Here is a 57418-nt window from a genome sequence, read left to right on the forward strand (position 1 = left end):
TAACTGACACTTATGGTTTGCGGGGTTTGAGCGCATGAGACGTACGCTATGCAGGTGAAGCTTGCGACGACCCGGGTCCTGCCGCTCGTCACGGAGGACCTCGGGACGATGGATGACCTCGTCGACCTCGTCAGTGGTGGCGGGGTCCTCGTCCTCAGCGGGGCCGGGATGTCCACGGACTCGGGCATCCCCGACTACCGCGGGCCCGACGGGACCCGGCGCGTCGAGCCGATGACTCTGGGGGAGTTCGCCGGGTCGAGCGAGGCGCGCCGCAGGTACTGGGCGCGAAGCTACATCGGCTGGCAGCGGTTCAACCAGGCTCGGCCCAACTCCGGTCACGAGCGGGTCACCGCGCTGCAGCGGGATGGATATGTCGGGCCGATCATCACGCAGAACGTCGACGGGCTCCACCAGCAGTCGGGTGCTCGAGACGTCGTCGAGCTGCACGGCTCTCTCGACCGGGCCGTGTGTCTGACCTGCGGGGAGGTGACGTCCCGGGAGTCGCTGCACGAGCGCATGACGGAGGCGAACCCCGGCTTCCGGGAGCGGTTCGCTGCGGAGTCGGAGGCGGTCGGCTCCCAGTGGGGGGAGCAGGTGCGTCCCGACGGGGACATCGTCGTCGCGGACTCCCTCGTGGAGTCGTTCTATCCGCCCCTGTGCCTCGTCTGCGGCCGGGACACGGTCAAGCCGGATGTGGTCTTCTTCGGCGAGTCCGTCCCGAAGTCGTTGGTGGAGCGATGCTTCGGGCTCGTCGACGCCGCCGGTGCAGTGCTGGTGCTCGGGTCGTCGCTGTCCGTGATGAGCGGCTACCGGTTCGTGCGGCATGCGGCGCGGATCGGCGTTCCGGTGGCCATCGTCACTCGCTCGGCGACCCGCGGCGACGGGGACGCAACGATCCGGTTGCACGCCCCGCTCGCTTCGACGCTGGACGCGTTGGGTGTGGCGCTGAGGCACTGAGGCACTGGGGCGCTGACGGACTGACGCACTGGCGCGCTGACGCACTGACCCGTGAGGCGGGTCAGTGCGTGAAGGCCGCGGGCTGTGGATGACGGGCGCGGTTCCGGGTGCGGATCGGGCAGGATCATGGGACCGTTCTGTCACGTTTGCGCCCGTTTGCACGCCGGTGGCGTGCCTCGTTCAAGGTCAGGGGATCTGAAGAGCCGTGTCGAGACGAACCTTCCTGCCGTATGTCGCTGGGCTCGCCCTCGCGGTCACGCTCACCGGGTGCGCGGCTGAGTCCGCTGCACCGGAGCCGATGACTCCGGTGCGGACGACTCCGGTGCCGACGGTGTCCGCGCCGAGCAGCTCGGTCGCCACGTCGGCGCCGGCGGCGCCGGACTTCCCGGAGGGGCTGCCAGCAGCCGCCAAGAAGCACACCAAGGACGGCGCAAAGGCCTTCGTCCAGCACTACATGGATCGTCTAAATGTCGCTTGGACCACCCCCGATCCGGACGCGATAAGGCAGCTGTGTGACGTGTCCGTCTCGAAGTCCTGCGCTGCCAACCTGCAGGACGCCGAAGACTACAAACGGAAAGGTTGGAAGTACTCGGGCAAGGCTGCACGCACCCTGAGGGTTGACACCCTGGGCCTTGAGTCCGGCGGAACGCACCGCGTCCTTTGGACCGGCATCCAACTCAGGAACGACATCATTGACGCGAAGGGGACGGTAAGGGAGTCATATCCGCGCGAAGATCTTCGCCTGGTGTTCGATCTCCGTTGGACGGCCTCGGGTTGGCTGATCCTGGATGAGCGGCTTGGGTCATGAGGGCGAGGTGGCTGATCGGTGGTGCCATGCTCGTCGTCTACATTCTTGCCGGCACCCTGCCCGCGACCGCAGGCAGCATCGGGGGCAACGCGACCAAGAGTGGTGCCGGAATCACGCTCTTCCAACGTGAACTCACCGAACTGGGTGCGGAGTATGCGCGGTTGTTGGTGAAGCCTCAGGCGCATTGGAGGTATCGGATCGCGATCTCGGGGTGTGATCTCGAGGGGGGTCCGGCGCTCAGTGGTCACTGCCTGGCGGCGGCGACGGCGGCGTGCGCGGACAACAGCCCGCGGCAGGGGTTGGGGCCGCTCTCGGACGTGTACCGGTGGTGGGTCGATCGGGACGGCGACCCGTTGCCGGCCGAGGAGTGGCCCGCCGGCAGCCGCCCGGCCGGTCCGTTGGGCCAGCAGCTGGTCGGTACCACCTGCCTGCCGAACCTGGTGCCGGGGGTGCGCCCGGTGCCGACGGTCGAGATGATCGTGGCGGCGTTCCACCAGACGCGGTGGGCGACCGCGCGGGTGGCCACCCAGCCGGAGGGGAACACGACGCTGGTCAACCTCGAGACCTTCTACCGGGTGCAGTGGTCGAGGGAGGGGTTCGAGCCGGGTGAGGTCGACACGGTCGACCCGGCGCGGATGTATGGCTACCGGGTGCAGATCCGGCCCCGGCTGGTCAGCTACCGCTACCACTTCGGGGACGGGGACTCGTTCGGGCCGACCGACTCGCCGGGCGGGACCTTGAACCGTACTGAGGTTCCCGGAGGGTGGGTTGTTACGCGACCTCCGGGATGGGGGTCACGGTCGTAGCCTGCCGGTGAAGGTGCTCGAACTCAACCGGGGGCAGGTACCCGATCGAGGAGTGCAGCCGCCGGGCGTTGTACCACTGGACCCAGCGGGCGACCTGCCACTCGACCTCGCGGCGGTCCTTCCACGCGGGACCGGGCAGGTCGATGGCCTCGGTCTTGAACAGCCCGATGGTGCTCTCGCAGAGCGCGTTGTCGAGCGCATCGCCGACGGTGCCGATCGAGCCGGCGATGCCGGCCTCGAGCAGCTCAGCGGTGAACGCGATCGAGGTGTACTGGCTCCCGGCATCCGAGTGATGGACCAACCCTGTTGCATCCCAGTGCGATTGGTGACGCTGACGCAGGCTGAGGGCTTGGCGCAGCGCGTCGGTCACCATCGAGGTGTGCTTGCTCGTGGTCACCCGCCAGCCCAGAATCCGGCGGGAGAACACGTCCACGACGAACGCCACGTACACGAACCCGGCCAGCGTCCACACGTAGGAGAAGTCGGCCACCCACAGCTGGTCCACCCGAGTGGGCACGTCCCAGCCCCGCTTGACCAGGTCCGGGTGCCGGGCCGCCGCCTCATCCCGCCGGGTCGTCACGGTGTGGTGCGTTCCTCGGCGTACCCCGCGGATCCCGGCGATCCGCATCAGCCGCGCCACCTGGTCGCGGCCCACGCCAAGGCCGGCACGGCGCGCCTCGTGATAGAGCTTGCGCACCCCGTAGACACGCCAATTCTGTTGCCACAGTGTGAAGATCGCGTTGACCAGATACGCCTCCTCGAGCGCCGCATCGCTGAGCGGGCAGGCCTTGCGGGCGTAGTAGGTGCTCGGCGCGATCTTCATGCCGTGCTCGGACAGCACGGTACAGATCGGCTCGACGCCGAAGCGGGCCCGGTAGGTGTCGATGTAGGCCACGATCACCGCAGTCGGCGGTCGAGCTCCGCCTGAGCGAAAAACGCCGAGGCGGTCTTGAGGATGTCGTTCGCGCGCTCGAGCTCGGCGACCCGACGCTTGAGTGCACGCACCTCCTCCGATTCCGCCACTCGAGCCGAGGCCGCCGGGCGGGAACCCGCGGCCCGTTCCTCGGCCTCGACCCAGTTGCGGATCGTGGCCTGGTTGATGTCGAGCAGCGCGCCGACCTGACGACGCGCCTCGACCTTCGCCTCCCCGTGCTGCTCGAGCCGGTCCAGGTACATCCGGACCGCCCGCTCACGGGTCGCCTCGTCGAACTTCTTCGGTGCAGGCATGAGAACAGTCTCCCTTGCTAGATCAACACCCTCCGGGAAACTCAGGACGATTCACCTACCCGCACGGGCAGGTGGTGCACACCTATTTGGAGGCGGGTCAGTTCGCCTCGTTCGTGCAGGTGCGGTTCGGGGCGCAGTTCCGGGTCAACGGGGGGCCGTGGATCGAGGTCCCGGACCAGGTCACGGTGCGCCAGCCGGCCACCACGATCACCGTCAAGCAGGCCCGGTCCGTCCTGGTCAACCAGTGACCCGGCACGAACTGCACACTCGAGCGCTGGTGGCGAAGAACTGCACACTCGACGATTGGGGCTGCCTGTCGCACTGACCTGCCAGGCGGGTCAGTGCGACAGCTAGGGCAGCCGGGGCTCCCTTGCCTGAGTGCCGGGCGGCCGGGGCTCCCGCGCTTGGGTGTCGGGCGCCGAGAACCGCTCGAAGGGAATGATCTCGACGACATCGGCGGCTCCTTCGGCAGCGACCTTGTCCTTACGGGTCGGGTAGTCCCAGAGCTCGGCTGTCTGCAGACCCCAGAAGACCAGGAAACTGAGGATGACCACGACCTCGAGGATGAGGATGACGTAGTTCCCGGTCAGGCCCATCAGGTGAAGGACGACCGTCACGCCGATCAGGGCCACCATGACGGCTGCGACCAGGCTGTACCGGTTGACCCAAGCGCGTGGCCCCTGCTCAGGCTCCCGCCCCCCTGGTGGAGTCGGTGCGGACCGGAGCTCATCGGACTGCTGCTCAGCCCGGCTGAGGCCACGAGCGTTGGCGATCATCACGCCGATGACACCCAGCACCATGGTGATCGCGGCGACCCCGTGGCTCACGTCCTTGAAGGTGTCCGGCCAGAAGAGGAAGAGACCGAGCTCGACAGCGAGGATCACCAGACAGATCCATGATGCGCGCCGTGCCCACTGAGCCACGTGACCGTTGAGCGGCGTGGGAGCCTCGTCGGCGGGCTGCATCGGGAGCTCGAGATCCTTCTGGGTGCTCGTGGCGCGCCGACGGTCCCGGCGGACGAGCAGCCACTTGGCGAGCACGGCCAGCGCCGTGGCGATGAGGAGCGTGGTGATGTTGTTGCGCACGGCAGCGGCGGTGAGATCGAGGTTCTGCACGGGGTACTTGGAGCCGCACCCGGTGTCGACGACGGTCGGGACGAGCGCGACGACGAAGGCCATGAAGCCTGAGAAGTCGAGCAACACGTCCTCGAGCGGGTCGTTGCCCTTGTAGACGATGAGGCACGCCCCGACAGCGAACAGCCCGCCGATGAAGGCACCTCGCGCCGGGGTGTGGTAATACGCGCTGATCGAACCGAGGAGGCACGGCTCGCCGCGGAAGGTCTCCAGCCCCACCGCGATGAGCAGCGTCAGCAGCAGCGGGATCGTCGCCAACCGCAGGTAGCGATACGTGTTCAGCACGGCGGCCTCGTGCGACTGCCTCATGACTGCCCTCCCGAGTGTGCAGGCCTGGTGACGGTCAGAGTCTGGCGTGGCTCGACGTGATACGCACCCCGAGCGGGACCGGGCCGGTGTACGGGACTGAGCTCAGCGGCATACGGACTGGGCTCAGACCCGGCGCAGGACCGCGGTGACCTTCCCGAGAACGGTGGCGTGGTCTCCGTCGATGGGGGAGAACTCGGGGTTGTGCGGCAACAGCCACACGTGGCCGTCCTTGCGCTTGAACGTCTTCACGGTGGCCTCGCTGTCGAGCAGCGCCGCGACGATGTCGCCGTTCTCGGCGGTCGGCTGCTGGCGCACGACGACCCAGTCGCCGTCGCAGATGGCCGCCTCGATCATCGAGTCGCCGACGACCTTCAGAAGGAAGAGGTTGCCCTCGCCGACGATCTGCCTCGGCAGGGGGAAGACGTCCTCGACGACCTCCTCAGCGAGGATCGGCACGCCCGCAGCGATCTGGCCGAGGACCGGGACGTAGGCGGCGGCCGGCCTGGCATCGCCCGAGTCGGTCTCGGTGTCGTACTGGGCGCCGGACCCGGACTCGACGCCGGATGTCCCTCGGCGACGGCCCGAGGATGCCGGACCCGCGTCGGGAGAGACGATCTCGAGCGCGCGCGGCCGGTTGGGGTCGCGCCGCAGGTAGCCCTTCGCGACGAGGGCGTTGAGCTGGTGGGAGACGCTCGAGGGGCTCGACAGCCCGACGGCATCGCCGATCTCCCGCATGCTGGGCGGGTAGCCGCGGCGGTCGACCGAGTTGCGGATCACCTCGAGCACCCGACGCTGACGGACGGTCAGCCGGTCTCCCTTGTCCCGGTCGGGAAGCTCGGTCACGCCCATGGTGATCCCCTTCGTCATGCTCACGCGGCTGCTTGGTGGCGACTCGTCTCAGGCTGTCACAACAGGCACTGTCGGTGGTGACTGGTGTGCTTCCTGTTGTGGATGAAGCCTAGGGGGCTTCGAACACAGTTGCCAAACATTTGTTCGACGTGTCGCTCGACAATCTTCGGGGTGACGTGTTAGAAATTCGTACAGGCGTTCTATCGAACACCCGTTCGCAGTGAGGGAGGCACCATGGCCGCACAGGTTCTCGAATTCCTGGTTCCGGTCGAGCCAGCACCGGTGGCACGGCCGCGACTCGTGCTCGTGCCGCCCGTGACCGAGCCCACCTACCGGCTGACTCGACGGGGTCGGGTGGTCGTCGCCTTCTTCGTCGCACTGCTCGTCGCCGCGCTCGGCCTGGCCCTCGCGGGGCAGCTGGCGTCGGCGTCCGGACAGCCCGAGTCGGTCACCGTCGAGGCCGGGCAGACATTGTCCGAGATCGCCCTCCGAGAGCTTCCGCAGCTGCCGATCGCAGCCGGCGTCGTCGAGCTCCAGCTGGCCAACAACCTCTCCACCTCCTACGTCCATGCTGGGCAGACGCTCGTCATCCCTGAGCTCTGAAACAGCCCTCGGGCCGTATGCCGCTCAGCTGGCTCCTGTTTGCGCGCTGAGTGCTGCTTGGCTCCCCTGATCGGCCGCGTTGGCTCCACCTTCAGCGGCTGGTGCACCGGCGCTTCGACCCCGCCGGGGCACCCGGAGCGCCGCACCCTCGCCGTGACCGGCGTCGGTGCGGCGTTCTCGTGTCTGGCACCGGGTGGCGGGTGGGGGGCGGCCTGTGGACAAGACCTCCGGCGGAATCGGCGCTTTTTCCTAGCCTCGTCGGGATGGGGCTGGGAGGAGTCTGCAGATGAGATTTGAGGTGGAGCCCGACGCGCTCGTGCGCGACTCGGGCAGGTTCGGCGAGGCTGTCCGGGCGTTGGACGGCGTGGACGTCGGGAGTGCCGTGGCACCGGTGGCCCAGGCCTTTCCTGGGGGTCTGACCGCTGCGGCGATCCGGGAGCTCGGCGTGGCGTGGGGTGACCGGCTGCTGCGCGCCCGGCTCGGCCTCGCGAGGGTCGGGATGGACCTCGCGGCAGCGGGGGAGTCCTACGCCGTCGTCGAGCAGGTGGCGCGCCGCGCCGTCAGCGGGTCCGGTGAGCTTCCGTGACCCGGCAGCTCGGCGTCCGGGACATCAGGGCCTTTCGGCCCGCACTGGTCCTCGAGGTGGTCCACCGGCTCGAGATCCAACGGCGACGTGTCATGGGGGCTGCCGACGCGGCTCTGCGTGCCCGGGCCGCGGGACGCGAGTGGCGGGGGCGGGCGGCGACGTCGGCGAGCCAGGCCCAGTCGGGGGCGGTGGCACTGTTGGGTGACGTGTCGGCCCGCATGGGGGTCACGGCGTCGGTGCTTCGCGGTCTCGCGGCGCGGATGGAGGCCTGCCTCGAGCTGGTCCACCGAGCAGAGCGGATCGCACGGGACCGAGGTGCGTGGACGGACGCGGACGGCCTCGTCCAGGTGCCCCACCGCTTCCCCACGGGCGACCCGACGATGGACGCCCATGTGGGGCGGCTGGACGCCCTGATGGTGAACGAGGTCGGGCGCTGCCTCGGCGAGGCGGTTCGGGTCGCTGCGGAGACGGATGTCGAGGTGCAGCGCCGTCTGCGCGGGGCGGTGGCCGATCCGGTGGCGCCGGCGGTCCCCGACGAGCTCGGCGTGGTGCCGCCACCGCCCGAGGGTGGGGTGGGGCGGCCGGATGGCGCGTTCGCCAACGCGGCGTGGTGGCGCAGCCTCACCGTGAGCGAGCGGCGGCGGGCCATCACCCAGCACCCGGACTGGGTCGGCCCCCGGGACGGGATCCCCGCCTGGGACCGCCACCAGGCCAACCTGATCCTGCTTGCCCGCCTCCGCGGGCCGGCGAGGGAGGCGCTCCGACGCGCCGGTTCGATCCCCCAGCGCACCGCGATACCCACCTGGGAGCGCGCGAAGTCGATCGAGGCCATCGACGCACTCCTGGCCAAGCGCGACGGGGTGACGAGGCAGCTGCTCCTCATCGACGTCTCCGGGCTGGTGGTCCGGGCCATCACCACCGTCGGAGACATCGACCGCGCCGGGCACGTCGCGACCTATGTGGGGGGGTTCTCGACGCGACCGGAGCGGGACCTGCGGGACTACGACGACCGGTTCGTCGGGATGCGGCGACTGGCGCTGACCCAGACGCGCGAGGAGGGTGACGACGGCGACGTCGCCATCGCCATCTGGTTGGGCTACCCCGCTCCCCAAGGACGTGACGGGGGATTCTCCAGCCGGTCGGTCCTGCGCGACGACACGGCGCGGGCCTGGGCCGACGACCTGGCCTCGTTCACCAACGGCATCGACGCGAGCCGGGATGCACCCGCGCACCAAGCGCTCTGGGCTCATTCCTACGGGTCGGTCGTGACCGGTTTCGCCCTGCAGCAGGTGATGCGGATGGACGACGTCGCGCTCTTCGGCTCGCCCGGGACGTCGCTCGGCTCCGTGGCGCAGGCCGGCCTCAAGCCAGGGGCCTTGAACGTCCTCGCCGCGCCGACTGATCCCGTGCCGATGACCGACTGGCACGGTCTGGACCCACGCGAGATTCCAGGTGTTGCGGCCCTCGGCGCCACTGCGGCCCTGAAGCCCGGCGCGACCAACGTGGTCCTCCGGGAGTCGTTCCTGCACGGCGACTACCTCGACGAGGGCACGACCTCCGAGTACAACCTCGCAGCGATCGCGGCCGGGCGCTCGGACCAGCGACTCCCGGCCCAGGGCGACCGACCCCTGGCCCCGATCCCGCCGCCGGCGCCGTGACCGGGCGAGAACAACCGGGCCGACCAGTGGCCCGTACGGACAACGACTCATGAAATGGAGGAAGAAGCGATGAAGGACAAAGAAGGCCGGAGACTCGTCTCGGGGAGAGGGGCCGCGGTGATCGGCTCGCTGTGGGTGCTCGGTTCGGTCGTCATGGGATGGGGAACGGCATCGACGTCGCTCGTGCCGAGGCAGTTCGAGTACACCGTTGGCTACCTTGCCCTCGGCGCCTTCCCGGCGCTCCTGCTGATCCTCGTGTGGTCCTACCTCGAGTGAGACCGGCGGGGCGGTTGGGGCGGTTGTGACGTTTGCGCAGGTCATCGCCTTCGTCATGACGCGCCACGCCGAACTTTGCGTTCTGGCTTGATTACGCATCGGTCACGTGCCTACAGTTACCCCTACATCTAGTAGTTACATGGCTGTAAGTCGTCCACATGTAGTCCCCAAGGGATCGCACGTTACGCACAGCTCATCCACACGCTGTCCCCAGCTCTGTCCCCAGAGCGAGCTCAGCGGCATACGGAATCTGCTTTTGAGGGAAGGTGAGCGCAGGTGCACTGCCCGTTCTGCCGGCACACGGACTCGCGCGTCATCGACTCACGGACTGCGGACGACGGCACCGCGATCCGCCGGCGCCGCCAGTGCCCCGAGTGCAACCGCCGCTTCACGACGATCGAGACCTCGAGCCTCAACGTCATCAAGCGATCCGGCGTCTCGGAGCCGTTCAGCCGGGCCAAGGTCCTGTCGGGGGTGCGCAAGTCGTGCCAGGGCCGCCCGGTCACCGAGGACGACCTCGCCCTGCTCGCCCAGAAGGTCGAAGAGACCATCCGGTCACAGGGGAGTGCGGAGATCGACGCCCACGAGGTCGGCATGGCCGTCCTCGAGCCGCTCCGCGAGCTCGACGAGATCGCCTACCTCCGGTTCGCCAGCGTCTACCAGGCCTGGGAGACGCTCGAGGATTTCGAAGGAGCCATCGCGGTCCTTCGAGCCGAACGTGACGCGCTCGGGCAGGAGCCAGTGGCTCAGCCAGAGGTCGGCGCGAAGCGGTAACCGCCCTCCACCCCCATCGCCACCGGGCGTCCCCGGTCGCGGGTGCTGTCAGACCCCGGCGAGACACTGACTGAAGACGAGAAGACAAGAGCCGCACCAACGGTCAGGGAGGCCGAAGCATGACGGAGATCGGAAACCGCAGCACGCGTTCGAGGAGTGGCACCAGGAAGGGTGTCAAGGTCGAGCGCATCTACACCAAGCCCGGGGTGCACCCGTACGACGAGGTGACCTGGGAGCAGCGAGACGTCGTCCAGCAGAACTGGAAGACCGGGGAGACGATCTTCGAGCAGCGCGGCGTCGAGTTCCCCGACTTCTGGTCGGTCAACGCCAGCACGATCGTCACGACCAAGTACTTCCGCGGTGCCGTCGGCACCGAGGTTCGGGAGAAGTCGCTCAAGGAGCTCATCGACCGCGTCGTGCTGACCTACGTCAAGGGTGGCAAGGATCACGGCTACTTCGCGACTGACGAGGACGCCCAGATCTTCGAGCACGAGCTGACGTACTCCCTTCTGCACCAAGTCTTCTCGTTCAACTCGCCAGTGTGGTTCAACGTCGGGACGAAGTCGCCCCAGCAGGTGAGCGCGTGCTTTATCCTCGCCGTCGAGGACTCGATGGACTCCATCCTCAACTGGTACAAGGAGGAGGGGAAGATCTTCCAGGGCGGCTCCGGCGCCGGCCTCAACCTGTCGCGGATCCGGTCGTCCAAGGAGCTCCTCTCCTCGGGTGGGACCGCGTCCGGCCCGGTCTCGTTCATGCGCGGCGCGGACGCGTCGGCAGGGACGATCAAGTCGGGCGGCGCGACGCGCCGGGCGGCGAAGATGGTCGTGCTCGACGTCGACCACCCCGACATCGAGGAGTTCATCGAGACGAAGGCGCGCGAGGAGGACAAGATCCGCGCCCTGCGCGACGCCGGCTTCGACATGGACCTGGGTGGCAGGGACATCGTCTCCGTCCAGTACCAGAACGCCAACAACTCCGTCCGGGTCAACGCCGAGTTCATGCGTGCGGTCGAGGAGGGCACGAAGTTCGGCCTCAAGGCTCGTCTCGACGGCTCGGTCATCGAGGAGGTCGACGCACGGGAGCTCTTCCACAAGATGGCGCAGGCCGCGTGGGAGTGCGCCGACCCAGGCATCCAGTACGACGACATCATCAACGACTGGCACACCAACCCGGAGACGGGCCGGATCACCGCGTCCAACCCGTGCTCGGAGTACATGTCCCTCGACAACAGCTCCTGCAACCTTGCCTCCCTGAACCTGCTCAAGTTCCTCCGCGACGACGACACGTTCGACGCGGCGACGTTCCAGAAGGTCACCGAGCTCGTCATCACCGCGATGGACATCTCCATCTCCTTCGCTGACTTCCCGACCGAGAAGATCGCGGAGACCACGCGCAACTACCGGCAGCTCGGCATCGGCTACGCCAACCTCGGCGCACTGCTCATGGCGACCGGTCACGGCTACGACTCGGAGGGTGGCCGGGCGCTCGCTGCGGCGATCACCTCGCTGCTCACCGGCGCCGCCTACAAGCGGTCCGCTGAGCTCGCTGCGGTCGTCGGGCCGTACGCCGGCTATGCGCGCAACGCCGAGGCGCACAAGCGGGTCATGCGCAAGCACCAAGCCGCGAACGACACGCTCAAGACCGTCGGGGTCATGGATGCGGACATCCACCAGGCCGCGACCAAGGCGTGGGACGTTGTCGTCAAGCTCGGCGAGAAGAACGGGTACCGCAACGCTCAGGCGTCGCTGCTCGCGCCGACCGGGACCATCGGCTTCATGATGGACTGTGACACGACCGGCATCGAGCCGGACTTCTCGCTGGTCAAGTTCAAGAAGCTCGTCGGCGGCGGCTCGATGCAGATCGTCAACCTGACGATCCCGCGGGCCTTGAAGAAGCTCGGCTACCAGCAGGAGTCGATCGAGGCCATCGTCGAGTACATCGCCCACAAGGGCCACGTGATCGACGCACCGGGCCTCAAGCCCGAGCACTACGAGATCTTCGACACCGCCATGGGTGCGCGGGCCATCGCTCCGATGGGTCACGTGCGCATGATGGCCGCGACGCAGCCGTTCCTCTCCGGTGCCATCTCGAAGACGGTCAACCTGCCGGAGTCGGCCACGGTCGAGGAGATCGAGGACGTCTACTTCCAAGGTTGGAAGCTCGGCCTCAAGGCTTTGGCCATCTACAGGGACTCTTGCAAGGTCGGCCAGCCGTTGTCCGATGGCGGTTCTACGGCGAAGGAAGCGCAGGCGGCCAAGGACGCAGGCGAGGTCAAGGTTGAGAAGGTCATCGAGTACCGCCCGGTCCGCCGCCGCCTGCCGAAGCGCCGCACCTCGCAGACGACGTCCTTCGCCGTCGGCGGAGGGGAGGGCTACCTCACGGCCGGGAAATACGACGACGGGAACCTCGGCGAGATCTTCCTGAAGTTCGGCAAGCAGGGCTCGACCCTCGCTGGTGTCATGGACGCCTTCTCGATCGCGGTGTCCATCGGGCTGCAGTACGGCGTGCCGCTGGAGACGTTCGTCGAGAAGTTCACCAACCTGCGCTTCGAGCCGGCCGGCCTCACGGACGACCCAGACATCCGCATGGCGACGTCGATCATGGACTACGTCTTCCGCCGCCTGGCGCTGGACCACCTCGACTTCGACTCGCGGTCCTTCATGGGCATCCACACGGCTGCCGAGCGGGCTCGCCAGCTCGACACCGGCTCCTACGAGCCAGACGGCGCGGACGACTCGCACGAGGACATCGAGGACGAGCTCGAGTCGCTCCAGCAGTCGGCTCCGGTTTCCAAGAAGCCCGAGCTGAAGGCCGAGAAGCCGGCTGACCACGCGGCTGAGGTGAAGTTCGGCGCCGGTGCGGCCTCGGCCAAGCAGGCGTCCGCCGAGGTGCACTCGTCGGCTGAGCTCATGGAGAAGTTCATGGGCATCTCCGCTGACGCGCCGATCTGCATGACGTGTGGCACCAAGATGCGCCCGGCTGGGTCGTGCTACGTCTGCGAGGGCTGCGGAGCCACTAGCGGCTGCAGCTGAGCCTCTAGCGCACGACCGACGAGGGCCCGGACATCGTCCGGGCCCTCTTCGGCGTCATGGCGCTACTGAGCCCTGCGATGGCTGCCGGCGGGCATGGTCAAAGTCGCCCGCGAGTGGCCTGATGGCCTACCGCCTGCCAGCCACACGACGACCAGTCTCGCGACTATGCGGATTCGAACCGCTCGAATCGAAGTTGTAGCCTATTCGGATCTGGCCGGTCAGCCTTCCTTACCGGGATGTGAAGGCGCCTTTGGTGCATCTCCTGTAGGCCATGCTTCAGCATGGGTCCGTCCACTTCATGCAGGAGAGCGACATTGATGAGAATCTCGTAATCGGGCGAGATGCCAAGCAGGTTTCGGTCATAGGCGGCGTGGTGAATTTTGCAGAGACTGAGACCGTTTGGAACTACAGGGTCACCAAGTTCTGACGCATCCTCGATTATGTGTGCCGCATCCAGCAGTTCAGGATGCTTCAGCGTGCATACAGTGCAGGCACCGTCGTAGGCAAGCATGATTCGGGCACGGAATGCTGGCTGATGTACACGCTGCTGAACCATTCGTTCTGCGTACGCCTTCTCGAGCGCCGAGAGGCCAGCGCCTCCTTCGATGAGGCGGATGTTCTCGTCAAGGGAGAGAGTGAATTGCCGCGTGATTGGATTGTCTCCCACCACATACACAGGAAACACCGGGGCATAGATGCCCTTTGCAACTTTGTGTAGCCTAAGAAGAGGAAGGCGCAATTCGATCGCCGCACGCAGCTTGAGATTCTTCCCGCCCTCCGGTCCTCGTTGGTAATGGTATTCGAGAAGCCCATTCTCTTCGCTGTCCGGATACGGTCCATCAGGAGACGTGATGATGGAAAGGGTGGCCACGAAGTCACGTGGATTCCAGATGCCGCCCTTTCCGGGGTCGACGAGACGCTGAGTGGTGCCGTCGGGCAGTGGCAGGTTCGCGAGCTGGTCCCACGTCAAATAGCCGCCGTTAGCGTCGGCGAGCGACGTCACGACCGCCCCCAGCAGTTCCCGTCGAATCCGTTCCGTCTCGACATCCCCTGTGGCCACCACGGTCGGAGCTTATGACGATCGCTAGCCGCAGTCACCACAACCCGGGCGTCAGGCTTAGATCCCCCAAGGCATGGCGTCAGTCGGGTCATCCGGCACGCGGCCTACCAGTAGTCCCCCGGATAGCCGAGCGGACGGCGCAGCAAGGGTGAGACGGTGCGAAGACCCGCTCGCCTGTTCCGCGCCCCGACCCACAGAGCGGTCCCACGTCCGGGCCTACCTACAGCACCCGCGTCCGTCCCGGTCGCTCAACAGCCCGGGCGGCCACGTGTTCCAGGAAGTCGTAGCTTCGGATGCACCTACGCGGGCTGGGGATGGCGAGCAACCCGGTCGACACCATCGCGCCTCTGCTGGCCGGCGCCGGCTTCACCGGACTCTCCGCTGGCCTGCCCCATGCGGGCGGCCGTCGGCCCAGATGCCCGTGTCATTTGTCGATGACATTGTCGGGAAGTCATCGATGAATGACTTTCGGTAAATGTCACTGTATGATGACACTCATGACCGAGTATGTGGTGCGAGACTGGGCTCGAATTGGGGCCATCGTCCGCGAGCACCGCCGGCAAGCAGGTCTGACCCAAGCGGCCCTGGCCCAGGGCGCGGGCGTGTCGCGGGGCTGGTTGGTCAGGCTCGAGGCCGGTCATTCCACGGCCGACACCCCCACCGTGTTCAAGGTTCTTCGGGCCCTCGACCTCGAGCTCGTCGCGCGGCCAACGCGTCGCACGGAGGCCGAGGCGGCGGCCGAGCTTGCCTTGGCGGAGCTTCTCGGCGATGCCTGACGCACTCCGGGTCCTCCTCCACGGGTCACCCATCGGGGCCCTGTCCCGCTCAGCCCGAGGCGAGCTTGCGTTCAGGTATGACCGGGACTACTCGAACGGCTCCGGCACAGCGCTGAGTCCCGACCTCCCGCTGGATCATCGACCCTTCAAGGGCGAGAGGGTGCTGGCCTATCTGGAGGGCCTGCTACCCGACGATCCTGCCGTCCGGCAGCGATGGGCGGCCCGATTCGACGTGAGGGACGAGGCTTTCGACCTGCTGGCACACATGGGGCTCGACTGCCCAGGCGCCGTGCAGTTCCTGCCCGAGACGGCGACAGGTCACGAGGCGGCGGTCGCTGAGCGTGAGGCCGCTTACGTCCATGTCACCGAGGCACGGATTGCTGCACGGATCCGGCAGCTTCGGGCGGACGGCTCCTCCTGGACGATGCCCGACGAGCACTGGAGCCTCCCCGGCGCCCAAGAGAAGTTCAGCCTCGCGCGGCGGCGGGGCCGCTGGTACGAGGCCCATGGCTCCGCGCCAGCCACCCACCTCATCAAGCCGGGAATCGCCCGCATGCGCCACCAGGCCGAGGTCGAGTTCGCCTCGATGCGCGCGGCTCGACTCCTCGGCCTCAACGTCGCCGACGTCGACCTGCTGAGGCCGGGTGGGGAGGTCGCCGTCGCGGTGCGCCGATTCGATCGGCCCCAGGATCGCAACGGGACCATCGAGCGCTGGCACCAGGTCGACCTGTGCCAAGCCATCGGCGTGCCGCCGAGTCGCAAGTACGAAGCCCGCGGGGGCCCCAGTGCCGAAACCCTCGCGCGGGTCCTGCGCCGGGTCTCGACGGCGCCGGAAGCCGACGTCCGGCGCTTCAGCGACGCGCTGCTCTTCAACTACCTGAGCGGTTCGCCAGACGGACATGCCAAGAACTTCAGCCTGCTGCTCGTCGGCACCCAAGTGCGCCTTGCGCCCCTCTACGACCTCGCTACTGGGCTGCCCTATGCCACGCGGGATGCGGCACGGCAGTCGGCCTTCGCGATCGGGGGAGTGCGCAACTTCGGGGAGTCCTACCCGAAGCACTGGCGCGCCCACGGGCGTGCTCTCGGACTGGACGAGGACGAAAGAGTGGAGCGTGTGCGGCGATTTGCGAGCGAGCTCCCAGACGCGTTCCGGACTGCACTGCTGGACGAGGTCGGCGGTGACATCGGTCGGCGGCTGTGGGTGCGGCTCGAGAAGCGCCTGGTCCCGGCCTGTCGCAGGGTCGAGTCACGTTGGCGCAGCCACGGCTGAGCCGTCACACGAGGACCTGGCACGTATGCCGCGGCGCCGGCGAGCGCACCCCAGCTCCGCGGCATACGTGGACGGCGAGCACACCCCGCCCATCCTGACCGGGACCATGTTCAACTACGCCTGCCACAAGGTACGTTCGAGCATGGACGTCATCGAATACACGCCCACCCGTGACCAGTACGCCTACACGTTCGGCGGCGTCGCCCCAGTGATGCGGATCAAGCCCGGGACTGCCCTGAGGCTCTGGTCCGACGACGCCTTCGGCGGAGCGCTGCGCAGTGTCGACGACCTCTCGAGCGCCAAGGTCGACCTTCGCTTCGTCAACCCGCAGACCGGGCCGTTCTTCGTCGAGGGGGCCGAGCCCGGCGACACCCTCGTCCTGCACCTTGTCGCGCTCGAGCCGGCGCGGGACTGGGGTGCGTCGGCGGCGATCCCGTTCTTCGGCGGCATGACGAGCACCGACCGCGTCGCCACTCTCCAAGAGGCCTTGCCCGACACGACGTGGATCTACGAGCTGGACCGCGAGCGCCGGACTGTCGGCTTCGTCGCTCGGCACAGTGACCACCGCATCGAGCTGCCGCTCGAGCCGATGCTCGGGACGGTGGGGGTCGCGCCGCCCGGGGGAGAGGTGCGCTCATCTCTGGTCCCCGAGCGCTTCGGCGGCAACATGGACACCCCGCAGATGCGGGCCGGCTCGACGGTCTACCTCGGCGTCAACGTCGAAGGTGCCCTGTTCTCGATCGGGGACGGGCACTACCGCCAGGGCGAGGGTGAGGCCTGCGGCACCGCGGTCGAGGGCGCGATGACGAGCACGCTCATCGTCGACCTCGTCAAGGGGCACGCGCCCGGCTGGCCGCGGATCGAGGACGACACCCACATCATGACCGTCGGCTCGAGCCGGCCGATGGAGGACTCGTGGCGCATCGCCAACGCCGAGCTCGTCCACTGGGTGAGCCTCCTGCACGGGATGCACGTCATGGACGCCTACCAGCTGTGCTCCCAGATCACCCGGGTCCCGGTCGCCAACGTCGTCGACGCCAACTACAGCGTCGTCGTCAAGGCGGCCAAGGCGCTGCTGCCCGCAGGAGACGTCCTCGGGGGCATCCACGCCGACCTCCGCGAGCGGGGCCGTTCCCTCGGCACGGTGTGAGCCGACCGAGCCCACGCCATTCCAGTCCTGACCAGCCCCAGCCCACAACGAAAGGCCACGACCATGGATCTCCAACTCACCGGCAAGCGCGTCCTCGTCACCGGTGGCAGCCGCGGCATCGGCCGCGCCATCGTCGAGGGCTTCCTCGATGAAGGTGCGGTGGTGGGCTTCTGTGCCCGCGACCCGCAGGCGGTCTCGACCACTGCGGACGAGCTGGCCGGCCGCGGTCAGGTGACCGGCAGCGTCGTCGACGTGGGCGACGCCGAGGCGCTGGCCGCCTGGGTGCAGACCTCCGCCGAGGCGATGGGTGGCATCGACGTCGTCGTGGCCAACGTCAGCGCGCTGGCGATCCCCGACACCGAGGAGAACTGGCAGCTGAGCCTCAACGTCGACGTCATGCACACGGTCCGGCTCGTGCGGGCGGCCATGCCCTACCTCGAGCAGAGCGACGCCGCGTCGATCATCGGGATCTCGAGCGTGTCAGGCCGGGAGTCGGACTTCGCGTCGGGGCCGTATGGCACAGCGAAGACGGCGATCGTCGGCTACCTCCACGGTCTCGCGATGCAGTTGGCCGACAAGGGGATTCGCGCCAATATCGTCTCGCCAGGCAACACGTACTTCGAGGGTGGCGTGTGGGAGAGCATCGAGACCGGCGACCCCGCCCTGTTCGAGATGGCGGTCGGCCTGAACCCGACCGGCCACATGGGCACTCCCGCTGACGTGGCCGCTCCGGTGGTCTTCCTTGCCAGCCCAGTGGCGAGCCGGGTCAGCGGCACCAACCTCGTCGTCGACGGTGCCCTCACCCGCGGCATCCAGCTGTAAGAACCACTCGTTCTCCCAGCAGGTGGGCCTACGGTGAGTTCGTGTCAACGAAGAACTCAGCCGCGCGTTCGTCCCCACGTTCCGCCGCGGCATACGTCCCGACGTGGACGCGCCTGGCGAGCGCCGCAGTCGTGGGAGCGGTCGTCGGGGTTGCGGTCTCAGTCCCGATGACGTGGCAGTTCGGGGTGCCGCTCGGTTGGTCGGTCGCCGCGGCCATCCACGTCGGCTGGTCGTGGGTCACCATCTGGCCCATGGGCGCCGACTCGACCGCGAGCCACGCCGTCCGTGAGGACCCGGGGCGCGCGGTGACGGACCTCATCCTCGTCACCGCCGCCATTGCGAGCCTGGGCGCCGTCGCGCTGCTCCTGCGCAGCGGAGGTGCTGGGAGCCGGGACATCCAAGCCGGCTTGAGCGTGGCGAGCGTGGCCTTGGCCTGGGCCGTGGTGCACACCGTCTTCGCCGAGCGCTACGCCCGCCTCTACTACACCGGACCCGACGGAGGGGTGGACTTCAACGAACGGCCGCAGTACAGCGACTTCGCGTACCTCGCCTTCACCGTCGGCATGACCTTCCAGGTGTCCGACACCGAGGTCCGCTCCAAGGAGATCCGCGCGACCGTCCTGCGACACGCCCTCCTGTCGTACCTCCTCGGGGTCGTCGTCATCGCCGCCACGATCAACCTCGTTGCCAGCCTGAGCCGCTAGAGCCGGTGCCCGCGGGTCCGGGCCACGCGCCTCCGCTGCGTGCCTGGCTCCCAGCCCCGCGGCAGGCGACTGTTCCACGAGGCGATGGGCTCCTGCACCCGCCGGAGCTACCCAGGCCGTCCCAGGACTTTCGCCATGCGCAGGTCATGGCGTGTTGCGACATGCCCGCGCGGCTGGCGTGGCTGTCGGTGGGGGCGTCTACTCTGGCGGCGTGACGGACCAGCCCTCCGCCGATGAGCCCGGCGGCACCCAGGTCGACCGGGTGCGGCTCGAGGCGTTGCGCTATGCCGTGAACGAGGAGTCGGCGACCTACATCGCGGTCATGCGGCTGTTCACCGGGGGTCTGGCCGGGATGCTGTCGGACCAGTCGGCCGCTGAGGTGAGCGCGCGGCTGGCCGAGCAAGGCATCGCGCTCGACGAGGACACCGTGGACGCGCGGCTGGCCTATCTCGTCGAGCACGGGAACCTCGCTCGGAGCCCGCGTGAGTCCGAGGCGCGCAGCCTCCAGGACTACCTGCGCAACCGGGCGCGCTACCAGCTCACCCAGCGTGGTGAGCTCGTCCAGCGGCAGGTCGACGAGCTGCTCGGGCACACCGAGACGGCCACCGAGGTGAGCAGCGAGATGCTCGGTGCCATCCTCGCGGGGCTGCGGGACCTGGCCCGTCTGCCGGCGGATGTCAGAGAGCTCGACCCGCAGGAGCTGGCGCAGCGGATCGGCACGATCTTCGCCCAGTTCGACCGGTTGGTGCACAGCACCCGCGAGTTCTACACCTACCTCACCCAGGTGCTGAGCCGCTTCGACCTGGAGCGCGGGGAGTTCCAGGCGTTCAAGACCGCCCTCATCGACTACCTGCAGCGCTTCGTCGACGAGATCGCCCGCCACCTGCCGCAGATCGCGGAGGTCATTGAGCAGCTGCGTCCGGGCATCCCGCAGCTGTGCGCCCGCGCCAACGCCGGCCAGCGGCTCGTCGACCTCGAGGGGCGGGCCGCCAAGCGCGCTCCCGGCCTCGACCCGGCCGACTGGAACGGTCTCATCGCCTGGTTCACCGGTAGCTCCGACCGGGCGAGTGACGCCGAGGGCGTCCGGCGCTTGGCCACTGAGGCGATGCGCTCGCTGCTCGCCAACCTGCGGCGGATCGTCACGAGCCATGAGCGCGAGCACGGTCGCCATGCCGAGCTGCTGCGGTTGGCCCGCTGGTTCGACGACGCGGACGACACGACGGCGCACGCGATCTGGGCCAGCGCTTTCGGCCTCTACTCGAGCCGACACCTCGGCTTTCCCGTGAGCGAGTCGGAGGACGCGGTGCCCCCGACGATGTCATGGGTCCGCGCTCCCCGGGCGGAGGTGCCGATCATGCTCCGCTCCACCGGCCAGCGACGCAGCGCGGGGGCCTCCGGTCGACCGGAGGACTTCTCGCAGACGAAGGCCCGTCGCCTCGAGGAGCATGCCCGAGCCGACGCCGCGCGTCGACGCGCCGTCGCGGAGGTCGCCGGTCACCGGGGCCGGCTCGACCGCGTGCGGCTCAGTGATGCGGGCCGCGAGGCCCTCATGGAGCTGTATGCCGCTGGGCTCGCTCTCGCGGGCAGCGACAACACCGGGTCGGCTGGGTCCCGCACCGGTGCGGCGGTGCCGATCCCGGGTCACGACGCGGTGCTGCTGATCACGTCGACGCCGGGCGCGGGCACTGTCGTCGTGAGCCCGTCCGGCCGGCTCCGACTGGTGGACCGTTCCCTCGCGGTCGAGGCGGGCGCCGGACGACAGGTCCGCGACGAGGCGGCCGGAGGGAAGGAGGCGGTGTCGTGAGCGCTGACGCGGGTACCGCCGATCGCCTGGCCCGGCCACCCCAGGCCGAGGACGCTCAGGACACGCACGAGCGTCGCCTCGCGGCCCGGGCGCTGCTTCGGCGGCCCCTCATGCCCGTCGGGCACGGCCACGACGACGAGCTGAGGCTCATCCGGCGGCACCGGGTGTCCCTGACCCGCTTCTTCGCCGAGGCGCTCGGATACCGCCTCACCGTGGATCCGGCGGGGGCCCGGCTCTACAAGACGGGCCTCGGCCGTGACGGGTCGCGCCCGCTGCTCCGGGGTCGGGCGGGGGTGCCCTTCACCCCGCGGGCCTACGCGATGCTGACGCTGACGATCGCGGCGCTCACCCGGACCAAGTCCCAGCTGCTCGTGGACGAGCTCGTCGCAGGAGTCCGCTCGACGGCCGTGGAGGCCGGGGTGGACGTGGACCTCGACGCGATCGGGGACCGCCGGGCGCTGCACGCCGCGCTGCTCGCGCTCGTCCGGTTCGGGGCGCTCAGCGAGCGCGACGGGGACCTCGAGCACTGGGCCGAGGAACGCACCCAGTCCCTGCTCGACGTCCGCCGCGACGTCCTCGGCCTGCTCGTCGCCGCCCCACTGTCGACGCTCGAGTCGGTCGACGACCTGCTGGCACCGGCCAAGGTTCCCTCGGCTGCCGGCGGGGCGCGCATCACGACCCGCCGTCGCCTCGTCGAGTCGCCGATCCTGACGACCAGTGACCTGGCACCCGACCACGCTGAGTGGTGGGCCCGCAACCGCAACCGCGAGCGCGAGTGGCACCTCGACCAGCTCGGCCTGGCGCTCGAGCTGCGCGCCGAGGGAGCCCTCGGCCTGGACCCTGACGAGGAGCTGACCGACGTCGAGTTCCCCGGTCGAGGCCGCACCAGCCACCTGGCGCTGCTGCTCCTCGAGGCGATGGTCGAGGATGTGCGGCCGGCGCCCGATCCGCTCGGGCGCGCCGGCCCGTCGTCCTCCGCGTGGCACCGCATCGGTCGCGGAAGGATCGACGCCCTGGGGCGGCCGCTCCTTGCGACGTGGGCTGCCGGCCTTCGTCGGGACCAGCGCGAGGACCCGTCGGCCGCCGTCGCCGAGAGCCTGCGGCTGCTCGAGTCCGTCGGGCTCGTCCGGCCGGAGCCCGACGGCGACCCTGGCGAGTGGCAGGTCCACGCGGCCGCCCACCGCTACCGACCTGTCGCCGAGCTGGCTGCAGCGTCGGGCCGCGGGGAGGCATCACTGTTCGACCTGGAGGGGGAGTCTTGAACGACGAACGACCGCAGCGCTTCTCGCTGAGCCGGGGCGGGGTCCTCAACGTGTGGCAGTACGACGACCAGGTCTTCGACTTCGGCGGTGGTCGACTCCTGCTTCGGGGCACCAACGGCGCGGGCAAGTCGAAGACGCTCGAGATGCTCCTCCCGTTCGTCATCGATGGCGACAAGGCCAAGATCACTGCGTCGGGTCGCCACCACACGAGCCTGCTCTGGCTCATGCTCGACGGATACACCGGAGCGAACCGGACCGGCTACCTCTGGGTCGAGTTCGCGCGGCCCACTGCCGACGGCGGGAGCGAGACCCTGACCTGCGGCATCGGTCTGCGGGCCAGCGACTCGGCCCGGACCGCCACGACGTGGTATTTCACCTCGCCCCGGCGCGTCGGAGTCGACCTGCACCTCACCGACGCGGCCGGCCCCCTGTCGCTGCAGCGGCTGCGCGCCGAGGTCGAGACCGACGGGCACTTCTTCGACCCCAACGCGACGCGCCGCTACCGCGAGCACGTCGGCCAGCTGCTGTTCGGCCTCCCCCTCGACCAGTACGAAGACCTGCTCCGGCTCCTCTACTGGCTGCGCCAGCCCCAGGTCGGCGAGGACATCGACCCCAAACGGCTCGCAGAGCAGCTGGTCCAGGCACTGCCGCAGATCGACGAGTCCGCGCTCCGCTCAGCGGGGGACACCTTCGACCAGCTCGAGGAGTTCGGTGAGCAGATCGACCGGCAGGAGCGCGCGGCTGCGGCGATTGGCTCCTTCCTCCAGAGCTACCGCACCTACGCCCGCGGCGTGGTCGCGGAACGCGCCCAAGCGGTGGTCGACGCGGCCGACGTCGAGCGCCGGGCCCGCCGGGAGGTACGCCGGCTGGAACGTGCGGTCGCCGAGACCCTCGACGGGCTCGACCGCGCCCGAGCAGCTCAGCACCGCGCGGAGTCGGAGCTCGCCGACGCCGCCGCCCGGATCACCCAGCTCAAAGCCGGACCTGAGGCCCGCGCGCAGGCGCAGCTGCTCGCCCTCGACGATCATCTGACAACGCGTCTCCAGCTCGCCGACCAGGCCGAGCGACGCCTCGTCGAGCAGCAGCAGCGCGTGTCGGAAGCCCAGCGCCGGGCGACCGATGCGGCGGTGGACCTCGTCGCCGCCACCACCGAGTGGGTGAGCCGAGCCCGGACGGTGCGCGCCGAGGGCGCCGACGCCGGCATCGTCGGCCCGCTCGCACGTGTCGCGCACCTCGCGATAGCGGAGCCCGACTGGCGAGCACCTGACTCGGTCGTCGAGCTGCGGGCCGCGCTGGCTGCTGCGCCGGAGGAGCTGCTGGACGTGAGAGACCGCGTCGGTGTGGCGAGGGCTGCGGTCAAGGTCGTCGACGCGGCGCGCGCCCGGGCCGAGGACCTGCGCAGCGACGCCGTCCGACGGGAGGAGGACAGCGCCCGGGCCGAGACCACGCTCGCGGGCCGGCAGGCCCGCCACGACGAGGCCGTCACCGCCACGATGGACGCCACGGAACAGTTCGTGGCCGCGCTCACCACGTGGCTCGAGATGACTGCTGCCGTTCCCGTCCCGCGTCCGGAGATCTCGGCTGCGGAGCTGGGGGCCTTCGGAGCAGTCGTTGCCGACGCGGTTGCCCCGGTCCGCGCCGAGGCCGAGCAGCACCGCGCCGACGCCCGGACGCGGCTCGCTGCCGCAGAGGGCGACCAGGAACAGGTTCGGGCCGAGCGGGCTGAGGTCGCCGCCGAGCGAGACCCTCGACCCGCGCCTCCGGTGTGGCGCCGGGACGACCGAGGTGCGCTGGAGGCCATCGGAGGTGCACCCTTCTGGCGCCTCGTCGACTTCCGCGACGACATCGACGCGCCCACGCGCGCTGCCATCGAAGCTGCCCTCGAGGGCAGCGGCCTCCTCGACGCCTGGGTCACAGCCGAGGGACGCGTCGTGCCCGAAGCCGAGGACGCCTTCCTCATCGACGTTTCCCCCGAGCCGCAGGAGGGGACCGGCCGCAGCCTCGCCGCCGTCCTGCGCGCCGACTCGCACCTGCCCGGTGCGGTCCCCAGCGACGTGGTCGACGCCGTGCTGTCCCGGGTGGGGCTCGTCGACGATCTGCGGTCCGGAGCTGCGCCCGACGACGACTCGCTCGCCGGGGGACCACGTGCGGATCACACTCTCGCCCACGTGCGGATCGGGCTCGACGGCTCGTGGTGGACCGGCCCTCTCGTGGGTCGAACGAACAAGGAGAGGGCGCAGTTCATCGGAGCGGCCGCTCGCGATGCGGAGCGGTCACGACGCCTCGCGGCTCTTGACGGGCGTCTGGACGAGCTGGGTCGAACCATCGCGGTCGCAGGCGCCCAGGTGCAGCTCCACACCGCCACGCTGCAATCGCTCGACGCCTGGCACCGCGCCCGCCCCTCCCACGAAGGCCTCCTCACTGCCTGGGCCGCGGAACAGGCGAGCGCCACGGCCGTCGACGAGGCTCGGGCGGAGCTCGCCGCTGCCGCACGTCTGGCCCAGGCCGCACGCGCCGCCGCGGCGGTGGCCCACGACGAGCTCGTCAGGCTCGGCCAGATCCACGACCTGCCCATCACCGCTCAGGGCCTGCACGCTCGGGATGAGAGGCTCCGCGCCATCCTCGACCAGACCCGCGACCTCGACGACCGACGCTCGGTCCTCGAGCGGGACCTGGCCGAGTGGGAGGAGCGAGGCCGGTTCGCGGTCGCCGAGCGGGAGCGCCTGGACGAGGCCGCGGATGACGACGAGCGCGCTCGGACCGAGGCCGCGACCGCTGCTGCCGAGCTCGACGAGCTCCGTGCGTCTGCCGGTGCCTCCGTCGCCGAGCTCGAGCAGCGCCTCGACGAGCTCGCCAAGACCCGAGATCGGGCCGACGCCGAGCGTCGTGAGCAGGTGCGACAGGTCGAACAGCTCGTGCGGGCTTCGGCCACCCTCGAGAGCGAGCATCGCACCGCCGCTCACTCACTCGGCGAGGCGACTCCCCGGCTGGGTGCGGCCCGTGAGGGGCTCGTCCGCCTCGAGCGCGCTCCCGGCGTGATCGCCTCCGCCACGACGGAAGGTCACGTGGCCGTGGAAGCGAGCTCAGCGGCATACGACCACTGGACGCCAGACGAACCACGCGCCATCCTCGCCGCCCTCGGTGAAGGGGGGTGCAGCGACGACACGCCGGTCATCTCCGCCAGCCAAGGGCTGCTGGCCAGCGCGGCCGCCACGTTGGAGCCCCGGTTGGCCAAGGTCGAGGACGTGTGGGTGGCCTTCGGGCTCGGGGAGGGCGGCGAGCTGCCGCTCGTGGCCCTCGAGCTCCAGCTCTCCGCCACGGTCCGGGCGAACCGTGAGCTGCTCAGCCAGCGCGAGCGCCAGATCTTCGAGGAGCAGGTTCTCGGGTATCTCGGGGACGCGCTCCGTGGCGTGCGACTCAAGGCCGAGGAGCTCGTCGCGGCGATGAACTCACAGCTGCGGGGTGTGACGACGTCACAGGGCATCCGCGTCCGCCTCCGCTGGCGGCAGCGGGACGACATCGCCGCCGACGCGAAGCGCGCCGTGGAGCTGCTCGGGCAGCCGGTCGGGGCGCTCCTGCCGAGCGAGCGGATCGAGCTGCGCGAGTCGCTCCACCGGCTCATCGACTCCTCGCGCAGTGAAGCGCCCGAGGAGTCCTACGCCGAGCACCTCTCCCGGGCCCTGGACTACCGCCGGTGGTTCGCGTTCAGCGTTCAGTACCACCGACCGGAGACCGGGGAGTGGCGGGACCTGCAACGCAAGTCCGCCCTGTCCCAGGGCGAGCAGAAGGTGCTGTGCTACCTGCCGCTCTTTGCTGCCGCATCCGCGCACTTCACCTCCCTCGCGGGCGCGGCGCCCCATGCACCGCGGTTCGTCCTGCTCGATGACGCGTTCCCGAAGATCGACGCGCGCACCCACCCGCTGCTCTTCGGGCTGCTCGTCGACCTCGACCTCGACTTCGTCGTGACGAGCGAGCGACTCTGGGGCACCCACGCCACGGTGCCGGAGCTGGCGATCTACGAGGCGCTGCGCAGCCCCGGGGAGCGCGGCATCGCGCAGTTCGAGCACCGGTGGGACGGCCAGCTGCTGACTGCGGTGGGGGCCCGGGGACCCGCGGCGTCGGGCTCGGCAGGGGGAGGCGATGGCTGAACCCGCGCCGCAGTGGTTGCACGGCGACCGCCTGCGGCGCGTCTGGGACCACGTCGGGGACGCCCTGGAGCGACGGGCACTCCAGCCCCGCGGCACGCTCGAGGTGGCAGGGCTGTCTCGGGACGAACGACACGCGTTGTCCGACGTGGTCGGCTCACCCGTCACCGGAGCGACCGTCCGACTGCGGCTCGCCGACCTCGACCACCGGTTCCGCGCCCGCACGGGGCGTGGAGTCGCCGAGGTCGTGACGTGGGTGACCGGTCGTGTCCTCGTCGACCGCGCCGCGCAACGTCGCGATGCGATCGCCCTGCGGCAGGGGCCGTTCGACGCCGCGCGCGAATGGTTGCTGAAGGAGCTGCCCGGCTCCTCGGGGAGCGGGCCGGGTGCACCGGTGAGCGGGCCGGGTGCACCGGTGAGCGGGGGCCACGCTGCTGGGGCGCCGCAGGCGTCCGTGGGGCTGATCCCAGCGGCGGCCACCGGCTGGGTCGACGACTGGCTGGCCGCGCTGCGTCGTGACGGGGTGCTGACTGCCGGGTCCGACAGCACGTCTGTCCTCATCACCGCACTGCGTGTGCTCGAGGGCTGCGGGGCGTTCGGCAACGGCCCAGCGAAAGCACACGCCCGGACGGACCTCGCGGCCCGGATCACGGGTTCGTCGCACGGTCTGGACGACGGCTCAAAGGTGGCCCTCGTGGTGCTGCGGGCGGCGGCTGCCCGGTCCGGCACCCGTCTCCCGCGGAGCGCGTCAGAGCGTCGTCGCCTGTGGGAGGCGCTTGGGGTCGTCGTCGACCGCGTGTCCGCGACCTGCTTGGTCTGGAACATCACACCGGCCCCGATGCCGGCGGCGTCGACGCCGAGGTTGGCTGGACCTGGCCTCTCGGGGACCGCCGCGCACCGCACCGACGGCGGCCCACCCGCGCCGGGGGCGGCCGATGCCCGCGTTGCTCCCCGGCACCTCACCTGGTGGGACCTGGACTCGGGAGTCGCCTTCCTGAAAGAGCAACGGATCCTGGTGTGTGAGAACCCCCGCATTCTCGAGGCGATCGCCGAGCGGGGCCCGACTGCCGAGCGAATCGGCTTGGTGTGCACCATGGGCCGCGCCAACCTTGTCGTGCGGGAGGTGCTGAGGCGGCTCGTCACCTCCGGGGCGGTCCTGCGATACCACGGCGACTTCGACTGGGCCGGAGTGGCGCTCGCGAACTCGTGTCTGGCGGAGTTCGGCGCTGACCCGTGGCTGATGGGCCCGGACGACTACCACGGTGGGCACGGTTCGGAACCGTTGAGCGGTCGCCCGATCGAAGCAGACTGGGACCAGGAGCTCGCTGCGGCGATGCGTGCCCGGGGCGTGGCCGTGCACGAGGAAGCGGTCCTCGAGTCGCTGGTCGAGCGGCTTCCCGAGCTGTGGTCGTGACCGACGGGACGTGGCCGTGCGGCCCGGCTCGCTCGAGCCTGTGGGTAACTCTGCGAGGACCGGGTCGATCCGCGCCAGCATGATGGTCATGTCATTCAAGGATCTTCCGCAGGGCGGAGCCCGCGACCTCGACCTCTCCGACCACACCTACGCCGCCGACGTCATCGACCTCATCACGCTCGAGGAGGACCGCGCGCTCGGCTGCTTCTCAGCCATGTTGTGCGACAGCGAGGACCACGGCGTGCAGCCCCTGTGCCTCAAGTGCGTCGAGCCGGGAGCCTCGCCCGACGAGATGGTCGACCTGCTGGAGCTGGTGCTCCCGCTCCTGGCGCAGAGCCGTGGTTCCATCCTCCTGGCACGTGGCCGAGTCGGCGCGCTTCGTCCCACCGACGACGACCGCCACTGGCACCAGCGGGCCATCGAGGTGTGCCGTGCGCACGGCGTCAAGCTGCTCGGCTTCCACATCGCCACCCACGACGGGGTGCTGCGCCTGCCGGAACCGCTTGCCGCTTCGGACGTGGCCTGATGGGGTTCGCCCCTGTACTGGCGCGGCCCTTCGGGTAGGAGCCGGATGTCAGACTCCAGCGCGGACAAGGAGGCGCTCATGCGCTCAAGGATCTCCACCACCACCGAGGGCCACGAGATCCCCAGCGGGGTCAGCGAACGCGCCCCCCGTTCGCCGGGGCTGCTCAGGCCGGCGAGACCCGTCGCGCCGGTCGATCCGGTCGATCCGGTCTCGGAACGAGGCGAGCCGTGATGCCGGCCCGCGAGGAGATGCCCTCCACCCTCCGACGGTCCTCGAAGCAGGCGCAGGATCTCTGGGCCACGGTCCACGACAACGCCGTCGAACAGTACGGCGAGGGAGAGCGGGCTCACCGAACGGCGTTCTCCGCGCTCAAGCACAGCTTCGAGAAGGTCGGGGACCACTGGGAGGCCAAGGTGGAGAAGGGGCCCTCCGACGCGCAGGCAGCCCGTCACGGCGTTCGGGCCCGAAGGGGTGGGGAGACCGCCGGGGGCGTGGACGCGAACGCATCGAAGGCACACCTGTACGACGTTGCCAAGCGGCTCGGGGTCCAGGGCCGCTCTCGGATGACCAAGGCCCAGCTCGTCGAAGCCATCGGTCGCGCGAACGAGATGGCATCACGGAAGGCGCTTGAGGCAGAGCGGGATTGAGGGCCCGTCCGCCCAGCACTGGTGCGGCGGGCGAGCGGGCTGAACATGAAACAGGGGTGTTGTCGGTGGTCGGTTCTAGGTTGGTGTGATGGTTCCCGATGCGGCGGTTCTCGACCGACTCCGGGCGCGGCTGAGTGAGGTGGAGTCGCGACACGAGAGTGATGCTCAAGGTGCCGCGCAGGCGTTCTGGGCCTCGTTGCGAGGGCCCGTCGACGCTGCACCGGCCCAAGCCTCGCCGAGCGGGCGGGGTCGGCGTGGGGGCCCCAAGTTGCCAGCAGTGGGTGGGATCCGGCGGTGTGGCCCCTGGGCGCAGGTGGATCCGGATGGGCCCTTGCCGGTCGACCCGCTCGGGGTGGTGGCGGTGGATCCGGAGAGTCTGGACCTCGACGGCGCGGACGCTGGCTGGCTGGAGGCTTCTCTGGCGCAGGCGGAGGCTCGCCTGGACACCGAGGAGACGGAGCGTCCAGAGCCGCTCGCAGTGAAGATCGACGCGTTGTTGGGGGCTTCGCTGGTGTCGCACGGCTCGGCGGAGCTGGCCGTGGCGGTGGAGCATGTGGCCGCAGCGCGGGCTCAGCATGAGGTGGTGCTCGTCAACGTCCTGGCCGAGCTGGAGGCACGTGGCGAGCAGCCGCCCGGTGGGTTGCGGCCCGCAGACTGGCTGCGGTCGGTGGATCCCGGGATGAGCGCGGGCCAGGCGAAGGACCTGGAGACCGTGGCCCGGGCGGTGAACGAGCCCCGGTGGCGAGAGCTGCGGGCGCGGGTGACCATGCAGCACGTCACGGTGGCCAAGGCGGCCCGGATCGTCGAGTTCGACCAGCGGGTCTCACCGGTAGCGGATCCGGAGGAGGTGGACGGGGCCGTGACGGATCTGCTGGGGGCCGCCCCGGGGCTGGTCGTGGAGGACTTCACCCGGCTCGTGCGTCATCACACCGAGCAGGTCCGGCCACCCAAGGACGAGGGGGATGAGGAACGGGTTGATGCGGGCCGACGCTCGGCGCGGGGCCTGTGGTTCGGTCAACCGAACCGGACCGGGATGGTCAGCCTGCGTGGGGTGTTGGACCCGGAGGCCGCCGCCGTGCTGAAGTCGGCGATCGCCCCGCTGGCAGCACCCTGTCCGGAGCGGGACGGGCACGGTCACACGGTGTCGCCGGACCCGCGCTCGCCCGCCAAGCGCCGCGCGGACGCGTTGGTCGAGATCGTCGAGCGGGGCGTCGCGGCAGCTGCGGACCTACCGGTGACGGACAAGGCCAAGCTGGTGGTCACCCTCGATCACGAGGTGCTCACCGGCCGGATCCGTGGCACCGGGCTCGCCGGGTCCGGGGACGTGATCACGGCGGCGGCTGTGCGGCGGCTCGCCTGTGATGCGGCCATCATCCCGATGGTCCTCGGCGGGGCGGGGGAGCCGTTGGACGTCGGCCGGGCCCGGCGGCTCGTCACGGCCGCGATGCGGGCCGCGTTGTGGCAACGCGATGCGGGGTGCACGTTCCCGGGATGCACGGCTCCAGCGCAGTGGACCGACGCGCACCACGTGACCCCCTGGTGGGGCGGTGGGCCCACCAGCATGGACAACCTGGCCCTGCTGTGCCGACGGCACCACACCCATGTGCACCGTCACGAGCTGACCGCGACCGTCAGGCCGACCGGCGTGACCTGGCACACCTGAACGTCCCGCCCCGCACCTCGCCCGACCAGCGGCGGGGTGCCCGGCATGCCCGCACGAGCCCCATGAAGCCCCGTCGCTACGGTTCTCCCTACCGATGAGGAGGTCCCCTTGGCCAGCTGGCAGATGAAGGTCGTCGCGCTCGTCGTTCGCCTCACCCGGCGACGCGCGTTTCTCAGCGAGGAGGCCGGGGCGGCAATGCTCCGGCAGCCACAGTCGTCGTCCCACCCGCCTCGGTCGCTGAGGCGACGCTGCGCGGTGTCCTCTCGCCAGATCGGGGGTTTCCAGGTGCACACGGTCAGTGCAGCGGAAACTGGGCGAGCCGGCGAAACGGGCCAGACGAGCCTCGTCTTCCTCCACGGAGGCGCGTACACGCGGGAGATCGTGCGGCAGCACTGGGAGCTCGTGGCCCACCTCGCCGTCGAGCTCGGAGTGGACGTGCACGTGCCGCTCTACGGGCTCGCACCTCGCCACGACGGCCTCGAGGCGCTGGCGTTCGTCACCGACGTGCTCGAGACGGTCTGCGCAGGCGGCCGGACGGCCTACGTCGTCGGTGACTCCGCCGGAGGCGGCCTGGCCCTGCTGGCTGCTCAGGCGACGGCAGGCCGGGACGACATCCGGATCGCCGGTCTCACCCTCATCGCGCCGTGGCTCGACCTGACCATGTCCAACCCAGGCATCGATGCCGTCGAACGCATCGACCCGTGGCTGGCCCGCCCGGGCCTGCGCCCGGTCGCCCGGTCGTGGGCCAACGGGCTGCCCCTCGACGACCCGCGACTCAGCCCGATCCGCGGCGAGCTCAACGGGGTCCCGCCCGTGGACCTGTGGGTCGGCACGCGCGACATCACCCTGCCCGACTGCCGCCTGCTGCGCGACCTCCTGCCCACGGCGTCGCTGGCCGGCTACCACGAGCAGGCGGACGCCATCCACGACACCCCGCTGCTGCCGGTCCCGGAAGGCCGCGCCGCCCGACAGTCCATCACCGACCACATCCGGCGGCGCACCCTCGCGCCCGCCCCGTAGGCGAGGTCGGAGCGGGGGCGAGCCCAGCGGCATACGACTTCTGATGGGGCCTAGGGTGGGCGGGAACCGCGCCGACCAGAGGAGCCGACCATGCGCGTTGCCGTCACCGGAGGTTCGGGCAAGCTCGGACGTCACGTCGTCGAACGGCTCTCGACCAGCGGCCACACCGTTGTCAACCTTGACCGTGAGGGCTCTCGTGGTGCGGGTTTCGTCCGGGTGGACCTGTCCGACTACGGGCAGGTCCTCGACGCCCTCTCCGGTGCCCGTGACGGCGCCCAGCCCGCCCCCGTGGAAGCGGTCGTCCACCTGGCCGCGATCCCAGCGCCCGGGCTCGCCAGCGACATCGAGACCTTCCGCAACAACATGACGGCGACGTTCAGCGTCTTCCACGCGGCCATCCGACTCGGGATCCGCAACATCGTCTTCGCCTCCTCCGAGACGGTGCTCGGGCTGCCTTTCGACACAGCGCCGCCGTACGTGCCCGTCGACGAGGAGTACCCCGGACGCCCCGAGTCGGTCTACTCCCTCGTCAAGCACCTCGAGGAGCAGCTGGCGGGCGAGCTCTGCCGGTGGCACCCGAACGTCAAGATCATCGGGCTGCGCTTCTCCAACGTCATGGATGTCGCCGACTATGCCGAGTTCCCCTTCGACGAGGACGCCCGCACCCGCAAGTGGAACCTCTGGGCCTACATCGACGGACGCGACGGCGCCCAAGCCGTCGAGAAGGCGCTGCTCCACGACGCGACCGGCTTCGACGCGTTCATCGTCGCGTCACCGGACACGGTCATGACCCGTCCCAACGCCGAGCTGCTCGACGAGATCTACCCCGACGTCCCGCGCACGGGCGAGATCGGCGAGCACACCACCCTCCTGTCGATCGACAAGGCGCGTCGTGTGCTCGGCTACGAGCCGCAGTTCTCCTGGCGCGACCCGGGATCGTGACGAGGGGAGCACTCGAGAGGGCGTGAGTGGGCGCGACCCCACCCGGTTCGGGTGGGGTCGCGTCCAGTCGACCCGGCCGACTCAGCACTGCACCTCGGGGTTCCAGTCGGTGAACGTCCCGTTGGGGTTGGCCTTCTCGTGCCAGACGTGCAGCTCGTAGAACGCGGGGAGCCCATAGCGGTTGCCCTCCGCGACCCGCGCGAACCGCTGACCGTAGAGGATGGGTGGGTTCGCGTGCCCGGCGTCCCAGGCGTCTGCGAGGACGAGGTACTCCGCCGCGATCAGCGTCAGCGAGCCACCTGTACCGGGTTCGTAGATGAGGGCCTCGGGTGACAGCCGGTCGACCTGGCCGTCGAGGAGGCTGACGACATCGACGAAGTGGATCCCCATCGCCCCGCGACCCGCGGGATCCGTGATGCAGGTGATCCCCGCGAGGTCGAAGACCTGAGTCGTCCAGCCGCCTCCGGGCCCGGACTGATAGGGCCTCGTCACGTCTCGCAGCTCAGCGAGCTTCGCGGTGTGCCCGTGCGTCCTGACTGAGCCGGGTGAGACGTCGGCGGCCCCGCCGTCGTGGGCTGCGGCCAGCGACGGCATCGCGACCAGGGAGAGCGAGGCCAAGGTGCCTGCCAGCCTGGCGCGCATGTCAGCTGCCCTCCTGGACGGCGTAGACGTGGTCGGCAACCAGGCCGTGCGCCTCGCGGTGGACGGTGTCGGCGGCCTCCGCGTTCGGGGCCTCGACGAGGCAGAAGATCTGCCCCTCTCCTTCGGCGACCCAGTAGCGCAGGTAGCTGACCTCATGCGCGTCCTGGGTGGCCAGGTCTGCGGCATGGGCCCTGGCGACATCGTCCATCGTGACTCCGTCGCCGAGCGAGTGGACATCCATGAAGAGCGGCATCGTGCCTCCCCTTTCGGTGGGTGGTGGTGATGCCTCCAGAGTCACGAAGGGGGCCGGGTCGGGGCATGGGTGACGGCTACCCATGTTCTGGCCCCTCTCGCCCCTACCTACCGGCGCGACTCAGGCAACCTTGCCGCCGCAACCCCAGCGGTCACTCGGAGGCGGCGTACCACTCGGCCAGATCACGGCGGGAGCCCACGCCGACCTTGGCCAGGATCGACGACACGTGGTGCTCCGCCGTGCGTCGGGAGATGACGAGCCGCTCAGCGATGGCAGAGTCGGACAGGCCCCGGGCCAGCAGCGCGGCCACCTCCGACTCTCGCCTCGTCAGCCCGTCCGGATGGTCTCGTGTCGTCCGGCCCGGCGCCCGTGGTGGCGTCCGCCCCAGCGAGCGGAGGTCTGCCCGGCACCGGGCGGCGCCTGCGTGAGCCTTGATCTCGTCGAAGATCCCTGCTGCGCGGGTCAGCGCGTCGGCGTCGCCACTCCGCGCGAGTGCGAGGGCCTCGTCGAACGGGCAGCCAAGGCTCTCCCACAAGCGTGCCGCCTCCGCCCACTCGCCGGCGAGCTCCGCGGCGAAAGGTGGTGCCACCTCGCGGTGCGTGCCGGGTGCCCCCTGCGGCAGCCATCGCAGCACTGAGCCGCGGTTCCACGGGCAGTCCGCCCTTTCGACGAGCTCCACCACGGTCGTCGCAATCGCACCCGCATCCGCATCACGTCGGGCAAGCCAGGAGAGCTCGCTCCGCAGGGCGGCGACCGGGGCCACCGCCTGCACCTCGCCGATGCCCTCGGCGAGGGCAGCGGCCCGGGTGACGAGGTCCTCGTACCCGCCCTCGCCGCGTTGGCCCCGGACGTGGGCCAGGCTCACGAGCGGGGACAGGGCCGCTGAGCTCGCCAGCGAAGGATGGGCGAGGACGGTCTCAGCGCTGCGCTCCGCCGCGCCCAGGTCCCCGCGCTGGACCTGAAGCTCTGAGTCGCACCCCAGCAGGTAGTTCGTCCAGGAGTCGAGGTCGCGCTCCGTGCAGTACTCGATTCCCTCGGCCAGGCTGCGTTGGGCATCGTCGTGCCGACGCTGGGCGATGGCGCTGGAGGCCAGGTTGAGGTACGCGCGGGCAGCGTGCTCGTGCATCTCGGCCCGGCGCGACAGGTCGAGGCTCTCCTCGAGCATGGCGATGCCAGCCGCCCTGTCACCGGCCACGACCTCGATCGTCCCGAGGTTGTTGAGCGCATGCGCGCGTAGCTCGGTGCGGGCACGGCCTTCCTCGAGGGAGTCGAGGAGGCTCAGTGTGCGCGCTCCCCACGTGCGGGTGGCCGCGCTGTCGCTCGTGAGCATGCGCAGCTGGGTCATGTTGCTGTAGGCGTAGGCGAGTTCGGGTGTCGGGGGTCCCTCGAGCACGTCCAGGGCCTGCTCTGCCGCGGCCTCGGCATCGGCGTTGCGTCCCTCGAACCAGAGCAGCCGGGACAGGCACCGCCACGCGTCGCCGACTCGGGTGGTCGCCCCTTGGGCCTCCCAGAGGTCACGGGCTTCCTCGACAGCCACGGAGGCCTCACCGATCCGACCGGTGACGTAGAGCTCGTAACCCAATGACCAGTACAGGTCTGCGATCTGCTCGTCAGGCAGCCCCGTCCCGTGGAGACGGGCTGCATGGGCCAGGGCCCGCTCGAACTGACGGGCTGCCTCTCGGTGGGCGCCGAGGTCGGAGGCACGCCGGCCCGCGACCGTGGCGTGCGCGACGGCCGACTGGCTCAGGCCCGCGGCGTCCGCGTGGTGCGCCAGCCGCGCGGGGTCCGCGCCCCGGGCCTCCAAGGCGGCGAGCAGGCGCCGGTGCTGATGGATCCGCCTGCCGATGGGGACCTGCTCGGCGACGACGATGCGGGCGAGCTCGTGTCGGAACGTGACGGCCCCGTCGGCCTCGACGAGCAGCCCACGTGCCAGCGCGTCGTCGAGGGCGGCCAGCCCGTCCCGGAGCAGCTCTTCGAGCAGGTCGACCTCCGCTCGAGCCCCCGCGAGCGCGACGACCTCGAGCGCCTGCTGGGTCGTCTCGGGGAGGTTGGCCACCCGAGCGAGGATCGCGTCTCGGCACTGCTCGGGAACGGTGTCGAGCCCACTCGAGAGCACCTCGGTGACGTAGAACGCGTTCCCATGCGTGATCTCGTGGAGGCGTGTCACATCCACCCCGCTGCCGAGCGGCTGGGACCCCGCGTTTCTCGCGACCAGGGTGGCCACTGCATCGCGCGACAGGGGCGGCACGTCGAGTCGTCGGGTGCCGGTGGCGGAGGCGCTGTCACCGAGGAGCTGGCGCAGGCCATGGATCGCGTCGACGTCCTCGCGTCGGTAGGTGACGACGACGAGGGCCCGGCACGTGTGGATGCGGCGGGCGAGGTGAAGGAGGAGATCCAGGGTGGCCTGGTCGGCCCAGTGGGCGTCCTCGACGACCAGGAGGTATGGCACGGAGCCGGGCGGTTCGCGCAGGGCACCGAGGAGGGAGGTGAGGATCACCTGGCGGGTCGCGTCGTCCGGCCACAGACCTGGTGGCAGCGTCGGGAGAAGCTCTCGTAGCGGCGCGAGGGGCGACGGCGTCAGTGATCCGTCGCAGTAGGCCACCGCGGCACGCGCCTGGGGTGCCGCCGACGCCGTGAAGGTGTTCACGAGCGCTGACTTCCCGATCCCGGCCTCACCGGACACGTAGATCAGTCGGCCATGACCGGCCGCCGCCTCGTCGAGGTAGGCGCCAAGCGTGTGGAGCTGATGGTCGCGTTCGACGAGCATCACCGGTCAATCGTAGGAGCCGCCCCGCGCGCCTGCCTCGAAATGAGCGATTCCAACCCAGCCCCCCGCGACGGCACGGCCGGGCTGGGAGCCGGCTCAGCGGCATACGGCCGGGTGGCGCGGCCCGACGTGGGTCGATCGACCCATCGAGGGGCGTCGGGGATGGGTGAACCGCCCGACGCGGTGGTGGGACCGGGATCCCTACCGTCGAGGCCATGGGCAGTTCCATCCCGATCGCAGCCGGTGCCGTCGCCACGGTCGTCTTCGCGGCCAGCGCCCTTCCCATGCTGGGCAAGGCGGCCCGGACCAAGGACCTCGGCTCCTACAGCCGCGCCAGCCTGGTCATGGCCAACGTGGGCAACGCCTTCTACTCGCTCTACGTCTTCCACCTGCCACCGGGCCCGATCTGGGTGCTGCACAGCTTCTACCTCGCGTCCTCGGCGCTGATGCTCCTGTGGAGCCTGCGCTATGGGCGCGGAGCGACCACGTCCACCAGAGAGTCAGCACCGAGTCAGCAAGGGAGCCAGACATGCACACCGAGCACTTCGAGACCGTGATCATCGGCGCCGGCCAGGCGGGCCTCGCCACCGGCTACCACCTCAAGGAGAAGGGCCGCGGCTTCGTCATCCTCGACGGTGAGCGCCGCGTCGGGGACGGCTGGCGCCACCAGTGGGACAGCCTGCGCCTCTTCACGCCGGCCTGGGCGGATGGCCTTCCCGGGACGCCCTTCCCGAAGCCGGCCTGGGAGATGCCGACCAAGGACGAGTTCGCCGACTACCTCGAGTCGTATGCCGCTGAGCACCGTCTGCCGGTCCGGCTCGGCACGCGGGTGGCCGGGCTCACGGCATCCCCTGCCGGGGCGGGCGAGGCCGGCTACGTCCTCGTCACCGACCGGGGTCGGATCCAGGCCGACAACGTCGTCATCGCCACCGGCACGTTCGGCCGATCGCCGCTCATCCCGGGCTTCGCGGACCAGCTCGACCCGTCCATCGTCCAGCTCCACTCGAGCGAGTACCGCCGGCCGGACGACCTGCCGCCGGGACCCGTGCTCGTCGTGGGCGCCTCGCACTCCGGGTGCGACATCTCCTACGAGCTCGCGCAGACCCACCCGACCATCCTCGCGGGGCGCGACACCGGCCAGATCCCCGTCCCGTTCTCCTCGCCCTTGCTCAAGGTCGTCTTCCCGGTGCTGCTGTTCTGCTTCGGCCACGTTCTCAGCCGGCGAACCCCGTTGGGCCGCAAGCAGATGGATCACTTCCGCTTCAACGGCGGACCGCGGCTGCGGGTGCAGGCGCAGGACCTTGCCGACCGCGGCGTGGACTGGGTCCGGGAACGGGTCACCGGTGTGCAGGGCGGCCGGCCCGTCGTGGGCGGCCGCGGAGCCATCGACGTCCGCACCGTGGTGTGGTGCACCGGCTTCCGCCAGCAGTTCGACTGGGTCGACCTCGATGTCTTCGACGAGCGCGGGTGGCCCAGGGAGCTCGGCGGGGTGGTCGACGACGCGCCGGGACTGTACTTCGCCGGACTCGGCTTCCAGTCGTCCGCCCGCTCGATGCTCATCCACGGCGCGGGTCACGACGCCGGGCACGTCGCCAGGCAGATCGTCGGTCGGGCTCGGGTGGGCCAGGCCATGCCTCACCATCCGGCAGCTGCCTGATCGTCCCCCCAGTGGGGACGGGGGTGGGGACGGGGGTGGGGACGGGGGAGGGGGCGGGCGGGTCGGAGCTCGGTGAACCCGCCCGTCCGCCCGTCGGTTCGCGAGTATCGTCGGTGGACGGAGCAGCCATGGCGGTCGACGAGCTCACTGCGGGACGCGAGGCGTACGCGCGCCGTGCCTGGGGCACGGCACGCGACCACCTGTCGCGCGCCGACCCCGCTCAGCTCGACGGCGACGATCTGCGCGCCCTGGGCTTCGCGGCCTACCTCGGCGGGGACCGTGATGCAGCCGTCCGGGCGCTGCAGCGAGCGCACACGTCCCACGTCGCGGCCGGCGCCCGGCTGGCGGCGGCGTACGACGCGAACCAGCTCGCCATGATCTTCTCGACGAGCGGCGAGCCGGCGGTCGGAGCCGGGTGGCTCGCCCGGGCACGACGCCTCAGCGACGACCAGCCGGAGGACGCCGACGTCCGAGGTCACCTGCTCGTCCACGAGATCCACCGCCTCTTCGCCGAAGGCGACTTCGCGGGCGTCGTCGCCTGCTGCGAGCGGATCGCCGAGATCGGACGCAAGTGGGACGACGCGGACCTCGTCGCCTACCCCCTCTCCATCTCCGGCTATGCGCTGCTGCACAGTGGGAAGGTCCGTGAGGGGCTGGCGAGACTGGACGAGGCGATGGTGGCGATCACCGCGGGCGAGGTGTCGCCGGTCGTGGCAGGACACGTCTACTGCGCCATGATCGAGGCGTGCCAACGGGTCGCCGACTACCGCCGCATGGTCGAGTGGACCGACGCGTTGACCGCCTGGTGCGAGGACCAGTCAGGCCTCGTCGCCTTCACCGGCCAGTGCGCGGTCCATCGTGGGCAGATCCTGCGCGCCCAGGGCTCGTTCGCTGACGCCTTGGCCGAGCTCGCCCTGGCGGCCGAGAGGTACGAGGCGAACGGGATGGACCCGGCGACGGGCCTCGCGATGTACGAGCGTGGCGAGGTGCTGCGGACCGTCGGCGACCTCGACGGGGCGCAGGCGGCCTACGACGAGGCGGCCCGATGGGGGCACGAGCCGCAGCCCGGGCTCTCCCTCCTGGCCCTGGCGCGAGGCCGGACCGGGGCAGCCGTCGCGTCCATGCACCGGCTGCTCGCTGAGGCGCGCGACCCCCTGACCCGCGTCAGCCTTCTCGGCGCAGCCGTCGAGGTCCTCCTCGCGGCCGGGCTGCTCGACGAGGCGGCGGAGGCGGCGGAGGAGCTCGGCGGCCTCGCCGGGTCGTTCGGGTGCGCCGCCGTCGCGGCGAGGGGGGAGTATGCCGCTGGGCTCGTCGCGTTCGCCCGCGACGATCCGGCGGGGTCCCTCGCCCACCTTCGTCGCGCGTGGAAGGAGTGGATCGAGCTCGGGGCGCGCTACGACGCCGCGCGGGCCAGGACCCGGATCGGGGTCGCGCTCGGGGCGCTCGGCGACGATGTCTCCGCCACGGCGGAGCTGACCGTGGCGTTGCGGACCTTCAGCGAGCTGGGCAGCGAGCCGGCGAGGCGCGAGGTCGAACGACTCCTGGGCGCAGGCCTCCCCGGTGGGCTCACCGCGCGGGAGGCGGAGGTGTTGCGGCTCGTGGCCAGCGGCCGCACCAATCCCCAGATCGCCGCCGAGCTGTTCCTCAGCGACAAGACCGTGGCCCGCCATCTGAGCAACATCTTCACCAAGATCGCCGTCACCTCGCGGACCGCCGCGGCGGCCTATGCGCGCGAGCACGACCTCGCCTAGGGTCCGCGAGCGGCACCCGGTCCGGCGATGGGAGCCAGCCCAGCGGCATACGACCGGTTGCTCCCTCGATCGGGATGCTGGGGTCAGGCGGCGGTGCGCCGCGCCCCGGTCCGGTGGGAGGGGATCCGGCTCCCCGCCGGGACCACGGCGTCAGGACCGAGCCGCGCGCCGGCACCCACGTGGGCGTCGGGGCCGACCTTGACCCGGGGGCCGAGCTGGGCGCCGCGGCCGATGACGGCACGCGGCCCCACGTGGGCGGCGCTGCCGATCTGGGCGCCCTCGCGCACGACGGCGTCGCGGTCGACCCACGCGCCGGCCAGGACGCGGACCCGCGGACGCACGACGGCCCCGGCCTCGACGTAGGCCGACCCGTCGACCCAAGCCGTCGCATCTACCTCCGCCGAGGAGGCCACCAGACCCCCACCGTTCTCGTGGTGGAAGTACCGCAGGACGGTCCCGTTGTCCTCCTCGAACTCCACGAACCTCTTCCGCTTCTGCATCACGCTTCACCTTCTCCCTGCGTCGGACACCCGGCTGCGAGCCGGTTGCTCGCTCGTGGCCGCGCCTGATGCGTCATCTCGGACCGAGACGGGCCGCGAGGACCGAACGCATGTTCTACAACGTGCGAGGCGGGCGTGGTGTTCCGGCTCGACGGGGGCTGCGGTGTGCGTTTCCCACAGGCTGGGTAGCGGGGTAGGGACCGCGTGAGCCGGCGGAGCCGAAGGAGTCCCCACGATGAACGAAGGTGAGAGTGTGGAGCGGGCCGAGACCGCCCTCGCCCCCGACCACCCCCGCAAGCCCGAGTCGCCACCGGACCTGCGTCCGAAGATCTGGCGGACCAGCCTCAAGCGGGCGGCCCACGAGTTCGGCCATGACGAGTGCACGGACCTCGCGGCGGGGCTGACGTACTACGGCGTGCTGTCGATCTTCCCGGGCCTCCTCGCCCTCGTCTCGCTCCTCGGGGTCTTCGGCCGGGGGCGGTCGACCGTCGAGAGTCTCCTCGACATCCTCGAGGCCGTCGGGCAGGGGGACTCGGCGGACACCCTGCGCGGACCCATCACCGACATGGTCAACTCCGGCGCGGCCGGCCTGACGCTCGTCGTGGGGCTCGTCGGGGCTGTCTGGTCGGCCTCGGGCTACGTCGGCGCCTTCGGCCGGGCGATGAACCGCATCTACGGGGTGGACGAGGGGCGCCCCTTCATCCGGCTGCGTCCGCTCAACCTCGCCTTGACGGTCGCCTTCGTCATCATGGCGGCCCTGATCCTCCTCGGTCTGGTGCTGACCGGCGACCTGGCTCGCGCCGTCGGTGACACGATCGGTCTGGGCGGCGCGGCGGTCACGACGTGGAGCATCGCGAAGTGGCCGGTCATCCTGATCCTCGTCATCGCCATGGTCGCCCTGCTCTACTGGGCGACCCCCAACGTCAAGCAGCCGCGGTTCCGGTGGCTGTCCGTCGGGGCCGTCATCGCGATCCTGGCGGCCATCGTCGCCTCGGTCGGGTTCGGTTTCTACGTCTCGGGCTTCTCGAACTACGACAAGACCTACGGTTCGCTGGCCGGCGTCATCGTCTTCCTGCTCTGGATGTGGCTGATGAACCTCGCCCTCCTCTTCGGCGCCGAGGTCGACGCGGAGATGGAGCGCGGACGCGAGCTGCAGGCGGGGATCCCCGCGGAGGAGGCGATCCAGCTGCCACCTCGCGGCACGGAGGCGTCCGTGAAGAAGGCCCGCAAGCGCGAGCAGCTCATCGAGCAGCAGGAGGAGATCCGGCAGCGCAACGGCTCCCGGCGCGCCGGCGTGCGGTAGGGGCCCCGCCGTCGCCGACCGAGAGGAGGGCACCCGTACGGTGGGTGCATGGAATACCGGTATCTCGGCAACAGTGGTCTCAAGGTCTCGGCGATCACCTACGGCAACTGGCTGACGCACGCGTCCCAGGTGGAGAACGACGTGGCGGTGCAGTGCGTGCGCGCTGCGCTCGATGCGGGCATCTCCACCTTCGACACGGCAGACGTCTACGCGAACACCGCAGCAGAGGTCGTGCTCGGTGAGGCGCTCAAGGGCGAACGCCGGGAGAGCCTCGAGATCCTCACGAAGGTGTACTGGCCCACCGGGCCCAAGGGCAAGAACGACACAGGTCTGTCGCGAAAGCACATCATGGAGTCGATCAACGGTTCCCTCACGCGGCTGCAGACCGACTACGTCGACGTCTACCAGGCGCACCGGTACGACACCGAGACGCCGTTGGCGGAGACGATGCAGGCCTTCGCCGACATCGTCCGCCAGGGCAAGGCGCTCTACATCGGGGTGAGTGAGTGGACGGCGGAGCAGATCCGCGAGGGCGTGCGACTCAGTCGCGAGCTCGGCTTCCAGCTCGTGTCGAACCAGCCCCAGTACTCCATGCTCTGGCGGGTCATCGAGGACGAGGTCGTCCCGGCGAGCGAGGAGCTCGGCGTGAGCCAGATCGTCTTCAGCCCCGTCGCCCAAGGCGTCCTCACCGGCAAGTACGTGCCGGGGGAGCCGGTGCCTGAGGGATCGCGAGCCACCGATGAGAAGGGCGGGGCCGACTTCGTCAAGCGGTTCCTGCGCGACGACGTGCTCCATCGGGTCCAGGGGCTGCAACCGGTCGCGGACGAGGCGGGCCTCACCCTGGCACAGCTGGCGGTCGCCTGGGTCCTCCAGAACCCCAACGTCGCCGCCGCCATCATCGGCGCATCGCGTCCGGAGCAGGTGAAGGAGAACGTCAAGGCAGCCGGGGTCGAGCTGGCACCCGAGCTGATGGCGCTCGTCGACGAGGTGCTCGGCGACGTCGTCGAGCGGGACGCCGAGCTGACCCAGCTGAACGCCCCGCAGGGGCGCGTGGTCTGACCTGCGGCGACGCGCGGCATCTTCGTGCGTCGTCCCGGAACGGACGCGGCTCCCGGGGAGATAATGGCCTCAGGGCCGGTCGACGGGTCCGGCTCGACCTGGAAGGACGACCATGAGCGGGGAGACCGGCTCCACCGAGTCACCGGACAGCCGACGGATCGTCGTGGGCTACAGCGGCATGGACGGGTCGGAGCCCGCCCTGGACTGGGCTGTCGAGACGGCGCTCCGGGAGGACCGTCCGCTGACCATCCTGCACTGCTACGACCTCGCCCATGTTCCCGTGCTGGGTCCGGCGCCGCCCGACCAGCAGAGTGAGCTGATCGCGGATGCAGCCGACGAGGTCGTGGCCGGGGCAGTGGAGCGTGCCGCGCTCGTCCTCGGCCGCGCGAAGGTCACCGGCAGCAGCATCCTGGGAGGCGCTGCCGGGGAGCTCGTGACCGCGAGCGAGACCGCCCACCTCGTCGTCACCGGCTCTCATGGGCGCGGCCGCCTGCTCGGGGGTCTGCTCGGATCGACGTCGTACACCGTGACCGCCCACGCGCGATGTCCCGCTGTGGTGGTGCGCGGGGAGGCCTCCCTCCATCCCGACGCCGAGCACCGGGTGGTCGTCGGCGTCGACGACTCCGAGGCGGCCCTCCACGCCCTCGACCGCGCGGGGGAGGTCGCCGCCAGGGCGGGAGCGCCCCTCCACCTCGTCCGTGCCATTCACCCCTCGGTGGATCTGCACACGCAGCCGGAGCTGGGCCCGATGGTGTACGGCGAGGCGTACGCCATCGACCATGCGCGGTTCGCCGACGAGCTGCGCGGCTACGCGGCCGACGCGACGGCCGAGCTGGTCGAGCGAGTCACACGGGCACACCCCACTCTGGTGGTGACCTTCGAGGTCGTCGAGGACAGTCCGGGGCTGGCCATCGCACGGGTCGGGGCCGGTGCGGGCCTCGTCGTCGTCGGTTCGCGCGGGCGAGGGGGCTTCGCCGGCATGCTGCTCGGCTCGGTGAGCCATACGGTCATTCACCACGCGACGTCGCCCGTGATGGTCGTCCGCTGAGCATCCGGGTGCGCATCCTCCTGCGGAGCGACGCGAGGGTGGCTAAGGTGCGGACCTGTGGACAGCTGGGAGCGCGGGGGCCAGAGCGGCAGTGACGAGACGGCGCATGGCTTCGCCAGCGAGGCGGAGCAGGTGGTCTGGGACCGGCTCACGAGCCAGGTGCCCCCGGGCACGGTCCTCATCCCGAATCTCCGGTTGACGAGCACCCAGAAGGACCACGAGCTCGACGTCGTCGCGCTCATGCCGGACGTCGGGGTCGTCGTCGTCGAGGTGAAGGGCGGCAGCGTCTCGGTGGACGGCCAAGGACAATGGTGGTCCGGGGGGCGCAACCGCACCAGCCGAATCCGGCCGGTGGAGCAGGCCCGCGACGGCAGGTACGCCCTGAGGGACTTCATCGAGGCTGATCCTCGTTGGAAGAACCAGCGCAGCCGGGTGCGGTTCGGCCATGCGCTCGTCGTGCCGTTCACCCATCTCAGCCCGGACTTCGCCACTCCGGACTGCCCGCGGTGGATGGTCAGCGGGCGTGACGACCTCGACGACCTCGCCGGTCGCATCCACGACGTCGTCGCGCTGCAGCAGAACGACCAGCGCGTACCGACCCACGAGGACGTCCACCTCATCCAGGAGATCCTCACGGGCCGCTGGCTGCCCGCGCCGGACGGCGCAGCCGAGGCCGACGAGCGTGAGTCGGTGGCGGACCGACTGACGCGCGAGCAGGCCGAGCTGCTCAAGGTGACGCGACTCATCCACCGGATGGAGGTGCGGGGCGGAGCCGGCTCGGGGAAGACGATCCTCGCGCTGACGCAGGCCAAGGACCTCACCCGGGGCCAGGGGGAGCGCCGACCCCAGCGGGTGGCGTTGCTCTGCTACTCGATCGGCCTCTCGCAGTACTTCAAGCGCCAGCTCCAGGCGGCGCCGCACCGTCACCGCCCGGCCTTCGCGGGGTCCTTCGAGGACCTGGCCAACGAGTGGGGCATCGCCACGGCCCACGACCGCAACGACCGCGACTTCTGGGAGCGCGACCTCGCGGCGCAGATGGCGGCGGTGGCCGAGCGGCTGCCGGAGAGCAGGCGGTTCGACGCGATCATCGTCGACGAGGCACAGGACTTCGCCGACCACTGGTGGAACCCGCTGATGAAGTCGCTCAAGGACGAGGAGACCGGTGGGGTCTACGTCTACAGCGACGAGAACCAGCGGATCTTCCCGCGCTACGGGCAACCACCCGTCCCGCTCGTGCCGCTGGTCCTCGACCACAACCTGCGCAACACCCGGCAGATCGCCAGGGCCTTCGGTCCGCTCACCCCGATGCGGATGACGCTTCGCGGTGGGGAGGGCCCCGACGTCGTCGTCGTCCCCTGTGAGACCGAGGCCGCCGTCGATGCGGCCGACGACGCGGTCGGGGCCCTGCTCGACGACGGGTGGCGGCCCGAGCACATCGCCCTGCTGACCATGGGATCCCGGCACCGTGTCCAGGCGGAGCGTCAGGACACGGACGGCCAGATCGGCTACTGGCGGTCGTTCTGGGAGGACGAGGACGTGTTCTACGGCCACGTGCTCGGCTGCAAGGGCCTGGAGCGCAAGGCCGTGGTCCTCTGCATCAACACGGACAACGCCGACCGCGGCCGGGAGAAGCTCTACGTCGGGATGTCGCGCGCGACCGACCGTCTCGTCGTCGTCGGGGATCCTGACGTCATCCGCGCCATGGGGGGCGACGCGGTCGCGAGGCAGCTCGGCCTCTGACGCGCAGCGTGCCGCCGGCTGTGAGCGCGCCGGTCGTGTCTGGCCGCTCACACCGCACGGTGCGGCGAGCCGGAGGGGGAGAGGATGGAGGTGGCCCGACGGGCCGATCCGGCGGGCGGACGTGGCATCAGTCACGGGACGACCGGAGAGGCGCCGACGATGAGCGAGAACGCCACCACCACCGAGACCGCCAACCACCACCTCGGGCACGGCATCGTCGTGGGCTACGACGGCTCCGCTGCGTCCGTGCTGGCCCTCGACTGGGCCATCGAGACGGCCCGTGAGCGAGGGCGCCCGCTGACCATCGTGCACGGAATCAGCACGACCGGCACCGGCTTCCCCGCGATGGACCTGGCGCAGGCCCAGCCCCTCTTCGAGCGGACGGCGCGAGAGATCGTCGCCGACGGGGCCCGCCGGGCCGAGAAGGTCCTCGAGGTGAACCAGATCGAGACCCAGTACTGGCTGGGGAGCGCCGCCGGCCAGATCATCGAGGCGTCACGGGACGCTGACCTCGTCGTCGTCGGCAGCCGTGGTCGTGGCCGCCTCCTCGGTGGGCTGCTCGGCTCCACGTCCTACGCCGTCACCGCGCACTCCCACTGCCCGGTCGTCGTCGTGCGCGGCCCGGCGGGCGAGGACGTGGAGGACCTTCCCGAGCCGAGCCGACCGGACCCGGAGCACCCGGTGCTCGTGGGGAGCGACGAGTCACCGGGGTCCCAGCGGGCCGTCGACGCCGCCGCGGAGGTCGCTGCTCAGAGCGGGGCCCGGTTGACCATCGTCCGGGTCGCCGAACCGGTCATCCCCAGCACGTGGACCGTGATCGAGGCCGGCGCGGGTGGTGCGGCTCTCGAGGACCCGGACACCATTCTCGGCTGGGCCCGCGAGGGCGTCGAGCGTGAAGGCGAACGCGTGCGCCGGACCCACCCGTCACTCGACGTGACGACCGAGGCGGTCCTGGGTGACCCGGGTTCGGTGCTCGCGGGGCTGGGACAGGATGCCGGGCTCGTCGTTGTCGGGTCGCGGGGACGCGGCGGGTTCACGGGGATGCTGCTCGGCTCCGTGAGCCACCGGGTCATCCACGACGCCGTGTGCCCCGTCATGGTCGTTCGTTGAGCCGACCCTGTGCCTTCGGGCGGGAGCGGGAGGACGCCTGTTGACGCGGCCGGGCCCAGCGGCATCGGCCGGGCCGCGTCAGCGGCGGGTGGCGCTCAGCTCGCGATCGAGCTGGTGAGCCGTCCGAGGGCGTCGTCCCAGCGGGCCTTGTCGCTCTGGCCGTCCTCGGCGATCCCGCGTCCCTCGTGGAAGAGGTCGAGGCGGGTGCCGTCACCCTCGCGCCGCAGCTGGAGGTCGACGATGCTGAGCGGGCCGTCCTCGTTGGGGTGCCACGAGACGCGGATCTGTTCCAGAGGGTGGTAGCTGCGCAGGACGCCACACGGGCCTTCCGCGCTGTGCCAGGGCTCGCCCTTCGTCGCGAGGCGGGCGCCGGTGCCGAGCAGCGCCTCCGTGCCCTGCGGGCTGATCAGGTGCTCCCACACGCTTTCGAGCGGGGCCGCAACGGTGGTGCTCGCGTGCACACCAGCCGGCGACCCCTCGAGTTCTGCGTCCTCAGGGATCAACTGCGTCTCACTGGTCATGGGTACCTCCGGTCCGCGGCGGGTCCGGCCCCGGATGGGCTGGACCCACCACTCACAGTCGACCAAGGATCCGGCCTGAGGACAAGAGCCAGTTTGAGTGACGTATGCCGCTGGGCTGGCTTCCCGCACGTCGACATCCCCGGGTGCCCCGTCAGCCCTGGTAGCCGGCGCGCCGGAGGGCGTCTGCGACAGCGCTGGTCGGTGGCGGGTCCTCCCGCGAGCCGCGGGCACCCGATGAGGGTGTACCGGCCCGACCACGCCGGCCATCCCGACCATCGCGACCATCCCGGCCAGGGCGCCGTCCCGCACCCGGACGCGCCCCCCCGTCATCCGGTGTCGCAGTCGACGCCCGGCCAGGCGGAGCCACCTCGTCGTCGAGGCGCAGGCTCAGGGAGATCCGCTTCCGGACGAGGTCCACGTCGAGAACCTTGCAGGTGACGACGTCGCCCGGCTTGACGACCTCTCTGGGGTCGGAGACGAAGCGGTGGGAGAGCGCGGAGACGTGGGCGAGGCCGTCCTGGTGGACGCCGACGTCGATGAACGCGCCGAACGCGGCGACGTTGGTGACGACGCCCTCGAGCGTCATGCCCGGCCTGAGGTCCTTCAGCTCCTCGACGCCCTCCTTGAAGCTGGCGGTGCGGAAGGCGGGTCGTGGGTCGCGGCCCGGCTTGTCGAGCTCGGAGAGGATGTCGGTGACGGTGGGGAGGCCGAACCGGTCGTCGACGAAGGCCTCCGGGCGGAGTCGGTGCAGCACAGCGGTGTTGCCGATGAGCTGACGCAGCTCGAAGCCGGTCTCGGTGAGGATGCGCCGGACCACCGGGTAGGCCTCGGGGTGGACCGCCGAGGAGTCCAACGGGTCGTCACCGTCGGGGATGCGGAGGAAGCCGGCAGCCTGCTCGAAGGCCTTGGCGCCGAGGCGCGGGACCTCCTTGAGCGCCGACCTCGTCCGGAATGGGCCGTTGGTGTCCCGGTGCGCGACGATGCCGTCCGCAAGCCCGGCGGTGATGCCGGAGACGCGTCGAAGGAGCGGAGCCGAGGCGGTGTTGACGTCGACGCCCACGGCGTTGACGCAGTCCTCGACCACGGCGTCGAGGGACCGGGACAGGGATGTCTGTGAGAGGTCGTGCTGGTACTGCCCGACACCGATCGCCCTCGGCTCGATCTTGACGAGCTCGGCGAGCGGGTCCTGGAGCCGCCGCGCGATCGACACTGCTCCGCGGAGGGACACATCGAGCCCCGGCAGCTCCTCCGAGGCGTAGGCGGAGGCGGAGTAGACGGATGCGCCCGCCTCAGACACGACGGCAGGGGTGACCTTGAGGTCCGGGTGCCGCTTGACGAGATCCTGGGCCAGGCGGTCGGTCTCTCGCGACGCCGTGCCGTTGCCGATGGCGATGAGGTCGACGTGGTGGTCTCCGCAGAGGCGGGCGAGGGTGGCGATCGACCGGTCCCACTGGTTCTGCGGCACGTGCGGGTGGATGACGTCGGTGGCGACGACCTTGCCCGTCGCGTCGACCACGGCGACCTTGACGCCGGTGCGGAAGCCGGGGTCGAGACCCATCGTGGCGCGGGTTCCGGCGGGAGCGGCGAGGAGCAGGTCGCGCAGGTTCGCGGCGAAGACGCGGACCGCCTCCTCCTCGGCCGACCTGCGCAGCCGCATCCGCAGGTCGATCCCGAGGTGGACGAGCAGCTTGGTGCGCCAGGCCCACCGCACGGTGTCGCCGAGCCAGGCGTCGGCCGGACGGCCCCGGTCCGAGATCCCGAAGCGGGCCGCGATGGCCCGCTCGTACTCCGTCGGCCCGGTCGCCGGCCCGTCCGCAGGCGGGAGGGGGTCGACGGTCAGGCTCAGGACCTCCTCCTTCTCGCCCCTGAGCATGGCGAGGATGCGGTGGGACGGCATCTTCGGGAACGGCTCGGAGAAGTCGAAGTAGTCGGAGAACTTCGCACCCTCGGCCTCCTTCCCCGCGCGGACCTTGGCCGTGAGGTGCCCGCGCGACCACATCCGCTCGCGCAGGACGCCGACGAGGTCGGCGTCCTCGGCGAAGCGTTCGACGAGGATGGCCCGGGCCCCGTCGAGGGCGGCTGCGGCGTCGGCCACCCCTTTCGACGCGTCGACGAAGGCGGCCGCCGCGGCCAGCGGCGAGACCGTCGGGTCGCCGAGCAGCCCGTCGGCGAGCGGCTCGAGGCCGGACTCCTTGGCGGTCTGGGCCCGGGTGCGCCGTTTCGGCTTGTACGGGAGGTAGATGTCCTCGAGCCGTGCCTTCGTCTCGGCGGCCAGCAGCTGGGTGCGGAGCTCGTCGGTGAGCTTGCCCTGCTCGTCGATGGAGGCGAGCACCGTCCGGCGTCGCTCCTCGAGCTCGCGCAGGTAGCCGAGGCGCTCCTCGAGTGACCGCAGCTGGGCGTCGTCGAGGCCCTCGGTGACCTCCTTGCGGTAGCGCGCGACGAAGGGGACGGTCGCGCCTCCGTCGAGGAGCCCGACGGCGGCCTGGACCTGGCCTCGGCGGACGCCGAGCTCCTCGGCGATCCGCTGCTCGATCGACGGCCCCGCGCCACTCGTGCTCACTGCCACACCTGCTCCTCAGTTCTCGCCCGTGTCCCGCGCTCCACCGCGTGGACCCCGCATTCTGCCGGTGGCCACCGACATGGGTTCCCCCGACCCCCGCCTGGGCTGTCCGGCGTGGTCTGGCGTGGTCTGCAGGACCCGGTGCCGGTGTCGGTGGCCGGTGAAAGCCTCCAGCCGTGGTCCGAACGAGGGCCCGAGCGGGTGTGCCGTGCGGGGAGAGGGCAGATGGAGATTCGCGGTGATGACAGGCGCGCGCTCGAGCAGGCGTGGTCGACCTACGAGCAGTGGCTCGCAGAGCGGATCGCGCACCTGACGCCGGGTGCCGTGCTGGCCATCGGGCTCCGGCGCCCGAGTCGGGAGGACGGACTCGGGCCGTCGGTCGACCTCTACGTCGAGACGGACGGGTCCCTGCTCGCCTCCGCCACGGGAAACAGCGTCCTCGGTGCTCGGTACCGTGTCGCCGACCTGGAGCAGCAGGCACTGGCGCAGGCGTGGTCGGTGGCGGTGCGGAACGGGCGAGGCGTCGTGCTGTGGGAGCTGCGCCGGGCTCGTGGCGACGCCGCCGAGGTCGCCGCACAGGTGTGCCGGTTCCTGTCCCGGGCCTACCGGGTGCCCCATCCGGTCCTCCTCGCCACGCAGGTGGACGGCGCGCTGGCCGCTGCGACCGACTGGCGTCAGGTCCACGGCGGGCCGGCGCCCGTCGACCAGTGCGGGTGGGCCGGCTCACCGACTCCGCGGGCCGGCAGGGATGGGGAAGGCAGGAGCGGCCTCGGCGCTGCGGTGCTGCTCGAACCAGTGCACGGCACGGAGCACGCCCACGTCGTCGAACCGTCGCCCCGACACCTGCAGGCCGACGGCCCGCCCGTCGATCAGGAAGCCGCAGTTGACGGACGCGGCGGGCTGGCCGGACAGGTTGTAGGGCGCGGTGAACCCGATGTGGGCCATTCCCTCGTCGGAGTCCCCCCAGGGCATCGGCCACTCGGCGGGGAAGGCCGCCACCGGGGCCACCGGTGACAGGACGAGGTCGAAGGGCTCGGTGGCGCGGGCCGTCACCTCCTGGAGGCGCATGATGGCCGTGTAGTCGCGCATCAGCTCGCCGGCCGACACGTCTCGCGCCGCCTCGACCCACCGTCGGATGAAGGGCAGCACGCGGGACCGGCCCGAGGGGTCGAGGGCCTCGAGGTCGACGAGTGAGCGCACCCGCCAGAACTCGTCGAGTCGACGCAGCAGCTCAGCGGTGAGGAAGGGCGCCACCGGCTCGACGCGGGCTCCGGCCGCTTCGAACACGCCGGCTGCCGCCTCCACCGCCGCCCGGATGTCCGACGCGACGGTGAGCCCGCAGCCGGCGTCCACGTGGAGTCCGACCCGTAGGCCCGCCACGTCGTAGGTCCCGCCGGCCGTGAGGTCGTCGAGCTCGAGCTGTCCCGGCGGGAGGGCCGTCCAGTCCCTCGGGTCGGGCCGGCTGATCACCGCGAGGAGCAGCGCGGCGTCGGTCGCAGTGCGCGTCATGGGCCCCGCGACCCGCCCGAGGTAGGGGGCGTCGAGCGGCACCCGGCCGGCGCTGGGCTTGAGCGTGGTGAGGCCGAGCCAGGTCCCGGGGAGGCGGATGGAGCCGCCGATGTCGGTGCCGACGTGGAGCGGCCCGTAGCCCCCCGCGGCAGCGGCGCCCGCGCCGGAACTGGACCCTCCCGTCGTCAGGCGCGGGTCCCACGGGCTGCGCGTGACGCCGTGGAGGCTGGAGACGCCGGAGGAGAGCATGCCCCAGTCGGGCATGACCGTGGAGCCGAGGATGACCCCGCCCGACTCCTCGATCCGCTCGACGACGGGGCAGCTGCGCTCGGGGACCACCGGCGCCACCCCGGCGTTGCCGGCGGGCATCGGCACCCCGGCCCGAGCGAGGTTCTCCTTGACCGTGACGGGGACCCCGTCGATCGGACCCAGCGGGGCACCCGCGCGCCAGCGAGCGGCACTCAGCTCAGCGGCATACAGCGCCGCGTCGAGGTCGTAACGCCAGAAGGCGTTGAGCTCGGGCTCCCGCTCCGCGACCACGTCGGCGACGTCTCTGACGACGTCCACGGGGGAGAGCGAGAGCGAGGCGTATGCCGCTGAGAGCGCTTGCGCCGTCAGGCTCGCCGGGCGCCCGGCCGGGTTCTGCTCCACTCGCGGTCACCTCCCTTCCGAGCTCGGTGTCGTGTCCTCCCTTGACATCCGGACCATTGCCGGAAACGGTAGCCGTCAACGCCGAAAAGTCCACTGGCCAGACCAGCGGGACACCGTTGACGGGATGGAGCCACGATGACGCCGAGCCGGGTCGCCGCCAGCGGGAGCGTCCTGCTCCTCGCCCTCACCGCAGCCTGCTCCGCCGGGTCGGGGACCTCGGACGGCGCCGCGACCACCGGTGCCGGTGGGAAGGTCGGCACGTCGCTGACCGTCGGTCTCGTCGCCGAGCCGGTCAGCCTCGACTTCACGACCAAGGACGGCGCGGCCATCCCGCAGGCGTTGCTCGACAACGTCTACGAGACGCTCGTCAAGGTCGACCAGTCCGGTGAGCTCCAGCCGGCGCTCGCGTCCGGGTGGCGCGTCTCCGAGGACCAGAAGACCTACACTTTCGACCTCGTCCAGGGCGCGAAATTCACCAACGGGCGGCCCTTCACGGCCAAGGACGCCGCGTTCTCCATCAACCGCGTCAAGAGCGACTGGACCGTCTCGCTGAAGTCGGCCATGGACGTCGTCGCCGCGGCGAAGGCCGTGAGCGACACCCAGCTCGAGGTGACGCTGGCCAAGCCGAGCAACAACTGGCTCTACAAGATGTCGACCCGCGTGGGCGCGATGATGACCGAGCAGGGAGTCGCGGACCTCGCAGCCAAACCAGTGGGCACGGGTCCCTACGTCTTCACGGAGTGGCGTCGCGGCGACTCCATCTCGTTCGCCGCGAACCCGGACTACTGGGGGACCAAGCCGTTCTTCCAGGACGTCACCCTCAAGTACTTCAAGGACCCGTCCGCGCTGAACAACGCCTTGCTCACCGGCACGATCGACGTCATCGGCACGGTGCAGGCCCCCGAGTCGCTCCAGCAGTTCGAGGGCAACGACCGGTTCGAGATCACCGAGGGCACGACGAACGGCGAGGTGCTCCTGTCGTTCAACAACGGCAAGGCGCCGATGAACGACCTCAAGGTGCGGCAGGCGGTGCGCCACGCGATCGACCACCGCGCCCTGCTCGACACGTGCTGGGCCGGCCGCGGCACGCTCATCGGCAGCATGGTGCCGCCGACCGACCCCTGGTACGAGGACCTCACCGGCCTGTACCCCTACGACCTCGCGAAGGCCAAGGCGCTCGTCGCGGAGACCGGGGTCGCGTCCACCGCCCTGCGGCTGCGGCTGCCGTCCTTGCCCTACGCGACGTCGTGCGGCCAGGTCGTCAAGAGCCAGCTCGAGCAGGCCGGCTTCACGGTCGACCTCGACCAGCTCGAGTTCCCCGCCGTGTGGCTGAGCACCGTCTTCACGGACGCCGACTACGACATGTCGATCGTCGCGCACGTCGAGCCCCGCGACCTCGCCGCGGTCTTCGGCAACCCGGACTACTACACGCGCTACGACAACAAGCAGCTCCAGGCCGACCTCGCCGCGGCCGACGCGGGGACGGTAGACCAGCAGGTGGACCTGATGAAGAAGGCCGCCCGCGAGCTGTCCGAGGACGCCGCCGGTGACTTCCTCTTCCTCCTGCCCAACCTCATGGTCGCCGAGAAGGGCATCACCGGCCTGCCGAAGAACGCCATCACGGAGTCGTTCCGCCTCGCCGACCTCAGCCGCGGCTGAGCAGGGACGTCGGACGGGACCATGCTGCTGCACCTCGTCCGCAGGACCGCCGTCCTCCTGGCGAGCCTGGCGGTGAGCTCCGCCCTCGTCTTCGGTTTCATGGTTCTCCTGCCCGGAGATCCGGCTCGGGTCGCCCTGGGGGTCAACGCCTCGGAGGAGGCGGTGGGGCGGTTGCGGACCGAGTTCGGGCTCGACCGCCCGATCGTGGAGCAGTACGTCTCCTGGGTATCGGGCCTGCTCCGACTCGATCTGGGGCGGAGCTACGTCTCCCAGGTCGAGATCGCGCCGCAGATCCTCGACCGTCTGCAGGTCACGTTGTGGCTGGTCGGCTGCGCGATGGTCCTCGCCGTGGTGGTCGCCGTGCCGGTCGGGACACTGATGGCGCTGCACCACCGGCGGGTGAGCGGCCTCGTCCTCTCCGCCGTGGCACAGGTCGGGGTCGCAGTGCCGGCGTTCCTCGCCGGCATCCTGCTGATCACCGTCTTCGCGGTTCGGCTCGGCTGGCTGCCGGCCAACGGGTGGACCCCGCCGAACGAGGACCCGGTCCAGTTCCTGCGCCAGCTCGTCCTGCCGGTCCTCTCGCTCGGCCTGGTCCAAGGTGCCGTCCTCACCCGCTACGTCCGCAGCTCCGTCCTCGACGTCCAGCGGGAGGACTACATCCGCACCGCCCGGGCCAAGGGGCTGGGCCCGTTCCGGGCCTTGTGGCGCCATGGTTTCCGCAACGCGGCGATCCCGGTCGTCACGGTCCTCGCCCTGCAGCTCTCCACCCTGCTCATCGGCGCCGTCGTCGTCGAGCGGGTCTTCGTCATCCCGGGCCTGGGCAGCCTGCTCCTCGACCAGGTGTCGAACCGGGACCTCGTGTTCGTGCAGGACATCGTCATGCTGCTCGTCCTCGCGGTGCTGCTCGTGAACTTCGTCGTGGACGTCCTCTACGTGGTCATCGACCCGCGGCTGCGGGTGGGTCGGCCATGACGGCGCCACTCCCGGAGGCCCTCGACCCGCGCGAGGCCGCCATCGCCGGTCAGCCGCCCGTTCGCCGGCGCCCGGGCCCGAGTCTCGTGGTCGGCGCGGTCATCGTCGGCCTCGTGGTCGTCCTCGCGCTCGTGTCGTTCGTGTGGACGCCGCACGACCCGACCCTGGTCAACGCGGGAGCGCGGCTGCGCGACGTCGGCGATCCCGAGTACTGGCTCGGCAGCGACAAGTTCGGCCGCGACGTCCTCAGCCAGATCCTCGTGGGGGCCCGGACGACTCTCTTCGTCGGGGTCGTCGCCGTTGGCGTGGCCGGCCTCCTCGGCGTTCCCCTCGGGGTCGTGGCCGCGATGGCGCCGCGCTGGCTCGGCGAGCCGCTGATGCGGGGGATGGATCTGCTCCTCGCCTTCCCGGCCCTCCTGCTCGCGATCATGTTCAGCGCCGTCTACGGCGGTAGCACGCTCGTCGCCATGGTGGCCATCGGGATCGCCACGGTGCCGAGCTTCGCGCGCCTCGTGCGCAGCGGTGCCCTCCAGGTGCTCAGCAGCGAGTACGTCCTCGCCGCGCGGGCCGCCGGGCGGAGTGCCTGGGGCATCGGGCTGAAGCACGTCCTGCCCAACGTCAGCAGCCTGGTCATCGTCCAGGCGTCGGTCGCCTTCGCCATCGCGGTCCTCGCCGAGGCGGCGCTGTCCTTCCTCGGCTACGGCACGCCGCCACCGACCCCGAGCTGGGGCCGGATGCTCCAGGAGAGCCAGGAGCTGCTCTTCTCGGCGCCGCGCCTGGCGTTCGTCCCGGGCTCGGCGATCGCCCTGGCCGTCCTCGGCTTCAACCTGCTCGGTGACGGGTTGCGCGATCGCTACGACCCGCGTCTGGAGGACCGCCGATGAGCGCTGGCCCCGTCCTCGACGTGCGAGGCCTCTCGGTGAGGATCGGACGACACGGCCTCCTGCACGACCTGACCTTCTCCATCCGGAGTGGTGAGCGGGTGGGGCTGATCGGCGAGTCGGGCTCCGGGAAGTCCCTGACGAGCGTGGCGCTGCTCGGCCTGCTGCCCGAAGGGGCGCGCGTCACGGGGTCGGTGCGCCTCGCCGGGGTGGCCCACGACGTCGTCGGAGCCGGCGAGCGCGCCATGGCAAAGGTGCGGGGCAACGACGTGTCGATGGTCTTCCAGGAGCCGATGACCGCCCTCAACCCGACGATGCGCGTCGGAGCGCAGGTGGCCGAGACGATCCTGATCCACGGTGGTCGGGGTCGGCGACCCGAAGCCGGGCGGGGCGCGGTCCGCGAGCGGGTGGTCACCCTCCTCGACCAGGTCGGGCTCCCGACGCCGGCGGAGCTCGCCCGGGCCTACCCGCACCAGCTCTCGGGCGGCCAGCGCCAGCGCGTCGTCGTGGCCATCGCCCTGGCGAACGACCCGGAGCTGCTCGTCTGTGACGAGCCGACGACCGCCCTCGACGTGACGGTGCAGGCCAAGGTGCTCGACCTCATCGTCCGGGGCGTCGAGGCCCGCCGGGCGGCGCTGCTCCTCGTCACCCACGACCTGCCCGTCGTCGCCACGGCCTGCGAGCGCGTCCTCGTCATGTACGGCGGCCGGATCGTCGAGGCCGGCGCGGTGGCGGAGGTCTTCACCCGCCCCCGCCACCGCTACACCGAGGGACTGCTCGGGGCGTCGGACCTCGAGAGTGCGCCCCGTGGGAAGCCGCTCTCGACGATCCCCGGCTCGGTCCCGCCCGCTGGTGCCTTCCCGGAGGGCTGCGTCTTCCGCACCCGCTGCGCGCACGCCACGACCGAGTGCGCGGTCCAGCCGCCGTGGAGCAGTGCCGACCCCGGCCACGGCCACGCGTGTGTGCACCCGGCGGGAGTCGCGCCATGAGTGCGTCGATCGTCGTGCGGGACGTCGTGCGTCACTACCGACGTCCGCGGACGTCCTTGCTGCGCAAGAGTCCTCCGGTCGAGGCGGTCAAAGGAGTCAGCTTCGAGGTCGGTCGGGGCGAGCGGTTCGGCATCGTCGGGGAGTCCGGGTCCGGCAAGTCGACGCTGCTGCGTCTCATCGCGGCTCTCGACCGCCCGACGAGCGGGGAGATCCTCATCGAGGGCATGGACGTCACCGGTCGCCGCGAGCGCGACCTGCGGTTCGTCCGGTCGCAGCTGCAGGTCGTCTTCCAGGACCCGATGGGGTCGCTCGACCCACGGATGCGCGTCCGCGACATCGTCGCCGAGCCGCTCGTCGCCCAGGGGGACGAGACCGGGGGCGACCGGGACGCCCGGGAAGCCCGGGTCCTCGAGCTCCTCCAGGCGGTGGGACTTTCTGGCCAGGCCGCAGATCGGTTCCCGCACCAGTTCTCCGGCGGTCAGCGGCAGCGGATCTCCATCGCCCGGGCCCTCGCGCCGCGGCCCACGATCCTGCTGGCGGACGAGCCGGTGAGCGCCCTCGACGTGTCGGTGCGCGCGCAGGTGCTCAACCTCATCACCGAGCTGGTCGACCAGCTCGGTCTGACCCTCGTCCTCGTCTCGCATGACCTGTCCGTGGTGCGCCACACGTGTGACCGTGTCGCCGTGATGTGCGCCGGTGAGATCGTCGAGATCGGCCGGACCGAGCAGGTCTACGCTGCGCCGCAGCATCCCTATACCACTCAGCTGCTGCGCGCGGCGCCGAGCATGCGACGGGCGCTGCGCGGCGGGGGCACGGCGGAGCTCGTCGGAGGTGGCTCATGACCGGACTGCACGTCCTCACCCATCCGTCCGGACTGCCCATCGGGGAGGAGTGGGTGCCCGGCGCGTCGACCGCGCCGGTGCGGTTCCCGTTCACCGGGGAGCTCGTCGCGGAGGCACCGGTGGGTTCCAGCGTGCTCGCCACCCGAGCGGTCTCGTATGCCGCTGGGCTCCGTGAGCGGGCCGCCTCCCTCCCGTCCCACGTCCGCCGTCGCGCCCTTGCTGCCGCGGCCGATGCGGTGGCGGCGCAGCGAGCGGAGTTCGAGCAGCTCCTCGTCCTCGAGACGGGCAAGCCGCTGGTGGACTGCCGCGTCGAGGTCGAGCGCACGCTGCTCACCCTGACGACGGCGGCGGAGGAGGTCGCCCGGCTGCACGGTGAGACGGTCCCGCTCGACCTGCTGCCGAGCGGCGAGGGCCTGATCGGCTTCTGGGTCCGTCGGCCCATCGGCGTCGTCGTGGGGATCGCCGGCTACAACTACCCGCTCCTGCTCGCCTCGCACAAGGTGGCGCCGGCCCTCGCGGCCGGGTGTCCCGTGGTCCTCAAGCCGGCTCCGCAGACGCCGCTGACGACGCTCTGGCTCGTGCACCTCCTGCGCGAGGCGCTCGCCGCGGCGGGTGGTCCTCGGGGGCTCGTGCAGCTCGTCACCGGCGGGGTGGACGTGGGCATGGCGCTCACGACGGACCGCCGGGTGGGGGCCGTCTCGTTCACCGGGTCCGCCGCCGTCGGCCACCGGATCGCCAGGGACGCGGCGCCGACCAAGGTGCTCCTGGAGCTCGGCTCGAA

50 protein-coding genes, 1 pseudogene and 1 other annotated feature (1 of these 52 cut by a window edge) are annotated in these 57418 nt (G+C 70.7%); of the genes and pseudogenes, 40 read left to right on the forward strand and 11 right to left on the reverse strand.

Annotation, left to right across the window (positions count from 1 at the left end; all coding sequences use genetic code 11):
- Window positions 1-48: 48 nt before the first annotated feature.
- The 3 genes from INTCA_RS07245 (at window position 49) to INTCA_RS07255 (ending at window position 2571) form a co-directional block, all read left to right on the forward strand.
- Window positions 49-957 carry a Sir2 family NAD-dependent protein deacetylase gene (locus tag INTCA_RS07245; RefSeq protein WP_013492262.1) on the forward strand — a complete coding sequence of 303 codons (909 nt, stop codon included), beginning with the start codon at window positions 49-51 and terminating at the stop codon, window positions 955-957.
- 205 nt (window positions 958-1162) lie between these two features.
- Window positions 1163-1765 carry a DUF6318 family protein gene (locus INTCA_RS07250; RefSeq protein WP_013492263.1) on the forward strand — a complete coding sequence of 201 codons (603 nt, stop codon included), beginning with the start codon at window positions 1163-1165 and terminating at the stop codon, window positions 1763-1765.
- Window positions 1762-2571, forward strand: a complete 810-nt coding sequence (locus INTCA_RS07255) for a hypothetical protein (protein WP_041307384.1) — start codon at window positions 1762-1764, stop codon at window positions 2569-2571. The genes INTCA_RS07250 and INTCA_RS07255 overlap by 4 nt, the downstream gene beginning before the upstream one ends.
- Here INTCA_RS07255 and INTCA_RS07260 read toward each other — a convergent pair.
- Window positions 2537-3798, reverse strand: a protein-coding gene (locus INTCA_RS07260; protein WP_148236513.1) for an IS3 family transposase whose coding sequence is annotated in 2 segments (ribosomal slippage) — window positions 2537-3501 and window positions 3501-3798 — 1263 coding nt in all. Because the reading frame shifts where the segments join, the coding sequence is not laid out codon by codon here. The genes INTCA_RS07255 and INTCA_RS07260 overlap by 35 nt on opposite strands.
- Window positions 3380-3511, reverse strand: a sequence feature (AL1L pseudoknot). It overlaps the preceding gene by 132 nt.
- A 74-nt stretch (window positions 3799-3872) precedes the next feature.
- Between INTCA_RS07260 and INTCA_RS19835 the strand changes: the two genes are divergently transcribed.
- Complete coding sequence (locus INTCA_RS19835; RefSeq protein WP_169312907.1) at window positions 3873-4046, forward strand: hypothetical protein; 174 nt, start codon at window positions 3873-3875, stop codon at window positions 4044-4046.
- A gap of 102 nt (window positions 4047-4148) precedes the next feature.
- Here INTCA_RS19835 and INTCA_RS07270 read toward each other — a convergent pair whose 3' ends face one another.
- Together INTCA_RS07270 and lexA are read right to left on the reverse strand one after the other, a co-directional pair.
- On the reverse strand, window positions 4149-5240 hold the full coding sequence (locus INTCA_RS07270) for a hypothetical protein (protein ID WP_013492266.1): 1092 nt from the start codon (window positions 5238-5240) through the stop codon (window positions 4149-4151).
- 123 nt (window positions 5241-5363) lie between these two features.
- A complete protein-coding gene (gene lexA / locus INTCA_RS07275) occupies window positions 5364-6107 on the reverse strand; it encodes a transcriptional repressor LexA (protein ID WP_013492267.1) in 744 nt (247 codons plus the stop codon).
- Window positions 6108-6323: 216 nt separating this feature from the next.
- Here lexA and INTCA_RS07280 point away from each other — a divergent pair, with 216 nt between their 5' ends.
- From INTCA_RS07280 to INTCA_RS07305, 6 genes are all read left to right on the forward strand, one after another.
- On the forward strand, window positions 6324-6692 hold the full coding sequence (locus INTCA_RS07280) for a LysM peptidoglycan-binding domain-containing protein (protein WP_013492268.1): 369 nt from the start codon (window positions 6324-6326) through the stop codon (window positions 6690-6692).
- Window positions 6693-6978: 286 nt separating this feature from the next.
- Window positions 6979-7278: a hypothetical protein gene (locus INTCA_RS07285; protein WP_013492269.1), complete on the forward strand. Its 300-nt coding sequence runs from the start codon at window positions 6979-6981 to the stop codon at window positions 7276-7278.
- Window positions 7275-8936, forward strand: coding sequence for an alpha/beta hydrolase (locus INTCA_RS07290; protein WP_013492270.1), 1662 nt, complete (start codon window positions 7275-7277; stop codon window positions 8934-8936). The genes INTCA_RS07285 and INTCA_RS07290 overlap by 4 nt, the downstream gene beginning before the upstream one ends.
- A 69-nt stretch (window positions 8937-9005) precedes the next feature.
- Window positions 9006-9212, forward strand: coding sequence for a hypothetical protein (locus INTCA_RS07295; RefSeq protein ID WP_013492271.1), 207 nt, complete (start codon window positions 9006-9008; stop codon window positions 9210-9212).
- A 276-nt stretch (window positions 9213-9488) separates the two neighbouring features.
- The gene (gene nrdR / locus INTCA_RS07300) at window positions 9489-9986 is read left to right on the forward strand and encodes a transcriptional regulator NrdR (protein ID WP_013492272.1); all 498 of its coding nucleotides are present in this window, start codon (window positions 9489-9491) and stop codon (window positions 9984-9986) included.
- A 119-nt stretch (window positions 9987-10105) separates the two neighbouring features.
- On the forward strand, window positions 10106-13018 hold the full coding sequence (locus INTCA_RS07305; RefSeq protein ID WP_013492273.1) for a vitamin B12-dependent ribonucleotide reductase: 2913 nt from the start codon (window positions 10106-10108) through the stop codon (window positions 13016-13018).
- A gap of 163 nt (window positions 13019-13181) precedes the next feature.
- On the opposite strand, the gene INTCA_RS19060 is transcribed toward INTCA_RS07305, so the two are convergent.
- The gene (locus tag INTCA_RS19060; protein ID WP_199921670.1) at window positions 13182-14081 is read right to left on the reverse strand and encodes an HNH endonuclease; all 900 of its coding nucleotides are present in this window, start codon (window positions 14079-14081) and stop codon (window positions 13182-13184) included.
- Window positions 14082-14575: 494 nt separating this feature from the next.
- On the opposite strand from INTCA_RS19060, the gene INTCA_RS07310 reads away from it, so the two are divergent.
- The 15 genes from INTCA_RS07310 to INTCA_RS07380 all read left to right on the forward strand — a co-directional run bounded on the left by INTCA_RS07310 (window position 14576) and on the right by INTCA_RS07380 (window position 32223).
- The gene (locus INTCA_RS07310; RefSeq protein WP_083807970.1) at window positions 14576-14854 is read left to right on the forward strand and encodes a helix-turn-helix transcriptional regulator; all 279 of its coding nucleotides are present in this window, start codon (window positions 14576-14578) and stop codon (window positions 14852-14854) included.
- Window positions 14847-16124 carry a type II toxin-antitoxin system HipA family toxin gene (locus tag INTCA_RS07315; RefSeq protein ID WP_013492276.1) on the forward strand — a complete coding sequence of 426 codons (1278 nt, stop codon included), beginning with the start codon at window positions 14847-14849 and terminating at the stop codon, window positions 16122-16124. Before INTCA_RS07310 ends, INTCA_RS07315 begins: the two co-directional genes overlap by 8 nt.
- A 25-nt stretch (window positions 16125-16149) precedes the next feature.
- On the forward strand, window positions 16150-17274 hold the full coding sequence (locus tag INTCA_RS07320) for an acetamidase/formamidase family protein (protein WP_013492277.1): 1125 nt from the start codon (window positions 16150-16152) through the stop codon (window positions 17272-17274).
- Window positions 17275-17337: 63 nt separating this feature from the next.
- Window positions 17338-18096 carry an SDR family NAD(P)-dependent oxidoreductase gene (locus INTCA_RS07325; RefSeq protein ID WP_013492278.1) on the forward strand — a complete coding sequence of 253 codons (759 nt, stop codon included), beginning with the start codon at window positions 17338-17340 and terminating at the stop codon, window positions 18094-18096.
- Window positions 18097-18137: 41 nt separating this feature from the next.
- A complete protein-coding gene (locus tag INTCA_RS07330; protein WP_041307393.1) occupies window positions 18138-18800 on the forward strand; it encodes a DUF1345 domain-containing protein in 663 nt (220 codons plus the stop codon).
- 211 nt (window positions 18801-19011) lie between these two features.
- Entirely contained in the window at window positions 19012-20604 is a 1593-nt protein-coding gene (locus INTCA_RS07335) for a TIGR02677 family protein (RefSeq protein ID WP_148236515.1), read from the forward strand.
- Entirely contained in the window at window positions 20601-21866 is a 1266-nt protein-coding gene (locus INTCA_RS07340; protein WP_013492281.1) for a TIGR02678 family protein, read from the forward strand. Before INTCA_RS07335 ends, INTCA_RS07340 begins: the two co-directional genes overlap by 4 nt.
- The gene (locus INTCA_RS07345) at window positions 21863-26014 is read left to right on the forward strand and encodes a TIGR02680 family protein (protein WP_013492282.1); all 4152 of its coding nucleotides are present in this window, start codon (window positions 21863-21865) and stop codon (window positions 26012-26014) included. The genes INTCA_RS07340 and INTCA_RS07345 overlap by 4 nt, the downstream gene beginning before the upstream one ends.
- Entirely contained in the window at window positions 26007-27425 is a 1419-nt protein-coding gene (locus INTCA_RS07350; protein ID WP_013492283.1) for a DUF2399 domain-containing protein, read from the forward strand. Before INTCA_RS07345 ends, INTCA_RS07350 begins: the two co-directional genes overlap by 8 nt.
- Window positions 27426-27513: 88 nt before the next feature.
- Window positions 27514-27951 (forward strand): hypothetical protein, encoded by a 438-nt coding sequence (locus INTCA_RS07355; RefSeq protein WP_148236517.1) that lies wholly within the window; start codon window positions 27514-27516, stop codon window positions 27949-27951.
- A 45-nt stretch (window positions 27952-27996) separates the two neighbouring features.
- Window positions 27997-28182, forward strand: a complete 186-nt coding sequence (locus tag INTCA_RS07360) for a hypothetical protein (RefSeq protein ID WP_013492285.1) — start codon at window positions 27997-27999, stop codon at window positions 28180-28182.
- Window positions 28182-28598 (forward strand): ChaB family protein, encoded by a 417-nt coding sequence (locus INTCA_RS07365; protein ID WP_013492286.1) that lies wholly within the window; start codon window positions 28182-28184, stop codon window positions 28596-28598. Before INTCA_RS07360 ends, INTCA_RS07365 begins: the two co-directional genes overlap by 1 nt.
- A gap of 331 nt (window positions 28599-28929) precedes the next feature.
- The gene (locus tag INTCA_RS07370) at window positions 28930-30261 is read left to right on the forward strand and encodes an HNH endonuclease signature motif containing protein (protein ID WP_169312908.1); all 1332 of its coding nucleotides are present in this window, start codon (window positions 28930-28932) and stop codon (window positions 30259-30261) included.
- Between the two features lie 108 nt (window positions 30262-30369).
- The gene (locus INTCA_RS07375; RefSeq protein ID WP_148236519.1) at window positions 30370-31281 is read left to right on the forward strand and encodes an alpha/beta fold hydrolase; all 912 of its coding nucleotides are present in this window, start codon (window positions 30370-30372) and stop codon (window positions 31279-31281) included.
- A 90-nt stretch (window positions 31282-31371) separates the two neighbouring features.
- Window positions 31372-32223 carry an NAD-dependent epimerase/dehydratase family protein gene (locus INTCA_RS07380; protein WP_013492289.1) on the forward strand — a complete coding sequence of 284 codons (852 nt, stop codon included), beginning with the start codon at window positions 31372-31374 and terminating at the stop codon, window positions 32221-32223.
- 81 nt (window positions 32224-32304) lie between these two features.
- On the opposite strand, the gene INTCA_RS18620 is transcribed toward INTCA_RS07380, so the two are convergent.
- The 3 genes from INTCA_RS18620 to INTCA_RS07395 all read right to left on the reverse strand — a co-directional run bounded on the left by INTCA_RS18620 (window position 32305) and on the right by INTCA_RS07395 (window position 35885).
- Window positions 32305-32865, reverse strand: a complete 561-nt coding sequence (locus INTCA_RS18620; protein ID WP_013492290.1) for a hypothetical protein — start codon at window positions 32863-32865, stop codon at window positions 32305-32307.
- 1 nt (window position 32866) lies between these two features.
- A complete protein-coding gene (locus INTCA_RS07390) occupies window positions 32867-33118 on the reverse strand; it encodes a DUF4242 domain-containing protein (RefSeq protein WP_013492291.1) in 252 nt (83 codons plus the stop codon).
- Between the two features lie 151 nt (window positions 33119-33269).
- Window positions 33270-35885, reverse strand: a complete 2616-nt coding sequence (locus tag INTCA_RS07395; RefSeq protein WP_013492292.1) for an ATP-binding protein — start codon at window positions 35883-35885, stop codon at window positions 33270-33272.
- A gap of 215 nt (window positions 35886-36100) precedes the next feature.
- On the opposite strand from INTCA_RS07395, the gene INTCA_RS07400 reads away from it, so the two are divergent.
- The 3 genes from INTCA_RS07400 (at window position 36101) to INTCA_RS07410 (ending at window position 39293) form a co-directional block, all read left to right on the forward strand.
- Window positions 36101-36442: a hypothetical protein gene (locus tag INTCA_RS07400; RefSeq protein WP_013492293.1), complete on the forward strand. Its 342-nt coding sequence runs from the start codon at window positions 36101-36103 to the stop codon at window positions 36440-36442.
- The gene (locus INTCA_RS07405) at window positions 36415-37542 is read left to right on the forward strand and encodes a flavin-containing monooxygenase (RefSeq protein ID WP_013492294.1); all 1128 of its coding nucleotides are present in this window, start codon (window positions 36415-36417) and stop codon (window positions 37540-37542) included. The genes INTCA_RS07400 and INTCA_RS07405 overlap by 28 nt, the downstream gene beginning before the upstream one ends.
- Window positions 37543-37670: 128 nt before the next feature.
- Complete coding sequence (locus INTCA_RS07410; protein ID WP_013492295.1) at window positions 37671-39293, forward strand: LuxR family transcriptional regulator; 1623 nt, start codon at window positions 37671-37673, stop codon at window positions 39291-39293.
- 83 nt (window positions 39294-39376) lie between these two features.
- Here the strand turns inward: INTCA_RS07410 and INTCA_RS07415 are convergent, their stop codons facing one another.
- Window positions 39377-39793 carry a transferase gene (locus INTCA_RS07415; RefSeq protein WP_013492296.1) on the reverse strand — a complete coding sequence of 139 codons (417 nt, stop codon included), beginning with the start codon at window positions 39791-39793 and terminating at the stop codon, window positions 39377-39379.
- Between the two features lie 235 nt (window positions 39794-40028).
- Between INTCA_RS07415 and INTCA_RS07420 the strand changes: the two genes are divergently transcribed.
- From INTCA_RS07420 to INTCA_RS07440, 5 genes are all read left to right on the forward strand, one after another.
- Window positions 40029-41096, forward strand: coding sequence for a YihY/virulence factor BrkB family protein (locus tag INTCA_RS07420; protein WP_013492297.1), 1068 nt, complete (start codon window positions 40029-40031; stop codon window positions 41094-41096).
- Between the two features lie 48 nt (window positions 41097-41144).
- Window positions 41145-42155: an aldo/keto reductase family protein gene (locus INTCA_RS07425; RefSeq protein ID WP_013492298.1), complete on the forward strand. Its 1011-nt coding sequence runs from the start codon at window positions 41145-41147 to the stop codon at window positions 42153-42155.
- 112 nt (window positions 42156-42267) lie between these two features.
- Entirely contained in the window at window positions 42268-43203 is a 936-nt protein-coding gene (locus INTCA_RS07430; protein WP_013492299.1) for a universal stress protein, read from the forward strand.
- A gap of 57 nt (window positions 43204-43260) precedes the next feature.
- Window positions 43261-44943 carry an NERD domain-containing protein gene (locus INTCA_RS07435; protein ID WP_013492300.1) on the forward strand — a complete coding sequence of 561 codons (1683 nt, stop codon included), beginning with the start codon at window positions 43261-43263 and terminating at the stop codon, window positions 44941-44943.
- Window positions 44944-45102: 159 nt separating this feature from the next.
- Window positions 45103-46053, forward strand: coding sequence for a universal stress protein (locus tag INTCA_RS07440; protein WP_114611008.1), 951 nt, complete (start codon window positions 45103-45105; stop codon window positions 46051-46053).
- Between the two features lie 95 nt (window positions 46054-46148).
- Here INTCA_RS07440 and INTCA_RS07445 read toward each other — a convergent pair whose 3' ends face one another.
- On the reverse strand, window positions 46149-46574 hold the full coding sequence (locus INTCA_RS07445; protein ID WP_013492302.1) for an SRPBCC family protein: 426 nt from the start codon (window positions 46572-46574) through the stop codon (window positions 46149-46151).
- Window positions 46575-46725: 151 nt separating this feature from the next.
- Window positions 46726-49140: a Tex family protein gene (locus tag INTCA_RS07450; protein ID WP_013492303.1), complete on the reverse strand. Its 2415-nt coding sequence runs from the start codon at window positions 49138-49140 to the stop codon at window positions 46726-46728.
- Between the two features lie 219 nt (window positions 49141-49359).
- Here INTCA_RS07450 and INTCA_RS20635 point away from each other — a divergent pair.
- Window positions 49360-49752, forward strand: a pseudogene (locus tag INTCA_RS20635) (TY-Chap domain-containing protein); the annotation flags it as partial.
- 105 nt (window positions 49753-49857) lie between these two features.
- Here the strand turns inward: INTCA_RS20635 and INTCA_RS07455 are convergent.
- Window positions 49858-51294: an amidase gene (locus INTCA_RS07455; protein ID WP_013492304.1), complete on the reverse strand. Its 1437-nt coding sequence runs from the start codon at window positions 51292-51294 to the stop codon at window positions 49858-49860.
- A 135-nt stretch (window positions 51295-51429) separates the two neighbouring features.
- Between INTCA_RS07455 and INTCA_RS07460 the strand changes: the two genes are divergently transcribed.
- The 6 genes in view from INTCA_RS07460 to INTCA_RS07485 are tightly spaced (at most 21 nt apart) and all read left to right on the forward strand, a layout consistent with a single transcriptional unit that may run on beyond the window.
- Window positions 51430-52953, forward strand: a complete 1524-nt coding sequence (locus INTCA_RS07460; RefSeq protein WP_013492305.1) for an ABC transporter substrate-binding protein — start codon at window positions 51430-51432, stop codon at window positions 52951-52953.
- A gap of 21 nt (window positions 52954-52974) precedes the next feature.
- A complete protein-coding gene (locus tag INTCA_RS07465) occupies window positions 52975-53925 on the forward strand; it encodes an ABC transporter permease (protein ID WP_013492306.1) in 951 nt (316 codons plus the stop codon).
- Window positions 53922-54809, forward strand: coding sequence for an ABC transporter permease (locus INTCA_RS07470; protein ID WP_013492307.1), 888 nt, complete (start codon window positions 53922-53924; stop codon window positions 54807-54809). Before INTCA_RS07465 ends, INTCA_RS07470 begins: the two co-directional genes overlap by 4 nt.
- Window positions 54806-55795 (forward strand): ABC transporter ATP-binding protein, encoded by a 990-nt coding sequence (locus INTCA_RS20575; protein WP_013492308.1) that lies wholly within the window; start codon window positions 54806-54808, stop codon window positions 55793-55795. Before INTCA_RS07470 ends, INTCA_RS20575 begins: the two co-directional genes overlap by 4 nt.
- A complete protein-coding gene (locus tag INTCA_RS20580) occupies window positions 55792-56637 on the forward strand; it encodes an ATP-binding cassette domain-containing protein (protein ID WP_013492309.1) in 846 nt (281 codons plus the stop codon). Before INTCA_RS20575 ends, INTCA_RS20580 begins: the two co-directional genes overlap by 4 nt.
- Window positions 56634-57418, forward strand: the 5' portion of a protein-coding gene (locus INTCA_RS07485; RefSeq protein ID WP_013492310.1) for an aldehyde dehydrogenase family protein. 685 nt of this gene lie beyond the right edge of the window; only the first 785 of its 1470 coding nucleotides appear in the window; the start codon lies at window positions 56634-56636; its stop codon lies off the right edge, out of view. Before INTCA_RS20580 ends, INTCA_RS07485 begins: the two co-directional genes overlap by 4 nt.

The sequence above is a fragment of the Intrasporangium calvum DSM 43043 genome (assembly GCF_000184685.1).
Taxonomy (GTDB): Bacteria; Actinomycetota; Actinomycetes; order Actinomycetales; family Dermatophilaceae; genus Intrasporangium; species Intrasporangium calvum.

Bases quoted from the DNA above. Each gene is read 5' to 3' on its own strand.
- INTCA_RS07245 (WP_013492262.1), top strand. From the start codon at position 49: ATGCAGGTGAAGCTTGCGACGACCCGGGTCCTGCCGCTCGTCACGGAG.
- INTCA_RS07255 (WP_041307384.1), top strand. From the start codon at position 1,762: ATGAGGGCGAGGTGGCTGATCGGTGGTGCCATGCTCGTCGTCTACATT.
- INTCA_RS07270 (WP_013492266.1), bottom strand. From the start codon at position 5,240: ATGAGGCAGTCGCACGAGGCCGCCGTGCTGAACACGTATCGCTACCTG.
- lexA (WP_013492267.1), bottom strand. From the start codon at position 6,107: ATGACGAAGGGGATCACCATGGGCGTGACCGAGCTTCCCGACCGGGAC.
- INTCA_RS07280 (WP_013492268.1), top strand. From the start codon at position 6,324: ATGGCCGCACAGGTTCTCGAATTCCTGGTTCCGGTCGAGCCAGCACCG.
- INTCA_RS07285 (WP_013492269.1), top strand. From the start codon at position 6,979: ATGAGATTTGAGGTGGAGCCCGACGCGCTCGTGCGCGACTCGGGCAGG.
- INTCA_RS07295 (WP_013492271.1), top strand. From the start codon at position 9,006: ATGAAGGACAAAGAAGGCCGGAGACTCGTCTCGGGGAGAGGGGCCGCG.
- INTCA_RS07305 (WP_013492273.1), top strand. From the start codon at position 10,106: ATGACGGAGATCGGAAACCGCAGCACGCGTTCGAGGAGTGGCACCAGG.
- INTCA_RS07310 (WP_083807970.1), top strand. From the start codon at position 14,576: ATGACCGAGTATGTGGTGCGAGACTGGGCTCGAATTGGGGCCATCGTC.
- INTCA_RS07315 (WP_013492276.1), top strand. From the start codon at position 14,847: ATGCCTGACGCACTCCGGGTCCTCCTCCACGGGTCACCCATCGGGGCC.
- INTCA_RS07320 (WP_013492277.1), top strand. From the start codon at position 16,150: ATGCCGCGGCGCCGGCGAGCGCACCCCAGCTCCGCGGCATACGTGGAC.
- INTCA_RS07325 (WP_013492278.1), top strand. From the start codon at position 17,338: ATGGATCTCCAACTCACCGGCAAGCGCGTCCTCGTCACCGGTGGCAGC.
- INTCA_RS07350 (WP_013492283.1), top strand. From the start codon at position 26,007: ATGGCTGAACCCGCGCCGCAGTGGTTGCACGGCGACCGCCTGCGGCGC.
- INTCA_RS07355 (WP_148236517.1), top strand. From the start codon at position 27,514: ATGTCATTCAAGGATCTTCCGCAGGGCGGAGCCCGCGACCTCGACCTC.
- INTCA_RS07360 (WP_013492285.1), top strand. From the start codon at position 27,997: ATGTCAGACTCCAGCGCGGACAAGGAGGCGCTCATGCGCTCAAGGATC.
- INTCA_RS07365 (WP_013492286.1), top strand. From the start codon at position 28,182: ATGCCGGCCCGCGAGGAGATGCCCTCCACCCTCCGACGGTCCTCGAAG.
- INTCA_RS07380 (WP_013492289.1), top strand. From the start codon at position 31,372: ATGCGCGTTGCCGTCACCGGAGGTTCGGGCAAGCTCGGACGTCACGTC.
- INTCA_RS18620 (WP_013492290.1), bottom strand. From the start codon at position 32,865: ATGCGCGCCAGGCTGGCAGGCACCTTGGCCTCGCTCTCCCTGGTCGCG.
- INTCA_RS07390 (WP_013492291.1), bottom strand. From the start codon at position 33,118: ATGCCGCTCTTCATGGATGTCCACTCGCTCGGCGACGGAGTCACGATG.
- INTCA_RS07395 (WP_013492292.1), bottom strand. From the start codon at position 35,885: ATGCTCGTCGAACGCGACCATCAGCTCCACACGCTTGGCGCCTACCTC.
- INTCA_RS07400 (WP_013492293.1), top strand. From the start codon at position 36,101: ATGGGCAGTTCCATCCCGATCGCAGCCGGTGCCGTCGCCACGGTCGTC.
- INTCA_RS07405 (WP_013492294.1), top strand. From the start codon at position 36,415: ATGCACACCGAGCACTTCGAGACCGTGATCATCGGCGCCGGCCAGGCG.
- INTCA_RS07410 (WP_013492295.1), top strand. From the start codon at position 37,671: ATGGCGGTCGACGAGCTCACTGCGGGACGCGAGGCGTACGCGCGCCGT.
- INTCA_RS07415 (WP_013492296.1), bottom strand. From the start codon at position 39,793: ATGCAGAAGCGGAAGAGGTTCGTGGAGTTCGAGGAGGACAACGGGACC.
- INTCA_RS07420 (WP_013492297.1), top strand. From the start codon at position 40,029: ATGAACGAAGGTGAGAGTGTGGAGCGGGCCGAGACCGCCCTCGCCCCC.
- INTCA_RS07425 (WP_013492298.1), top strand. From the start codon at position 41,145: ATGGAATACCGGTATCTCGGCAACAGTGGTCTCAAGGTCTCGGCGATC.
- INTCA_RS07430 (WP_013492299.1), top strand. From the start codon at position 42,268: ATGAGCGGGGAGACCGGCTCCACCGAGTCACCGGACAGCCGACGGATC.
- INTCA_RS07440 (WP_114611008.1), top strand. From the start codon at position 45,103: ATGAGCGAGAACGCCACCACCACCGAGACCGCCAACCACCACCTCGGG.
- INTCA_RS07445 (WP_013492302.1), bottom strand. From the start codon at position 46,574: ATGACCAGTGAGACGCAGTTGATCCCTGAGGACGCAGAACTCGAGGGG.
- INTCA_RS07460 (WP_013492305.1), top strand. From the start codon at position 51,430: ATGACGCCGAGCCGGGTCGCCGCCAGCGGGAGCGTCCTGCTCCTCGCC.
- INTCA_RS07465 (WP_013492306.1), top strand. From the start codon at position 52,975: ATGCTGCTGCACCTCGTCCGCAGGACCGCCGTCCTCCTGGCGAGCCTG.
- INTCA_RS07470 (WP_013492307.1), top strand. From the start codon at position 53,922: ATGACGGCGCCACTCCCGGAGGCCCTCGACCCGCGCGAGGCCGCCATC.
- INTCA_RS20575 (WP_013492308.1), top strand. From the start codon at position 54,806: ATGAGCGCTGGCCCCGTCCTCGACGTGCGAGGCCTCTCGGTGAGGATC.
- INTCA_RS20580 (WP_013492309.1), top strand. From the start codon at position 55,792: ATGAGTGCGTCGATCGTCGTGCGGGACGTCGTGCGTCACTACCGACGT.